This window comes from Polaribacter glomeratus (assembly GCF_002954665.1).
Taxonomy (GTDB): domain Bacteria; phylum Bacteroidota; class Bacteroidia; order Flavobacteriales; family Flavobacteriaceae; genus Polaribacter; species Polaribacter glomeratus.
This window is the reverse complement of record NZ_MSCM01000002.1, coordinates 1,035,800-1,093,470: the sequence shown is the minus strand read 5'-3', so window position 1 is coordinate 1,093,470 and position 57,671 is coordinate 1,035,800. Positions and strand designations below refer to the sequence as shown.

Annotated in this window: 50 protein-coding genes and 1 tRNA gene (2 of these 51 running past the window's edge); 28 read left to right on the top strand and 23 right to left on the bottom strand. The window is 30.4% G+C overall.

Annotated features, from left to right (window positions below; translation table 11 throughout):
* The 11 genes from BTO16_RS14890 to BTO16_RS14835 all read right to left on the bottom strand — a co-directional run.
* Positions 1-1,442, bottom strand: partial view of a hybrid sensor histidine kinase/response regulator transcription factor gene (locus tag BTO16_RS14890; RefSeq protein ID WP_245892127.1) — the start only. The gene continues 2,635 nt to the left of window position 1, outside the view; only the first 1,442 of its 4,077 coding nucleotides appear in the window; the start codon lies at positions 1,440-1,442; its stop codon lies beyond the left edge, outside the window.
* 430 nt (positions 1,443-1,872) lie between these two features.
* On the bottom strand, positions 1,873-3,057 hold the full coding sequence (locus BTO16_RS14885) for a glycoside hydrolase family 88 protein (RefSeq protein ID WP_105022440.1): 1,185 nt from the start codon (positions 3,055-3,057) through the stop codon (positions 1,873-1,875).
* 737 nt (positions 3,058-3,794) lie between these two features.
* Positions 3,795-5,039: a DUF2264 domain-containing protein gene (locus tag BTO16_RS14880; RefSeq protein WP_105022439.1), complete on the bottom strand. Its 1,245-nt coding sequence runs from the start codon at positions 5,037-5,039 to the stop codon at positions 3,795-3,797.
* A gap of 97 nt (positions 5,040-5,136) precedes the next feature.
* Positions 5,137-6,546 (bottom strand): sulfatase, encoded by a 1,410-nt coding sequence (locus BTO16_RS14875; protein ID WP_105022438.1) that lies wholly within the window; start codon positions 6,544-6,546, stop codon positions 5,137-5,139.
* A gap of 3 nt (positions 6,547-6,549) precedes the next feature.
* Positions 6,550-8,088, bottom strand: coding sequence for a sulfatase (locus BTO16_RS14870; protein WP_105022437.1), 1,539 nt, complete (start codon positions 8,086-8,088; stop codon positions 6,550-6,552).
* A gap of 73 nt (positions 8,089-8,161) precedes the next feature.
* Entirely contained in the window at positions 8,162-9,094 is a 933-nt protein-coding gene (locus BTO16_RS14865) for an alpha/beta hydrolase (protein WP_105022436.1), read from the bottom strand.
* Positions 9,095-9,131: 37 nt separating this feature from the next.
* The gene (locus tag BTO16_RS17680; RefSeq protein WP_147179819.1) at positions 9,132-11,546 is read right to left on the bottom strand and encodes a BNR-4 repeat-containing protein; all 2,415 of its coding nucleotides are present in this window, start codon (positions 11,544-11,546) and stop codon (positions 9,132-9,134) included.
* A gap of 581 nt (positions 11,547-12,127) precedes the next feature.
* Positions 12,128-13,552 (bottom strand): sialate O-acetylesterase, encoded by a 1,425-nt coding sequence (locus BTO16_RS14850; protein WP_105022435.1) that lies wholly within the window; start codon positions 13,550-13,552, stop codon positions 12,128-12,130.
* Between the two features lie 275 nt (positions 13,553-13,827).
* Positions 13,828-16,245 (bottom strand): glycoside hydrolase family 2 protein, encoded by a 2,418-nt coding sequence (locus tag BTO16_RS14845; protein ID WP_105022434.1) that lies wholly within the window; start codon positions 16,243-16,245, stop codon positions 13,828-13,830.
* Between the two features lie 627 nt (positions 16,246-16,872).
* The gene (locus BTO16_RS14840; RefSeq protein WP_105022433.1) at positions 16,873-18,231 is read right to left on the bottom strand and encodes a Gfo/Idh/MocA family protein; all 1,359 of its coding nucleotides are present in this window, start codon (positions 18,229-18,231) and stop codon (positions 16,873-16,875) included.
* A gap of 108 nt (positions 18,232-18,339) precedes the next feature.
* Entirely contained in the window at positions 18,340-19,617 is a 1,278-nt protein-coding gene (locus BTO16_RS14835) for a T9SS type A sorting domain-containing protein (protein ID WP_105022432.1), read from the bottom strand.
* A gap of 1,674 nt (positions 19,618-21,291) precedes the next feature.
* On the opposite strand from BTO16_RS14835, the gene BTO16_RS14825 reads away from it, so the two are divergent.
* The 6 genes from BTO16_RS14825 (at position 21,292) to BTO16_RS14800 (ending at position 27,740) form a co-directional block, all read left to right on the top strand.
* A complete protein-coding gene (locus BTO16_RS14825) occupies positions 21,292-22,539 on the top strand; it encodes a tyrosine-type recombinase/integrase (protein ID WP_105022431.1) in 1,248 nt (415 codons plus the stop codon).
* 64 nt (positions 22,540-22,603) lie between these two features.
* Positions 22,604-23,782: a hypothetical protein gene (locus BTO16_RS14820; protein WP_146105416.1), complete on the top strand. Its 1,179-nt coding sequence runs from the start codon at positions 22,604-22,606 to the stop codon at positions 23,780-23,782.
* A gap of 88 nt (positions 23,783-23,870) precedes the next feature.
* Positions 23,871-24,155, top strand: a complete 285-nt coding sequence (locus tag BTO16_RS14815) for a helix-turn-helix domain-containing protein (protein WP_105022429.1) — start codon at positions 23,871-23,873, stop codon at positions 24,153-24,155.
* Positions 24,156-24,425: 270 nt separating this feature from the next.
* Positions 24,426-26,012, top strand: a complete 1,587-nt coding sequence (locus tag BTO16_RS14810; protein ID WP_105022428.1) for a DNA primase family protein — start codon at positions 24,426-24,428, stop codon at positions 26,010-26,012.
* On the top strand, positions 25,999-27,096 hold the full coding sequence (locus tag BTO16_RS14805; protein ID WP_146105415.1) for a DUF6371 domain-containing protein: 1,098 nt from the start codon (positions 25,999-26,001) through the stop codon (positions 27,094-27,096). Before BTO16_RS14810 ends, BTO16_RS14805 begins: the two co-directional genes overlap by 14 nt.
* Positions 27,093-27,740: a hypothetical protein gene (locus tag BTO16_RS14800; RefSeq protein WP_105022426.1), complete on the top strand. Its 648-nt coding sequence runs from the start codon at positions 27,093-27,095 to the stop codon at positions 27,738-27,740. Before BTO16_RS14805 ends, BTO16_RS14800 begins: the two co-directional genes overlap by 4 nt.
* A 197-nt stretch (positions 27,741-27,937) precedes the next feature.
* Here the strand turns inward: BTO16_RS14800 and BTO16_RS14795 are convergent.
* The 4 genes from BTO16_RS14795 to BTO16_RS14780 all read right to left on the bottom strand — a co-directional run bounded on the left by BTO16_RS14795 (position 27,938) and on the right by BTO16_RS14780 (position 29,338).
* A tRNA-Cys gene (locus tag BTO16_RS14795) sits at positions 27,938-28,008 on the bottom strand.
* Positions 28,009-28,105: 97 nt separating this feature from the next.
* Positions 28,106-28,462 (bottom strand): dihydroneopterin aldolase, encoded by a 357-nt coding sequence (gene folB, locus BTO16_RS14790; protein ID WP_105022425.1) that lies wholly within the window; start codon positions 28,460-28,462, stop codon positions 28,106-28,108.
* Positions 28,463-28,891, bottom strand: coding sequence for a DUF2452 domain-containing protein (locus BTO16_RS14785; protein ID WP_105022424.1), 429 nt, complete (start codon positions 28,889-28,891; stop codon positions 28,463-28,465).
* A 234-nt stretch (positions 28,892-29,125) separates the two neighbouring features.
* Positions 29,126-29,338, bottom strand: coding sequence for a zinc ribbon domain-containing protein (locus BTO16_RS14780; RefSeq protein WP_105022423.1), 213 nt, complete (start codon positions 29,336-29,338; stop codon positions 29,126-29,128).
* A 111-nt stretch (positions 29,339-29,449) separates the two neighbouring features.
* On the opposite strand from BTO16_RS14780, the gene BTO16_RS14775 reads away from it, so the two are divergent.
* Both BTO16_RS14775 and BTO16_RS14770 read left to right on the top strand, forming a co-directional pair.
* Positions 29,450-31,132, top strand: coding sequence for a glutamine--tRNA ligase/YqeY domain fusion protein (locus tag BTO16_RS14775; RefSeq protein WP_105022422.1), 1,683 nt, complete (start codon positions 29,450-29,452; stop codon positions 31,130-31,132).
* 101 nt (positions 31,133-31,233) lie between these two features.
* On the top strand, positions 31,234-31,539 hold the full coding sequence (locus BTO16_RS14770) for a DUF6370 family protein (protein WP_105022421.1): 306 nt from the start codon (positions 31,234-31,236) through the stop codon (positions 31,537-31,539).
* Between the two features lie 18 nt (positions 31,540-31,557).
* Here the strand turns inward: BTO16_RS14770 and BTO16_RS14765 are convergent, their stop codons facing one another.
* Complete coding sequence (locus tag BTO16_RS14765) at positions 31,558-34,182, bottom strand: DUF5916 domain-containing protein (RefSeq protein ID WP_105022420.1); 2,625 nt, start codon at positions 34,180-34,182, stop codon at positions 31,558-31,560.
* Positions 34,183-34,406: 224 nt separating this feature from the next.
* Here BTO16_RS14765 and rplM point away from each other — a divergent pair, with 224 nt between their 5' ends.
* From rplM to tsf, 4 genes are all read left to right on the top strand, one after another.
* Complete coding sequence (gene rplM, locus BTO16_RS14760; RefSeq protein WP_105022419.1) at positions 34,407-34,862, top strand: 50S ribosomal protein L13; 456 nt, start codon at positions 34,407-34,409, stop codon at positions 34,860-34,862.
* Positions 34,862-35,248 carry a 30S ribosomal protein S9 gene (rpsI, locus tag BTO16_RS14755; RefSeq protein WP_105022418.1) on the top strand — a complete coding sequence of 129 codons (387 nt, stop codon included), beginning with the start codon at positions 34,862-34,864 and terminating at the stop codon, positions 35,246-35,248. Before rplM ends, rpsI begins: the two co-directional genes overlap by 1 nt.
* A 169-nt stretch (positions 35,249-35,417) precedes the next feature.
* Complete coding sequence (gene rpsB / locus BTO16_RS14750; RefSeq protein WP_105022417.1) at positions 35,418-36,221, top strand: 30S ribosomal protein S2; 804 nt, start codon at positions 35,418-35,420, stop codon at positions 36,219-36,221.
* A 36-nt stretch (positions 36,222-36,257) separates the two neighbouring features.
* Positions 36,258-37,229 carry a translation elongation factor Ts gene (gene tsf, locus BTO16_RS14745; RefSeq protein WP_105022416.1) on the top strand — a complete coding sequence of 324 codons (972 nt, stop codon included), beginning with the start codon at positions 36,258-36,260 and terminating at the stop codon, positions 37,227-37,229.
* 69 nt (positions 37,230-37,298) lie between these two features.
* On the opposite strand, the gene aat is transcribed toward tsf, so the two are convergent.
* Positions 37,299-37,925 (bottom strand): leucyl/phenylalanyl-tRNA--protein transferase, encoded by a 627-nt coding sequence (gene aat / locus BTO16_RS14740; protein ID WP_105022415.1) that lies wholly within the window; start codon positions 37,923-37,925, stop codon positions 37,299-37,301.
* 129 nt (positions 37,926-38,054) lie between these two features.
* Here aat and BTO16_RS14735 point away from each other — a divergent pair, with 129 nt between their 5' ends.
* Together BTO16_RS14735 and BTO16_RS14730 are read left to right on the top strand one after the other, a co-directional pair.
* Entirely contained in the window at positions 38,055-38,687 is a 633-nt protein-coding gene (locus BTO16_RS14735) for a YqaA family protein (protein WP_105022414.1), read from the top strand.
* 18 nt (positions 38,688-38,705) lie between these two features.
* Entirely contained in the window at positions 38,706-39,005 is a 300-nt protein-coding gene (locus BTO16_RS14730; RefSeq protein ID WP_105022413.1) for a DUF1456 family protein, read from the top strand.
* A gap of 90 nt (positions 39,006-39,095) precedes the next feature.
* Here the strand turns inward: BTO16_RS14730 and BTO16_RS14725 are convergent, their stop codons facing one another.
* A complete protein-coding gene (locus BTO16_RS14725) occupies positions 39,096-39,464 on the bottom strand; it encodes a DUF3127 domain-containing protein (protein ID WP_105022934.1) in 369 nt (122 codons plus the stop codon).
* 5 nt (positions 39,465-39,469) lie between these two features.
* Entirely contained in the window at positions 39,470-40,330 is an 861-nt protein-coding gene (locus BTO16_RS14720; protein WP_105022412.1) for a flavin reductase family protein, read from the bottom strand.
* Positions 40,331-40,409: 79 nt separating this feature from the next.
* On the opposite strand from BTO16_RS14720, the gene BTO16_RS14715 reads away from it, so the two are divergent.
* Positions 40,410-41,567: a sensor histidine kinase gene (locus tag BTO16_RS14715; RefSeq protein ID WP_105022933.1), complete on the top strand. Its 1,158-nt coding sequence runs from the start codon at positions 40,410-40,412 to the stop codon at positions 41,565-41,567.
* A gap of 42 nt (positions 41,568-41,609) precedes the next feature.
* On the opposite strand, the gene BTO16_RS14710 is transcribed toward BTO16_RS14715, so the two are convergent.
* Together BTO16_RS14710 and greA are read right to left on the bottom strand one after the other, a co-directional pair.
* Positions 41,610-41,999, bottom strand: a complete 390-nt coding sequence (locus BTO16_RS14710; protein ID WP_105022411.1) for an HIT family protein — start codon at positions 41,997-41,999, stop codon at positions 41,610-41,612.
* 95 nt (positions 42,000-42,094) lie between these two features.
* Positions 42,095-42,571, bottom strand: a complete 477-nt coding sequence (gene greA / locus BTO16_RS14705) for a transcription elongation factor GreA (protein ID WP_105022410.1) — start codon at positions 42,569-42,571, stop codon at positions 42,095-42,097.
* A gap of 109 nt (positions 42,572-42,680) precedes the next feature.
* Here greA and BTO16_RS14700 point away from each other — a divergent pair, with 109 nt between their 5' ends.
* The 5 genes from BTO16_RS14700 (at position 42,681) to BTO16_RS14680 (ending at position 47,899) form a co-directional block, all read left to right on the top strand.
* Positions 42,681-43,097, top strand: a complete 417-nt coding sequence (locus BTO16_RS14700; RefSeq protein WP_105022409.1) for a Rieske (2Fe-2S) protein — start codon at positions 42,681-42,683, stop codon at positions 43,095-43,097.
* 49 nt (positions 43,098-43,146) lie between these two features.
* Positions 43,147-44,304, top strand: coding sequence for a 5-(carboxyamino)imidazole ribonucleotide synthase (locus BTO16_RS14695; protein WP_105022408.1), 1,158 nt, complete (start codon positions 43,147-43,149; stop codon positions 44,302-44,304).
* 84 nt (positions 44,305-44,388) lie between these two features.
* Positions 44,389-45,342, top strand: coding sequence for a RhuM family protein (gene rhuM, locus BTO16_RS14690; protein WP_245892126.1), 954 nt, complete (start codon positions 44,389-44,391; stop codon positions 45,340-45,342).
* Positions 45,343-45,345: 3 nt separating this feature from the next.
* On the top strand, positions 45,346-45,825 hold the full coding sequence (gene purE, locus BTO16_RS14685; protein WP_105022407.1) for a 5-(carboxyamino)imidazole ribonucleotide mutase: 480 nt from the start codon (positions 45,346-45,348) through the stop codon (positions 45,823-45,825).
* A 55-nt stretch (positions 45,826-45,880) separates the two neighbouring features.
* Entirely contained in the window at positions 45,881-47,899 is a 2,019-nt protein-coding gene (locus BTO16_RS14680; RefSeq protein WP_105022406.1) for a M3 family metallopeptidase, read from the top strand.
* A gap of 74 nt (positions 47,900-47,973) precedes the next feature.
* On the opposite strand, the gene BTO16_RS14675 is transcribed toward BTO16_RS14680, so the two are convergent.
* Together BTO16_RS14675 and BTO16_RS14670 are read right to left on the bottom strand one after the other, a co-directional pair.
* Positions 47,974-49,212 (bottom strand): glycosyltransferase, encoded by a 1,239-nt coding sequence (locus BTO16_RS14675; RefSeq protein WP_105022405.1) that lies wholly within the window; start codon positions 49,210-49,212, stop codon positions 47,974-47,976.
* On the bottom strand, positions 49,213-49,686 hold the full coding sequence (locus tag BTO16_RS14670) for a heme-binding domain-containing protein (protein WP_105022404.1): 474 nt from the start codon (positions 49,684-49,686) through the stop codon (positions 49,213-49,215).
* A 98-nt stretch (positions 49,687-49,784) separates the two neighbouring features.
* Here BTO16_RS14670 and lpdA point away from each other — a divergent pair, with 98 nt between their 5' ends.
* The 8 genes from lpdA to BTO16_RS14630 all read left to right on the top strand — a co-directional run.
* Positions 49,785-51,185, top strand: a complete 1,401-nt coding sequence (lpdA, locus tag BTO16_RS14665; protein ID WP_105022403.1) for a dihydrolipoyl dehydrogenase — start codon at positions 49,785-49,787, stop codon at positions 51,183-51,185.
* A 114-nt stretch (positions 51,186-51,299) separates the two neighbouring features.
* On the top strand, positions 51,300-52,601 hold the full coding sequence (locus BTO16_RS14660) for an anthranilate synthase component I family protein (protein WP_105022402.1): 1,302 nt from the start codon (positions 51,300-51,302) through the stop codon (positions 52,599-52,601).
* A gap of 94 nt (positions 52,602-52,695) precedes the next feature.
* Positions 52,696-52,923, top strand: a complete 228-nt coding sequence (locus BTO16_RS14655) for a CIA30 family protein (protein WP_105022401.1) — start codon at positions 52,696-52,698, stop codon at positions 52,921-52,923.
* 3 nt (positions 52,924-52,926) lie between these two features.
* A complete protein-coding gene (locus tag BTO16_RS14650; protein ID WP_105022400.1) occupies positions 52,927-53,385 on the top strand; it encodes a type II secretion system protein GspG in 459 nt (152 codons plus the stop codon).
* Positions 53,386-53,393: 8 nt separating this feature from the next.
* Positions 53,394-54,215, top strand: a complete 822-nt coding sequence (locus BTO16_RS14645) for an alpha/beta hydrolase (RefSeq protein WP_105022399.1) — start codon at positions 53,394-53,396, stop codon at positions 54,213-54,215.
* Between the two features lie 22 nt (positions 54,216-54,237).
* Positions 54,238-55,587, top strand: coding sequence for a tRNA lysidine(34) synthetase TilS (gene tilS, locus BTO16_RS14640; protein WP_105022398.1), 1,350 nt, complete (start codon positions 54,238-54,240; stop codon positions 55,585-55,587).
* A complete protein-coding gene (locus BTO16_RS14635; RefSeq protein WP_105022397.1) occupies positions 55,587-57,554 on the top strand; it encodes a protein-disulfide reductase DsbD family protein in 1,968 nt (655 codons plus the stop codon). The genes tilS and BTO16_RS14635 overlap by 1 nt, the downstream gene beginning before the upstream one ends.
* A 40-nt stretch (positions 57,555-57,594) precedes the next feature.
* Positions 57,595-57,671: the beginning of a hypothetical protein gene (locus BTO16_RS14630; RefSeq protein WP_105022396.1), read on the top strand. It continues 301 nt past the right edge of the window; only the first 77 of its 378 coding nucleotides appear in the window; the start codon lies at positions 57,595-57,597; the stop codon falls past the right edge of the window.

The following is a 57,671-nucleotide window of genomic DNA, read 5'->3' as shown; positions in this document are numbered from 1 at the left end:
GTATTCAAATTATACCTTAACAAACCTTTACCAAAAGTCCCCAACCATATATTGTTATCGGTATCTTGCTTTATGGCATTCACTGTTGTGGTTTCTAAATATTCCCTTAGTTTCTTTGAAATAATATTCCTATCAAATTTTTGAGAAGCGATATTAAAAACAGCAACACCACTAGAAAATTTCCCTATCCAAAGATTTTGATTCTTCGAGACTAATAATGACATAATATTATCGCCCTTTAAGTCCTTATAATTTTCATCTTTAATATACGTGTAGCGATCACTAACTGTATCGTACACATTTAAACCACCACCATCAGTGCCAAAGAAAACAATATTCTCAAACTGTGCTATTGCACTTACTAAATTGTTACTCAATCCTTTGTTAGAAGGCTTTTTAGTAATATTTAAGAAATTTACATTTGCTTTGTCCCAAATATTTACACCTCCATAGAAAGTGCCAATCCAAATAGTTCCTTTTTTATCTTTAAATAAAGATCTTACAAAATTATTACTTAGACTTTTTGTGTCATTGATGTCATGTTCTAATATGGTTGTCTGTTTGCTTTTATTAATAATTTGAATTCCATTATACGTGCTCACCCATAATTGTCCTTGATCGTCAAATACTAATTGTTTTCTAAACGAATTGATATATTTTAAATCTTTTAAGGTAACATACACGCCCACACTTTCTGATACAGGGTTATACTCTAGAATATTTTTATTTTGAGTTGCAATAAATAATTTATTATTTGAAGACATAATCATATCTTCAATAAGCAGATTTTCACTGTTTTTAATTACTTTAAATTTAAAGTCGTCATTTTCTCTGCCGATTAACTTATTTAATCCTAAAGCGGACCCTATAAAAATTGTACCTTCTTGTGTTTCAATAATAGAGGTAATTTGATTGTTAGAAAGGCTATTTACAGTATCATTTTTAACAACATTCTTAAAGGAGTCTGTTGCTTTATTGTAGATAGAAATCCCTAAAGAAGTACCTACCCAAATCTCTCCATTAGAGATTAATTTTATTGTAAGAATTTTATTATTGCTTAAAGAAGTGTTATTATCAATAGTATGCAGATATCTCTTAAAAGTGTTGGTCTTTGGGTTATATCGGTTAAGGCCACTATGTGTTCCAATCCACATAAAACCATCTTGGTCTTCTATTATAGAAAGAATACTATTATTACTAATAGATTCTGGGTTATCAACTTCATTTCTATAAATGGTAAACGTAGTACCATCATACTTATTTAAACCGTCTGTGGTACCAATCCAAATTTGCCCTAATTTATCTTGACTAAATACAATAGCAGAACTTTGAGAAAGTCCATCTGAATTTGATAATTTTTGAAAAATATAGTCTCTTGATTGTGAGAAACTAGTGTTAAAAAAAAATATGAATAAAATAATTAAACTATAAATATTTCGCATAAAAAATGTAATATATAACCGTTAATTAGAGGAATACCGTTTCTAAAAAGTTATTTAAACCTTTCCTTTTTGCTGAAAAAAACTGCTTTTTAGTTCATTTTTTTACTTTTTATTCATCAGCAGCTGGTCTGTTTAAGTAAAAAAAGCCATAGAGTATTCTAAAAAAGTGTAATTTCTGGTTAAAGATAAAAAGTTCAAATCACTTCAATATCAAAAATTTGTATTTTTAATATAATTTCTTTCTCAGATGCAATTTACAAAAAAAAATACAGGAGAATAAACTTAAATTTAAAAATAACATTTGCTTTGGTTTCTAAATTTTATAGAGGTCATTCTTTTATGTTTGTCTAAATTGATTTAAAAAATAAACTTAATAACTACTTATAGACTTGAAAGTTAATAAATAGTTTTTAAAAGAATTATTTAACAACTATTCAATCATGTTAACTATTTTTTTTAGCCTAACTAAAGCTTCTAAATAGTAATAATCAGCATAATTTAAATTAACATTTACTTCTGAGTTTCTAGGATAATTACCAACACTATGAAGTAGTAAACATTGATAGTTACCTTCTTTTGCTAAATACGCATCTGATGAAAGTTCATTTAAAAGTTTAACTACCCAATTATAGTATTTTATATTGTTAGTATGTTCGTAAAGTTCTAAAAAGGCCGATGCTATTATTGCCCCTGCTGATGCATCTCTTTCTCTTACAGGAATCATTGGAGCATCAAAATCCCAGTATGGAACAACATCTTCTGGAAACCTGCTAATACATAAATCTGCTGTTTTTATAGATGCTTCTAGATATTTTTTATCTCCAGTTTGTTTATACATCATAGAATAACCGTAAATAGCCCAGCTTTGTCCGCGTGCCCACATAGTTTTATCATTATAACCTTGATATGTTCTTTTATTAATAACCGCCCCTGTTGCTGGGTCGTAAACAACTCCGTGATAAGAAGCTCCGTTTTCCATAAAATGATGTTTTAGAGTTGTATTTGCGTGGCTTAAAGCAACGTCTGCCATTTCTTTTGTTCCGTTATTTTTTGATGCCCACATCAACATCTCCAAATTCATCATATTATCAATTATTGTAATATGATTTGTGCCTCTATCCCATGATTTTATAGTACCTACATTTGGGTAAAATCTACTGGTTAATGTTTTGGATGTGTTTAAAATGATATCTTTATAGCTATTGTTTTTTGTTAAACGATACCCATTTCCAAAACTACAAAACACCATAAAACCAGTATCATGGTGACCAGAAAACGTTTGAAGCGAAGACAACGGCGCTGTCCACTTTTCTGCTTCCTTTTGCCATTTCTTATTCTCTGTTAACTCATATAAATACCAAAGACTTCCTGCAAAAAAACCACTTGTCCAATTTTTAGCATTCACTTGGGTCCATGTGCCATCAATATGACTTTCTCTAGGAAACCCTTTTTTAATATCTAATGAGTTTGTAGCTTTTAGAAACTGCATTTCAGCAAAACCTATTGTTTCTGCTAAATTAAAAGTAATTTGTTCTTTCTTTTCAACTTCTATCTGTGCGCTTACCATAATAATATTAGAAAAGCAAAGTGCAATTATTAGCTGTATTCTGATCATTTTTTCTATTTGTGATTTGTTTAAATATTTATTTTTTGAATTTACTATTTTAAATTATTTAACTTTTTTGAAATTTAAGTTTACAATCGTATTTAAACAGTTAAGCTGCATACCTTACGTATTTACAAGTTGCTTAATAACAGTTATTTAAATTTAAATCTATTATTTCTGTCAGACGACAATTATCTTATATAGTAAAAATTTGGGGATAGGGTTCCTTTTTTGAATCATTATAAAATAATTATGACAAACAGAGCATTGATTTAAAAAACCGTGTAAATAATTAATAATCCTAAAAATATAATTAACATAAACAGGAAAACTTCAATAAATTTAGATTTGAATCTATTATTGCTCATATAAATCAAATTTAACTTTAAAATATTAGTTAAAAATTTAAAAAAGGGTAGCTAAAAATCCGAATAGTTATAGAACTCAGTTTTGTAAATCTCAAAAGTGGAGTGTAAAATTTGAAGTTTTAGAATTTAAAAAAATCATTTTTTATCAGAATATTGAATTCAACAACAAGTTAAATTGTTAATTTTTAGTGTTTTGTATACTAATAAATTCTGTGAAACTTATATAATAAGAATAAAAGAACGAAGAAATTTTTAAAAATATATTTAAAATTAACAGACAACCTATCAGTTTTTGAAAATTTTCAAAATCTTAAACACATTAAAAACTAAATGTGAATTTCTAATATTAATTTTTTGTAATGTATTCAAAAAAATGTTTTAATCATTTTTTAAAGCATGGTCTATAGATATATTTTGACCAGACCAAATTTTCTTTTGTGTCCAAGGTTCATAAGGAGTATTCCAAAATGAATCTTGTGTTGGTAAGCCTAAAACCAAAAAAACTTCTGAACACAAATATAAACTTCCTGTAGAAATATAACTTTCTCCTAAGTTTGGTTGCGCTCCATAAAACCCAATTTGTAACCAACCATTTTCATCAAACGTTCCTTTAGCATTTAATTGATTTTCTATGAGTAAATGCAAAGCAGAGCGAACTTGAGCTGGCTTAATTTCTTCTGGTAATTCTTTAAAAAGAGCTATTTGTGATAATAATTGAAATGCCCCAAAGCGATATGCAATGGATCTACCAATTGGAGGATATGTGCCATCCGGAGAAATTAATCGTTCTTGAATGCTAGCATACCTTTTGGCTCGTTTTAAAACTTTATTATAATCTTCTATGTGACCCTTATTTTTTTTAATCATTGTTTTTAAAATATCTAACAGCATCGGTTGAATCACAAAACTATTATAATAATCCCATCGAAAATAGTTTCCGTCTCCATACATACCGTCTCCTAAATACCATGCTTCATGTTTCTTTAACCCATAGTCTAAGCGCTTTCTATCGGCACTGGCATCAAACTTAAGTAGGGCTGCTTCAACCATACCTGAAAAAAGTAGCCAATTATTATCATGAGGTTTTATAACTCGGGTAGCTTTTAATGCTTTTATTACGTTTGCTTTTGTCTTGGCATCTAAAGGTTCCCATAATTGGTTTGGTGCTCTAATTAATGCTTGTGCAAAAAATGCAGCATCTACTAATGGTTGCTTATCAGTAGTAAAATTCATAAAATCTGCAGCTTCTGGATTCGTGGCATTATGAATACATTTTTGAGCCAAATTGATGTATTTTGCACGTAATTTCCCTTCATCTGTTTCATCTGGCCCCAACTCTAACCATGGTGCCATTCCAGAAAGTAGCCTCCCAAAAGCCTCTAAATACATAACATGTTTTAAATTTCTTTTACTATTTGGATTCGCTTCTGGTAATTGTTTTTTCAACTCATTTTTGCTTAACGCCATTAAAACAGGATCTCCAATTTTTAGTAATGAAGTCACGAAAAATTCACGTACTTCTTTTGGCGCATATTTATATAATTCTTGTTTTTGAGCATAAAAGTTTTGGATTGTTAAAAATAAAAAGACGAAACTAAATAAGGTGTTTTTTAAAATTCTCATAATTATTATGGTTGATTTTTAAATTTTATATACTACAAACCTATTAGCCTTTACTCTAACTAATTTCTTCCAAAACCATTTTATATTTGAAATGGTATTACTTCTTTTTAAAAAAATCTGTTCCCCATTTTTCCCGTAATTCTAAAGATAATTGGGTAACCAATTTTTTATACTTTGGTTTTTCAGCTAAATTATCTAGTTCTAAAGCATCTGTTTTGTGGTTAAACAACATGCGTTCATAAGCAACACCATTTTTGTCTGTCCATTCTGTGTAAAACAAATCGCCTTTTATTAAAGTTACACCATCTTTAAACTTACTAACTGCCCAATTTTTCTCACTTTTTTCTCCATTTATAATAGGCACAAAACTTTTTCCTTCTACAGTATTTGGTATTTTTAGTCCAGTTAGATCACACAAAGTTGGATAAATATCTATAAATTCTGTTATGTCATTTGACATTTCACCTTTCGTTCTTCCAGGAACTTTTATGAGTAAAGGTGCTCTTAACGCAGTTTCAAAATTAACATGTTTAGACCACATTTTGTGATCTCCAAGATTCCAACCATGATCTCCCCACAAAACTACAATGGTATTTTCTGCCAAACCTGTTTTTTCCAATTCATCTAAAACTAGGCCAATTTGCGCATCTGCATAACTTACAGCGGCGTAATACCCGTGAATTAATTCTTTTGCCAAGGCTTCTGGTAAATCTCCATCTTTAGGAATATTTTCATAATTGCGTAATTCTCCAAAATTGTGATATGCTGTTTTTGGAATCGATTTTGGTCGTAAATAACTTGCTGGCAATTCAATACTTTTTCTGTCATATAAATCCCAATATTTCTTTGGTGCACAAAAAGGTAAATGTGGTTTTACAACGCCCATAGTTAAGAAAAATGGCTCTTTAGATGTTTTTAATTTTTGTAAATCACGAATAACTTTTAACGCCAATTTGCCATCAACATAGACAGAGTCGTGCACATCTGCCGATTCAAAAGGCAAACCACGAAAGGTGTTTTTACGTATTTCTTGACTTTCTTGTAGCGCGTAACTCCATAATTCGTCTGCTTTCCAAATTTCATTCCAAGCTGTGACATCGTCATTTTCATAATGGTATATTTTACCATTTGAAATAGTTTTATAACCGTTTTGTTTTAATAACATTGGAAGCGAAACTGCAGTTGGATAGTCTTTATCTTTGGTAGTTGAATAACCTAAAAACCGATTTCGAGTAGGTCTAGTTCCCGTCAGCAAACTAGCTCTAGAAGCACCACAAACAGGAATATTACAGTATGCACGATTAAAGACTAAACTACTTGCGGCCAGTTTATCTAAATTTGGAGATTTTATATGATTTGCTCCGTAAAAATTTAATTCTGGGCGTAAATCATCAACTGCAATAAATAGGATATTTGGTTTCACATCTACCTTAACTTCTTGCTTTGCAACTATTCCTTTGCACGAAACAAAAAAAGATACTAAAATTAATACTACAATTGATTTCATATTTTATTTGTCTGCTTTTATAACTTTACCACTAGTTCTTTCTTTTTGTTCCGTAAAATAAGGTTGATAGTCATAATTTGATTTTTCATCCCACTGCACATTTACCTTTGGCAAATATTCTTTTAACTTAGTTATAGTTTCTTTATACTTAGAATTGTTTGCGATGTTAGTCCATTCATTCGGATCTGTTTTATGATCATACAATTCTTCTGTGCCGTCTTCATAACGAATGTATCGAAATTCATCTACTTTTATAGAATGGTTGTTCATCCCATACGTAGTAATCGCTTTGGTATCTTTTAGAATTTCATTATTAGTCATCATTGATACTAAACTTATTCCTTCATTTCTAGTATATGCTGGCAAACCACATAATTCTAAAAGTGTTGGATATATTGAAAGCATTTCAACAGGTTGGTCAATTTTTTTCCCTTTTGGTAAATTGGGTGCTGCAAAGATTAAAGGTGCGTTTGTTGCCGTTTCCCATAATGCATGTTTGGCAAATGTGCCTTTTTCTCCCATACGATATCCATGATCTGACCATAAAACAATAACAGTATTGTCTTTATATGCACTACTTTCTAATGCATCTAAAACACGACCTAATTCGTAATCTACAAAACTTATACAAGCCAAATACGCTTGAATAATTTTTTTCCATTCGCCCGATTCTTTTGCCCATTCTGTAGAAGGCATCATTGGTAAATCATTTATTTGAAGGCCGATTGACGGAACATCATTTAAATCATCAGCTTGATAAGGTGGTACAGAAATACTATCTAAAGGATGTAAATCAAACCATTTTTGAGGAACATAAAAGGGCACGTGAGGTCTTAAAAAACCCAACGCCATAAAGAAAGGCTGGTCGTATTTTTTTTGCAAACGTTCTAGTACCCAATTTGCAGATTCATGATCTGGCATTAACGAGTCTTTTTCTGGAAAAGCGCCCCAATCTGTACTTGTTTTTCCGAATTTCTCCTTCCTTTCTTTAGAAGTGCCATAACCATCCCATGCAAACCTTTCTTTGGGATAAGGACCAAAACCACTTTCACGACCACCAGATTCATTAAATACATTTTTTGGTGCATGTGTGTGAAATATTTTCCCTGTTCCCATAGTATAATACCCATTCTGTTGAAAATACTCTGGAAGAAATGCAATATCTTTTGTAGCCTGGTTTTCTGGTCTTCGGATATCATCATCATTTGTCATGCCATAAATACCTGTGGTAGAAGGTCGTAAGCCTGTCATAATTGATGCTCTTGATGGTCCACACAAAGGTGCTTGACAATGTGCATCGGTAAAAACAACTCCTTTAGCCGCTAATCTATCGAAATTTGGAGTTTTGGTATTCGAAAATGCATTTATGGCACCAATCCAACTATTTAAATCATCCACAGAAATAAATAACACATTGGGTTTCTCTTTTTCTGGCGCTTGAACTACTTCCTTTTTTATATTTGTTCCACAAGAAATTACTAAACAGAACATAACAAGAATAAGGCCTAAATTTATAAAAGAGTCTAATATGTTTTTCTTCATAATACACATTGTAAAAATTAATTTAATTATTTTGTAAAAGCTTTTATTTTTTAGTTTAAAAGCAATCAACAAACTATTTAGTAAATAAAGCTGTTTCTTTTTGAAGCCATTCTTCTAATGCAATTGTCCAATCTACGCCCGTTTTCTTAAAATTTAAACCAAAACCATGACCCCCTTTTTGCAATTCGACATATTTATGGTTTACACCGTACTTTTTTAAACTAGCACTATACAATTCACTATTTTGAGGCACTACACCTGTATCATCTTTTGCATGTACGATAAAAGTTGGAGGCGTATTTTTACTAACTTGATGTTCTTGTGAGTAATAATTTAATAAAGATTTATTTTCCTGTTTACTCCCTAAAAGGTTTTTAACTGAACCTTTATGAACAAATGGTGAATCGAAAGTAATAACTGGATATATTAAAATAGAAACTGCATGATTTAATTCTTCTGGCTTTACATCTGGGGCTAAAATAACATCTGTTAAATTGGCTAATGAAGCAGCTAAATGCCCACCTGCTGAAGATCCAATAACTGCTATTTTATTTTCATTTACAGACCAATTCGTAGAATTTTGATGCATAATTGACAGTGCTTTTTGAGCATCACAAAGGGGAACTTTTTCTTGTGAATTAACAATACGAGCATCTGGCAATCTGTACTTTAAAATAGCAACAACATTAAAACCCATTTTAAGAAAGTGTTTTGCATTGCCTTCTCCATGATTCTTACCAACGACCACTCTAGCATATCCTCCACCTGGAATAATTAATAAAGAGGCTCCATTCTTTTTTAAGCTATCATTTTTGAAAATATAAAGTTCCGGTTTAGAAATTTGACTATAGCGCATTCCTTCTTCTCCCAGAATTTCTTCCAAAACAATATTCTCTTTATTAAACGGCACATTTCCATCTTTATATAGCGGAATAACTTCTTTACTGTAATTTTGCGAAAAACAACAAATACTAAAAAAAAGAAATATTACTTTTAACTGCTTCATTAAACTTGTTTTTTTTAAAATAATAAATACTAAAAATTTACTTAATTACCAATTTATTATTGTAGCTTTTTTGATTTTCCCCAATCACCTTGATAATATATATTCCCGCTTTAAAACTACCGTTATTAACTATTTGTATTCTTTTTGAAGCAGTTGTTTTTTTATAGATTGTTTTACCTAAAAGATTATAAATTGTAACGTTTGCTTTCCCTATTTCACTAATATCAATAGTAAAACTATCTTTAGTTGGGTTTGGATATACTTTAATACCAATTGGATTGATAACAACATTTTTTGTACTTAAAGTAGTTGATTCTGCTATCCATTTAGTTCTTTCATCTTGTGTAGTAGTCCATTCAATTAAATCATTTGTTTGATGCACTAAAAATCGATCACCCGTTTTTGTTTTAAAACGATACGTTCCATCAGATTCATAAATAACGGTCCATTGTTTATCTGAATCTTCTCTTGGGGCAGTAAATATTGTATTGATAATTTCTCCCTCTGGACTTGCAGCAGCTCTTAAAATACCTCTATCTGTTTTACTTTCTATATTGTAATAATCTCCGGCTTTTACAATTTCCCATTCCTTATCTATACCTTCGCTAGAGTCACTAGCAATGACGTCTGCACCTTCAGAGTCAAGATATTTACCAGTAACTGCATTTTTAAATCGATAAATAGCTCCCGTTAAATCTGTATAATCCTTCAAAGCAACATTTACAGAAACGATTGTTGAGGCTACTGTTTCGTTATTATTATTGTGTGCAATTGCTTGAACTGTATAAGTACCAGCCTTATCTGGTGTCCAATTTAAGATATAAGGTGCTACTGTTGCTTCACCAAATAATACGTTATCAATTAAAAACTCTACTTTGGTAATACTTCCATTTTCGTCTGTAGCATTGGCAAATAATCGAATTTCTTCGTCTGTTTTGTAGGTATTATTATCTAAAGGTGAATTCAGCGTTATTCTGAAAGCGTCCTTAACAATCCCTAAATCTATAATTTGTAAATATAAAGGTTGCGCACTACCCGTTTTATTTTCCATCAGATAATAATAGATTTTATCATCAGCAATATAAACCACACCGTGATCGAATGTTTTTCCTGAAGTTGCTTCGTACACTCTAGTAAAATTATTTGTCCCACCTGCACTTTTGTCAACAAATACTCTACCTCCTTCTAATCCAACAACATAAATATCATTACCAGAGGTGTAAATTGATTCTGCTCCAGTAAAATCTTCAGATGTAATAAAATCCGCTGCTCCTGCTGGTTTATAGGTATGTAGATATTTTACTACTCCAAATTGAAGATCTCTAACTCTACTTATCATGTGCACATCACCTTGGTCTGTTACTGTCCAATCAAAACCATTTACGATACTTATTTTATCTGTTTGTGTCGTTTCTACATAATCTCCAGGCTCCATCACTTTTGTTATATCCGCATCAACTAAAGGCAAATTAAAAGATTCTCCTTTATGATTTTTCCATTGATCTAAGCCATCTTGATTATCCGAATAGGCATAATAAACGCCATTTTGATATAAATACTTATCTGTTAGATTCGCTCTTCTTTGAAAACCAACTCTAATTTTACCATTTACATATTTCATGTTGCCGTACAATCCCCAGTTAACGTCTCCACCATTATTTTTGGCATTTAAAATATTAAATTGTGCAAAGCTAGACCAAGAGGAAGTACTCGCATTGTATTTAGAAAATTTATAAGCACCATTATTATTGCCTCCTGCTCGCATGTACATAAATAAATCTCCACTGTCATTCAAAAAAAATTGCGGATAGGTTAATGCTGCAAAATTATTGTAATCTTCTCCACCATTTAAGCTTAAATGCTTGTAGCCACCTGTTGTATTTTGCACAAATTTATCTAATGTAAATTCATTATCAGGTAAAGATGCTACCTCTTTTAATGAATAAGAATATCTAAAATAATCGTTACTTAAACTTCCATCTGATGGCAATGTGTTACTATAGGCATGCATGTCATACAGTAAATGAATTGTCCCATCTAAAGGACTTATTGCAACAGCTATAGTATTGTGAGATTCGCCAATCCACCATTTGTTTTGATAGCCTGTGTGTCTGTGTGGAAACTCAATATCTACAATGACCCCAGTTTCTTTATTAAGGCGACTTAACATTACATGACGGTCTGTTTTATCTCCTTTATACCAAGTAAGAAATACATATTTACCATAGGTTTTTACGCAGTCTCCATGTGCAGAAATATTTCTACCAAAAAAATAGTTGTAAGGTGCGCTGTTACCATTATTTGTGGCAGAAGCTCCAACTTTAGAGCCGTTAAAGTGCAACCCAAAATCTGTTATTTTAACTTCGCTCTCTAAAGTTGCTTGTGCATTAAAAGAAATAGTAGTTACTAAAAAGATTAATAACAATAAGTTTGATTGGTGCTTTTTTATCATTGATTTTTGAATTTAAAATGAACACAAGAATTATGAGTTTAATACTTTCAAAATATTTTCAAAGCAATTTAAGTCATTATCAATTCACAAAAGTCCTAAATAAGGATGGTTTTTATTTTAAGCTTATATCTCTTATTGAAATAGCAAAAATTAAGAAATTAAAACAATAGAGGTGGTATGGTTCTAATAAGACTTGTGGCAAATAAAACACCTTTTTGATCACTCTAGAAACAGGAGAATTATCTTGATTTACTTCCATAATATCTGCAATAAAACGCCCCTATTTTTTACAATTTTATTCTTAGCTAGCTCCTGAGAAACTTGATCTACTTATACTTTTTGAAAAGCAAAAAGAAAATTAGTTTTTCTTCAAAAAAATAGAATATTAAAGTACTATATTCTCTTTTAATTCTGGCTAAAGTTAACTGTATCGCTTTTTGTAAACCTCTTTTTGCCTCTAAGCGCTTGGCAAGTAAGCGTAAGTGTTTTAAATTTATATGTTGTGTTTATTATTCTGACTTACACTTGAAAATAATCTACTTTTGATTAAAAACACTTCAAATAAAGTCTTAAATAAAAAATTAGTTCCAATTATCAGTTCTAAAAGATGATACAGGAAGTCCTGAAATACTAAATAAGCTTCCCTCCAAGCAATCTTCAAAACCATACCTCACGGCTTTAGGCATAACTACCTCTTTACTGTAAATCGTAAGTGTTTGGTTTTTGTTGATTTTAACTTTGGCAGGGTAAAACTTTTTATCTGCCCCAGCTATTTGAAAACTTTTTATTGTTTTGTTTGAATCAAAAAACCAGTGCTCTTTATTATTACTAAAAAATTCAAAATTGAGAATAATTTTATCTGATTTAGTTTTCATAGATTTATATTCCGGACTTCTATAATCTATTCCACTTATATTATACTGATTTGCCAACGCCCAATTTGCTAAACGGTTTGCTATTATTTCTTTTTCTGGAGGATGAATATCATCACATTTACCAACATCGGTGGTTACAACCAAGCCTGTATTTATCATTTCATTGGCAGTTTGTAATTGTGCTTCCCTAATTAAATCAGGATAAATTAGTACCGTTTTTCTTAATTTATTGTAGGCATACGGCGCAATTTGAACTACATAAAAAGGAAGTTTCTCTTTACCCCATTGGGCTCTCCATGAGTTTATTAAAGTATGTAAATACGCTTTATATGGTTTTGGATTGTTTCGGCTAGTTTCACCTTGATACCATAGAAAACCTTTTACTGTATAATTTTGAAAAGGATAAATCATGGCGTTGTATAGCAATGACGGTAATTTTTGTTTGTTTCTTTCTGTTGGTAAAACTTCAGGATGTTTAATATCTGTGTATTTTAATAGGCTATCTTTTGGTATCCAAGGCTCAATTCGGGTACCTCCCCATGAAGACTCTATAATACCAATAGGAACATTGAGGTTATCTAATATTTTTTTACTAAACATATAACCTATAGCACTAAACTCGGCTGCTGAAACTTTAGTAGATTCTTCCCAAACACCGTTAACATTAGTTTGTGGTAACAAACTTGCGCTTTTATTGTTATTAAATAATCTAATACTAGTATTATTAGCCGCATTAAGGTAAGCTTCAGAATTATTTACTACAGATTTATTAAAACCTTTAAGTGGCATCTCCATGTTTGATTGACCTGAACAAAACCAAACTTCGCCAATTAACACATTATTTATGGTTACGTTTGTACTACCATTAATTACTAAAGTGTGTGTGTCAAATGAAGCCTTATTCGTTTTTAGTGTAGCTTTCCAAGTGCCATCTTCTGCTGTTTTAGTATAGCTTTGTTCTCCCCAACTTGCCTTAATTTCAATAGAAACTCCAGGATTATCTTGCCCCCATATAGCAACCTGTTCTTGTTGTTGCAAAACCATATTGTCTCCAAAAAAAGCTGGTAATTTTGTTTGTGAAAAACATGACGTACTAATTAGTAATAAAAATATTTTTAAAATACGAACCATATTATTTACTAATTTTTAAGTTATTAAATTGTGTTTGTAACTGTTTGTTTTATTTTATTGTTTGCACTAACGCCTTTGATATCCTTGTAACCTTTGGCTAGTATTTTTTTTACAATACAAATATATCTCTGCATTTAAAGAATCTATGGCATTTTTAGAATTGGTATTAAATGTTGTTGCTATTATCACTGCATCAATTGTTTTGTCATCCAAGAGTTGTCGATAATCTAAAAATCCTTTAGGTTTTAAGTTAAAATCCGTTTCGCTATTGTAAATTATTTTACAGTAAGATAAGTCCCTTTAAAACTTTGATTTAGCACCACGACTTCCAAAGGTTGATCTTTAGTTGTTCTTTTAACTTCAATAGAAGCTTTTCCATTGGCCATTTCAATAACCTCACTACCCGTTGGTGTACCTTGACTAATTAAAGCTTCACCTCCATTTAAGCATTGGAAATATACACGCTCCTCATAATCTAAACAACGTAAACCATTTTTATCAATAGCAGTTGCTGTTATTAAATAATTACCATTTTTAAGTATGACATGTGATAACTTTAAATCAATGGCTTTTAAATTCTTGGTAAATCTATAGTTTATACTTAGCTCATCTTTTACTTCTTTACCGTCTTTTGTTTTTCCTACAGATACCAATTTGTTTTCGCCTTCATTAAAATTAAGTGTCCAATTCAAACCAGAAGCTGGAAACGATTTTATATCGCGTTTTTTAACACCTAAACTTGCTCCATTAAGAAATAATTCAACTTCAGGACAATTACTATATACACTTATATCTCTAGATGTATCTTTTGGACCTTCGCGTTCTGTCCAAGTATGAGATTCTATATAAGTAAAGGGATTGTTACTCCAATAGCTTTTAAAAACATAAAAGGCATCTTTAGGAATTCCGTTTCTATCAACTAATCCTTTCTGATTCATGTAAGGTATCGCATTTTCTGGACGCAGTGGTGTGCCAAAATCTTTAAAAGCCCATTGCACATTTCCAACAAAAGAGGAGTCGTTTTCTGAAATTCGCAAATGCCAGTCAAATAAATCAACTATGTAATTCTCACTCCAATCGCCAATTTGAGCAATATTTTCAAGGTCGGTTTGCACAATAGCTTCTTCCCAACCATCAGACTGTATTTTACCTTCGCCAGTAATAGGATTTTCTGAATGCCTACCTACATGACTAGATCCGCCATATTCAGCATGTAAAAAATGAGGATATTCAACCTTATATTGATCGATTGCTTTTTGATAACTTTTATAGCTTCCAGAATACCAACCCGACCAGATTGATGGCGAAAACACATCAACAATATCTGCTCCTTCATAATATTTTCTGATGGCTGTTTTTCTTGACGGGTCTAACGCATGCGCATAATCATTTAACTCCTTTAAATAAGTGTTTATATTTTCTCTATTATCACCGTTTTCAAAATCTGGCAACCAATACACCTCATTACCCAATGACCAAATAATAACACTTGGATGATTATAATTCTGATCAATAATTTCTTTTAACATATTTTTCGTGTTGGTTTTCCAAACATCATTACCTAAACCGCCACGACACCAAGGTAATTCGTCCCAAACCAACAAACCTAACTCATCACAAGCTTTGTAAACTTCTGGGTCTTGAGGATAATGGGCTAATCTCACAAAGTTAGTTCCCATGTCTTTTATAAGTTCCATATCCGCTCTGTGTTGTTCATTACTCATTGCAGCTCCAACACCAGCATGTTCTTCATGTCGATGTGTGCCTCTTAATAATAAACGTTTTCCGTTAAGATAGAAAGCGCCGTGATCTTTAAATTCAAACCATCTAAAGCCAATGCGGTCTGACATTTCATCTTTCACTTCTTCGTTTTTAATTAGTGCAACTTTTAAAGTGTATAAATTTGGATTATCTGTATCCCAAAGTTTTGGGTTTTTAATGTTGATAAATTTTATTTCTGAGGTGTTATCAACAATATCAAAAACGGATGATGCAACAGATACACCATCAGAATCTAGTAAATCTGCTTTGATTTTAAAATCTGAGTCGATGGTATTGTTAACTTTCACGGTTGCTAAAAGTTCTGCATTTGAATTTGAAACTTGTGGTGTTGTTATTTTTAAATTGGATAAATAATTTTCGGGTAAGGTTACTAACCAAACATCTCTTGTGATACCTCCAAAAATGAAGAAATCACTTTTTTGTGATGGAATAACTTCAGGATTGTTCGAGTTGTCTGCACGAACCAATATATCATTATTACCTTCTGAAATTAAATTTGTAATATCTATTGTAAACCCAATGTACCCCCCAATGTGCGCTCCCGCTTTCTTTCCATTTACATAAATCTCACTTTCAATATTTACGCCTTCAAAATAGAGTTGATAGGTTTGCCCAGAAATAATATCAGAAATATTTAATTCCTTTTTATACCAACTAGCGCTTCTTCTGTAGCCAGGTGCTAAATCGGTAGCATCTAAAGCATTCCAACTATGAGGCAAATTAATATTTTTCCAACTTTTTTGGTTTAAAGCTATATCTATACTAGTTGCGTTATTTTCTAAGTATTCCCAATTTTCATTGATATTGGTTTTTACTCGCTCTTGATTTTTAATTGAACTTGGTTTACAAGAAAACGTTAATATGAAAACACTTGCTATAATTGACTTTAATAAGACTCTTTTAAAATTCATAAGTTATGATTTACTTTCTATAAATTAACAAACTTGTTAAAATATTAATATTTCTGGAATATATTTAATACCAATTATCACTTTAAATGCGTCTAATTAATATGTTTTTATTGCACCCATATTTCAACATAAAATAAAACCGTAGCGATTGCTATGCTTTAATTTTTTTACTTCATTTGAACACACTATAATTCAATTATTTTAAATAACAATTGGTATAATTACTAAAAATGGTTTAACAACTTTTTAAATCGGTACCTAAATTTAAATTAATACTAAGCCAAAATCTGCTCATGAGTTTTGGAATACTTTTAAAATAAAAAGAGTAGTAACAAAACTATACAGGCACAAATAAAACTGTGTTCATAATTTTTTATTAACTCTTTTTTTACAACATCAATATCGCCAAAGTATAGATTATCTGCTCCCTTGATTAGATAAAATAAAATTATAAATAAATGAACCTAAGTTAATTATCAAGTTCATAGAAATGGTAGCTTGATTATTTTGCATCTAAGATTAACGTATTCTAAAATTAATTTTCAAATCATTAAATCCTACTTTTCGAGTTGTTATTTATACTACTATTAATTATCTATTTTTTTTTAATAAAACTCATTTCTAGAACTAATGAGTATCTTTAATCCATTTATATGGTGTTCTTTTTACCCAATTACCTCTTGTAAAATCAGGAAAATCTTGTGGCTCTCCATTATTTTCTATTGAAGCTTCAGACAGTGGTGTAATAGCACTCCATGCTGCAGCGTCATAAGCATCCATAGGTGGAGCTATATTTTGTTTTGCCGACTCAACAAAAGCATGCAAAACAAAGAAATCCATTCCACCATGCCCAGCACCAGTAGCTAACTCGCCATACTTTTTCCATAATGGGTGGTCGTATTTCTTAAGCCATTTATCGGCATCATCCCATTTATGTGATTCTGTTATACCATCTATATGAATTCTATTGCCATCTACCTCCCATAAACCATTGGCTCCTTGAACTCTAAATCCTAATGAATATGGTCTTGGTAAATTAGTATCATGTGTTACTATTATGGTTTCTCCATTGCTTGTTTCAATGGTTGATGTAACAATATCACCTAATTTAAATTTTAATTTTGCATTAGGATGGTTTTCTCCTCCATGTTTAACAATATAATTATTTAAGCCTACTGCTTTAGTAGCATTTGATGTTAATGACATAAAACGATTGCCTCTATTTATGTCGCACATCGCTGCAATTGGCCCAATACCATGTGTTGGGTATAAATCTGCATTTCTTAAAAGGGAATGCTGTGTTCTCCATTTAGCTTCTGAAATACCTTTTTCGCCAAATTCTACACCTAATGCACGTGCCTCTTTTCCGTTATTAAACTTAACATGTCTTAAATCGTGCTGATAACCACATCTAAAATGTAATAACTCTCCAAAAACATTTTGCTTTACCATGTTTAATACGGCCATAACATCTCTACGGTAATTAACATTTTCTAATATCATTAAATGTGTTCCTGTTTCTTCATGGGTATTTACCAAATCCCAACATTCTTCCATAGTATTTGCTGCGGATACTTCTAAACCTGTATATTTTTTGGCTCGCATTGCATCCTTAGCCATTCTTGTATGCCAAAGCCATGGTGTAGATATAACAACAGCGTCAACATTATCTAAGGCTAAAAGGTTTCTATAATCATAATCATCTTTACCAAATACCAAAGGTTTTTTATAACCACTTTCTTTAATTTTATCAAGTGCAATAGTAATTCGAGCTGGGTCTACATCACAAATAGCAGTTACATTTATATCGTTTCTTAATAACAAGTTCTGTAGATGTTTAGTGCCGCGTAAACCAACTCCAATAAGACCAATTTTAACTATATCGGCATTGCTACTGCTATTTAATCCAAAAGTAAAACTTGGTAGAAGTGAGATTCCTGTTCCTAATATTGCTGTTTTCTTTATAAAATTTCTTCTAGAGTCCATACTTTTATTTTATAATTATATTTTAGATTATTGATGATACCGATTTACAAATACCTTCATAGCTGCCTAGTGCAATATTTCTAAAGAGTTGTATATATTGAACTTTTTTTAATTTTTGATAACCTTAAAATTACCGGTTCCTTTTCTTGTTGATATTTGAACAATGTACATGGCCTTATTTAAAGACCTAACATCAACTTTAACTTCATTATTACTGTAGTTATCAAGATTGCTTTTTAAAACTAATCTGCCAGCTATATCAAATATTTTCAAAGACAGCATTTCTTCTTTACCCTTAATTATTAAAAAATCTGAAACAGGATTTGCAAATCTAAAACGGCTATCTGTAACGCTGTCTATACTTAAACTTGAATTTACAGTTAGTGTTTTTGAAACATAATCTGCCGATTTAAAAGTTGCATTACCAATTTGAGAAGCCGTAATTATAGAGGTTCCATTACCTACAATTTGTATTTGTCCACTAACAATGGTTGCAACCGCTATATTTGAGCTGTTGTAAACAATAGGTAGTCCAGAAGTGGATGCTGCATCTGGAGTAAAATTACCATCACCCACAGCTTTTGTCATCATATCTGGAAATGTTATTGTTTGCGTGGTACTTGGTGTTGGAATGCTAGGGTTTAAGGATAGGTAATATTCATAAGGCAACTCAAATTCACAACCTTCAGCTATTAAAAAGTCAATTACTTTTTTAAACTCTGCTATTTCTACTGAAGTCCAAGCATCAGGATGTGATTGTAACACCATGAAATTTGTATAAGAATTTTTAAAATTATTATAGTTTGTTACGAAATGATCATAATTTGGCACCCTAGTACTTATTTCAACATTAACTCTATTATTTAAGTTTAATTTACCACTAACTGTAGGACTTTGAAACATAGTAACTCTGTAATTATTACCCGGACTCTCTAAAATAACTCGGTTTGTTATTGCATCATTCCTGTTAAAAGGAGCTCCAAAGGTTGTCATTTCAATGTTAAATAACCTGTTTAATTTAGCGTTCGCATCGTCAAAATGACTTTTTTGGAATGCGTACGTTTTCTGAAAAAATTCATTACTACTATGATCCCAACCGTGATTCCATATTTCAATAAGTCTATCTCCATTGTCATCTTTTGAATTCAAATATTTACTATAATAACTAATGGTAGTTTCGTCGTTTCTAGCACCTACTAAACCAAAACTTCCTTTAATTTTGTTAGCTGTTAAATACTCTAGTATTTCGAAACCTCCGTAAGCACCATTTCTAACCATAACATCATCAAACTTTAAAATTATTTTTAACGGAGTTTGAGCCTCAATTGATTGGGTGTAGCATAGTGTACAAAATAACACAATCCAAATACATAAAAATTTATTCATAATTATTACTATCTATTATTTGGCAAGTTACGTTGTCTTTTAGCATAAGAAATCCAAAAAAAGGTTGGTTTTCGTATTTGACAGGATGTTTTTTACCAACTAATAAAATTTATAAAAAAGAGAATCCACAAGGTTTTAAATGAAATAAAAGTATATCCAAAAACAGTCAATTTTCTAGATATAGACATTTAAAAAACCTATATAAAGTTTTGATTTAGTTTGTATTAAGAGAAATAAATATTTAAATTCATAACTTAAAAACATTATTATCACTATTTTTAAAAGATCTAAAATTTCTAGATTTTTATGACTGTTTTAAGATTAAGAAGAACAAAATAAGACTAAAAGGTACATTTTTTTGCAATTACCTTTTTTTTGTACATACATTTTATTTCTGCAATAGAATTAGAGTCATTACAACAGCCTTTCTTTATAATCGGAATGATTCCAATTCTATATAATGGTGTATTTTTAACTTTCTATTTATTTAATTTTGATTAAGGCGGATATGCATCGTTTATTTTACTTTGTGGTATAAGTGTAAATTCTGCATTATATTTAATAAGAAATTATAATAATTTAAAAATTAAATATCCTAAAAGAGAGCAAAAAAAGTTTGTATTTTAAAACTTTTTTAACTCCAAAATATTTCCTGTTGTTCTAAACATTATATCTACTTTAGTTTTAATTACTTTTAAATATCAAAAAAAATAAACTTTGGATATAGAAGAAAACATTGGTTAATCGTTAAAAATTAATTTTACAAAATTAATTAAGCTATAGACCGCCTTAATCTTCAAAAAGGAGCCATAGATACGCTACAAAAAACTAGAATTAAACACCGTTGAGATTCTTTAGATATAGAAAACGACGCAATAGAGCATGCTAGAGACAATTCTTTAAAATATTAAACTAAACTACTAACAAATGAAGATACGTTAAAACAATTATTAGCCAAAAGCAGGTATTTATTATATAAATTCAGAAGTAAATGGACTAAAATCTGCATCAAAGAGCTAAAGCACTATTTGAACAATATCCAGATTTAGAAAAAATCTATAATCTATACCAAAATTTATTTTCGATCTATACTCAAACAAAAGATAAAACCTCCACTTTAATAAGACTTTAGAAATGAGATGAAAAAGTGAGACAAAAAAGTATCTAAAGTCATCAAAACCAAAAAGATAACGATATAAATTAATCATCAAAATATACTCAACTATTTTAATAATAGAGGTAAGTTGCTTCTAATAAATCATTTAGCGCAAAAATTAAAGCCTTTAGAATATCGTTTAGGGACATTAGAAATATAGGGTTCTTTTTTTTAGACTCTCAAATATTTATGCCTAATTCTTAAATCGCATAAATTTTGGTATCGATTCACGAATTATGGGTAAAAACATGAGTAAAACATAAAACACCTCTAACTATTTTAAATGTTAGAGGTGTTTTTAAAAGATTTTGAGGTGTCTATCGGACTTCTTTCAATTAAAACATACTACTCTATAAAACTAAATATCTATTGATAAAACGCATTAAAATAAAACAATAGCAAAGAATTACAAATATATTAACTTTTATTTAGTTTGCAATAGTTTTAAACAATTTGCATTTAGCCGTACAATTATAATACAATTTTATTACATTTGTATTGTTAAAAAACCCTATAATATGGCATCAGTTAATTTTTTATACCGTTCTACAAAAGACAAATCAAATTTAGTATTGAGATTATTATATCGTTATGATAATACAGATTTTGTTTTCGGAGCAAAGACAAAGTTTGAAGTTGATAAAATTTACTGGAGCAAACAACATAAAAAGAAATCAAAAGATATTGAGATTACGAACAAACAAACTGACGTAAATACAGACCTCAATAAAATAGAAAACCACGTTTTAAACGCTTTTAATTCTGTTAATACTGAAACCATCAGTAAAGAATGGTTACAAACTCAAATTGATAATTATTACAATCCAAAAGTAGAAACTAACATACCTACTGATTTAATTAGCTACATAGATTTTTATCTCGATTACAGAAAAAACGAATTAACTGAAACAACGAAACGCAAATGCAGAGTAATAAAAAATAAGCTTATTAAATATGAAACTTTCACCGAAAAGAAAATATTAATAAAAAATATAAATGATAGTTTTAAGAATGAGTTTGTCAATTATCAAAAAGAGAAAATGTACGCTCAAAACACTATTCAAAGAGAATTTGTAACTATTAAAACTTTCTGTAAACACGCACGATACTTAGGACTTGAAACTCACTATCAATTAGACGGTTTAAGAATTGATAAACAAAAAGTTGAAAAGATATATTTAACCTTTGAAGACTTAACCAAAATAGAAACCATTAGTAAAGAAAAATTAACTGATAGTTTAGACAATGCTAAAGACTGGTTAATCATTAGTTGTTATACAGGACAAAGAGTTTCAGATTTTATGCGTTTTACTGATGAACAAATAAGAATTGAAGACAGCAAACATTTAATTGAATTTACTCAAAAGAAAACAGGTAAAAATATGACAGTTCCTTTACATCCTAAGGTTTTAGAAATACTCAATAAAAGAAAAGGTAAATTTCCTTATTCAATTTCAGACCAAAAGTATAATGACTTCATAAAAATAGTTTGCGAACTTGCAGAGATTAAAGAACTAACTAAAGGTAGTAAATTAGTTGAAACTAAAAAAGATAGTAAAATATATCGTAAAAAAACAGGAACGTATAAAAAATATGATTTGGTAACCTCGCATATTGGTAGACGTAGTTTTGCAACCAATTTTTACGGTAAAATACCAACAACATATTTAATTTATGTTACAGGACATAGCACCGAAACAATGTTTTTAAATTACATAGGCAAAAGCAATAAAGATTTGGCACTTGAAATAACTAACTATTTTTAACCATAAAAATAAAGTTGTTTTTTGATGTGCATTTCGTACATTTCTTACATTAAAACAAATTGCAATGAATACGATAAACTATTTAAATATGATGTTATCAGGTTATTTTAAAAATCCTGAAACACTAAAGCTTCATTTAATTAAACATCAACAATTAGCCGAAAGAGATAATTTTGTTAGTTTAGTTGAGTTTTATGACAATTGCAACATAGTAATTGAAAATATAAAAGAGAGTATTTTAAAACTTTATTATGAGAGAAAAAAAGAACTCTATTGGATTTTGTCAAAGCAAAAAACAGAAAACGTAGATACTAAAGATATTCAAAAAGATATTGATTTTTTAAAACCTAATGACTTTAAAACACCTTTATTATTTATTACAAATCAACAATTTACAGGACATTTAAGCTATTCAGATATTGAATTTATAGAAGATACTATAAAACAGATATTTGTCTATGTAGATGAAAAAAAAGATTACACGCTACCATGTAATGAGGGAAATTTTTATTATTCAGGTTCTGAAAATAAACTTTATTCAGGTAAAGAGTTTTTTAGTAAAATATATTTGACAACAGACAATTTAAAATTCCCAGTTAATTGTCCTGATTTAATTCCTAAATATTATGATTTTGCACTTGCAGAGTATCTAAAAAGTGAGAAAGAAAAATCTAAACTGATGTTTAGTAACGTATGGGTAACAAAAGAATTCATAGTCTTAGAATTTAAAAAATTAAAAAGCCTAATAAATGGCTTAACAGATTTTATAGAAAAAAATAAACATTACACATTTAAGAGCAAAGAAAATCAACTCAAATACAGTAAAAAATATTCTGAATTTTTAAATGAAAAATTAAAAGAGTTAGACAAAATTGAAGACAAAGAACCTCAACAAATCGAAAATAATAAACCTAATGAGGTTAAAAAGACCTTAAAAGACTTTTTTAATTCTGATGTAAGTAGTAAAGTAATAGAAACCTTACAAAATGACTTTAAAGATTATAAAGGTAAAAAAATGGCATATCTTATTTATTTGTTAGACAAGGAATTTAATTTGATAAATTATTCTCTTAACAGTAAAAATGACAGTAGAAAGCATTTTGTAGAAACCTTAACTAACAATAGTATAAAAATGCAAGGAATAAATAAATATTTTGATGATGTTAAAATAAATATTCGTCTTTTTGAAAAAGATAGCATTTATACTAATATTAAAGATAAACTAACTAAAACAATCAAATAAACAGTTGTTTAGTTGTTTCAAATTGTTAGACAACTTCAAGCAACTGTATATCAATGATTTAGATTGATTTTGTTTATACTTTTGATGTATGAACAATTCAATAATACTACAAAATGTAAGTCCTGAAAGGTTAACCGAGTTAATCAAAGACGGCGTTAAAAGTCTATTAGAAGACTTTAAAAAAGAATCCAACAATCAAACCGCTAAAGAAGATTTGATGACAAGGGAGCAAGTTTTAGAACTTCTACAAATCAATCCAACTACTTTATGGCATTGGCAGAATAGCAAAAAAATTATCGTTTACAAATTTGCTAATAAGAACTACTATAAACGTAGTGAGATTTTAGAGAGTTTACAACCACTTAAAAAATAAATAAGACTACGAATACACAAAAGAAACATAGCCTTATTTTTAATGGTTATAAGCAAAGTAAAGATAACGAAATAATAACAAATTTTGACTTTTACGAAACCGTAATAAAAAACGAAATTTTAGAACCTGAACAAATTATTTTAATCTGTCATAAAGTTTGGATAAAAAGCAAAAGCGGAACTGTAAGAGAAACAAGTCAAGGTAAACACTATAAAGCAACCATTAAAAACGGCGTTTTAAGTTTTGATAAACCTTTAAAATTTGAAAGTAATGACTAACAAAGAAAATTTAAAAGAGTTGATTAAAACAGATATTATAAAGCTTTCAGAAAACTTTGAACATACAGAAAAAACGACTGATGACATTTTACAGGAACTTTCTAAAAGTATCAATAAAATTGACTTTCAAATATTAGCGTTTCCTGATATTGAAACCGTAAAAAAGCAAATTGAAAACTTAAAAGAATTTGTCTTCAATGAAGACGGAACTTATAACAAAGACAATAAAGCAGAATTTGAGAAATATAAAAAACTCAACAAACGCCTTAACAGTTACAAGCTTACAAAAAATCATTATTTAGTACTTTGTATTGAGCAACTTCTTAGAATAGCCAAAGCAAACAACTGGGGTTTATGCAAAAAGAACGGTTTTATTTATTTGTATAATGGTAGTTACTGGAGCGAAATAAACAAAGAGAGTTTTCAATCTTTTTTAGGTAGTGTTTCTTTAAAGTTTGGAGTTGAGAAATTTCAAGGCAAAATACATACTTTTAAAGATGAGTTATTTAAACAGTTTATGGCAGATGCTTATTTACCAACACCAAAGACAAACAAAAAGAATGTATTAATTAATTTAGAAAATGGCACGTTTGAAATAACACCTACAAAAAGAGAATTAAGAGCATTTAATAGAAATGATTTTTTAACGCATCAGCTACCTTTTGAGTACGAACCTGATGCAAAAGCACCTTTATTTCAAAAGTATTTAGATGAGGTTTTACCTGATGTAGATAAGCAAAGAATATTTGCAGAATATTGCGGATACATTTTTATAAAGCCAAGCGTTTTGAAGCTTGAAAAGATGCTTATTTTATACGGAACTGGAGCGAATGGAAAATCTGTTTTCTTTGAAATAATAAACGCCCTTTTAGGAACTGAAAATGTAAGTAATTACTCTTTGCAAAGCTTAACAAATGATAATGGCTATTTTAGGGCAAAAATTGCAAATAAATTAGTCAATTACGCATCAGAAATAAATGGTAAACTTGAAACCGATATCTTTAAACAAATGGCATCAGGCGAACCAATTGAAGCACGTTTACCTTATGGCGAACCTTTTATTTTAAATGAGTACGCAAAACTTATTTTTAACTGTAACGATTTACCAAAAGAAGTAGAGCATACCAACGCATTTTTTAGACGTTTTTTAATTATAGGTTTTGATGTTACTATACCTGAAAACAAACAAGATAAAGAACTCGCAAATAAGATAATTAACAATGAGTTATCAGGGGTTTTTAATTGGATTTTATCAGGACTTGAATGGGTTTTAAAGCAAAAGAAATTCAGTAAATGTTTGGCAGTCGATAACGCTCGAAACGATTACGAAAAGCAAAGCGACAGCGTTAAAATGTTTATTGAAGACCTTGAATATAAAACTTCTACTGATTACACTACTGTAAAAGAATTATACTATCAATATAAAGATTATTGTATTGAAGACGGTTTCAGAAATGTAAACAAATCTAATTTTATGAAACGTTTACGACATTTCAAAATAATAGTTGAGCGTAAAAGTATAGGAAATGTAGCTTATGTTTCTACTAACAAAAATCATTTATCAAATGGAAACTTTTAAATATTCATTAGATAAAAGTAGTAAAAAGAACCTTTGCCCTAACTGTAATAAAAATACGTTTGTTTATTACGTTAATACAGAAACTGGTAATTACTTAACTACTGATTTTGGCAGATGTGATAGGGAGCAAAACTGTAATTATCACAAAGCACCACCAAAAGGTAAAAGAGGGTTTTTAATACCCTTTTTAACCTTACAGGACATAAGTAATAAAGCTTTTAAATTAGTTGATGTAAACGGCATTATTTCTATTATACCAAAGTCGCAAATATTAGAGCAACAAAAAGGTCGTTGTTATATTTCTGAATGGTATTTAAAAACCTCTACAATCAATTATTTGAATAATGAAAGTAAGTATTTTAATACTGATGAGGTTTGTACTTTTAATGAAGTCAAAACCATAAAAGAACCTCAACAATTAAAGTCAAGTTTTCACAGATTGAAGCTTCAAGATAAAATAATTAAGGAATATAAAGACAATCAAAAATTTGACAATCTAACTACTTTTTTACTTGACAATTTCACATTTGATGAGGTTGATAAAGCAGTCTCTAATTATTATCTAACTGGCTCAAATTATTGTTGGCAACAATCAACTATTTTTTGGCAAATAGATGATAAAGGACAAATAAGAGGTGCAAAGATTATGCTTTATGATAAGGTTACAGGCAAAAGGATAAAAGAACCTTACAATCATATTAACTGGTTACATAAAGCGATTAAAGAGCCTGATTTTAACCTTTGTCAATGCTTATTTGGTTTGCACCTTATAAATGAAGACTGTCAAAAAAGTATTGCTATTGTTGAAAGTGAAAAGACCGCTATTATAATGAGTATTTTTTTACCTGAATTTATTTGGGTTTCTACTGGTAGTAAAAGCAATTTTAAATTTGAAGTATTAGAGCCGTTAAAAAAAAGAAAGTGTTTTGCATTTCCTGATAAAGGCGAATTTAACAATTGGAGCAACAAAGCAAAAGAGTTAAAAACAAAAGGCTTTAAAATAGAAGTGAGTAACATAATAGAACAAACAAATTTTAATAATGGTTTTGATTTAGCAGATTATTATTTTAAAACAACAAAATGAAAAAAGAAAAAAGATTACAAAAGTTTACAAGTATGGAAAACTTAAAATCAGTAAATGAAGTAAAAGAGTATTTCGATAAAAACCCAAACCAACAAAATGAATTATGGCAAAGTTTATCAAAAAGGTTAAGTGATAGTTATAAAGATGATGTTTTAACAGAAATGTTAATTTCTATTATATCAAATGAAAAAATTATAGAAGATATAAGAAATACAACCTATGAAGCAAACAATAGTAAAATCACAAATTGTATTCATAATTACATTTTAGAACATCGTAATTTCCCTAATCAATCTTTTATTATTGAAAAAACAAAATTATCAAGGCAAACAATCTACAATCATTTAAAAGAGGGTATTAATACTAAACATAATAAATTGATAAAAGGAGCAAACGAAATAATGAGTATGTCCGCTTTACAAAAACTTTATCTAATAGGCATACAAGATAACAATCCTACGGCGTTAAAACATTTTATTCAACTTTCAGGAATTACAAATAACAATACAACAAACGTCAATAATTACATTCAGATTAATAACTTAAAAATATCAAATGAAGATTTTAACAAGTTACCTAAAGAAACAATTATTGAGATTGAAGCAATCGTTTCAAAAAGTATAAAACAGTTAAAAAGTTTTTAGAAAATAGAATATTATTACTTTCATATTTAAAATAATGTAACAAATGCACGAAATGAAGCCTTAAAAACATCTTTATTTTTTAAGTTAATTTTTATAAGAATAATAACTTAAAACTACTGGCAATACATAAATCGTACATATATTAAACTAAAAAAACCTCAACTTGCTAATTAATAGCTTGTTAAGGTTTTTTATTGAGGTGTCTAGCGGATTCGAACCGCTGTAGATGGTTTTGCAAACCATTGCCTAGCCACTCGGCCAAGACACCTTTTAAATTTTAAAACGATTTTCTAAAAAGTTTAGAACGTTGTTTTAAGGATTGCAAATTTACGCAAATTTACAAGTATTGCAAGTGTTTTTTACTTTTATCGTTTTTTTGTAAGAATTATAACAACTTCTTCTACATTTCCGCCAATTGGTGGGTTTATTTTTGACACTGAAACCGTTGCTTTTTGAATCATTTTTAATTCTTTAAAAAAACGATTTAAAATTCGTTGTGCCACTTCTTCTAATAGTTTAGAACGAATTGCCATTTCTTCTTTTACAATATAATTTAAATGTACATAATCTACCGTGTCTATTAAGTCATCCGTTTTAGCAGATTTTTTTAAATCGGCTTTTACTTCTACATCCACTCTATATTCTGATCCAATTTTTGCTTCTTCGTCTAAACAACCATGGTTTGCAAAAAGTTTTATATTATTTACCTGTATAATTCCCATTTAGTCCTCTTGCGTTATACTATTCTCAACCTTTTCCCACATTTTATCAGAGTTTAATCTAAACGATCCTTTGTGCTCTAAATTCCACTCGGTAGGTTCTATAATTGATAAAAATAATTCGTCTTTTTTATTTACATATAAATGATATGTTTCGCCTATAATTGGTTCAAAACCAAATTTAGCATTGTACAACATGTCATTATATTGAAATTTTTCCATTAATAATTCGTACTCTTTTTTGACTTCGTCAAATTTTCCTTTGAGTATTTTATTTACACGTCGTACGCCGTCTGCCGTCCAAGTAGCTGTATTTGTTGGTTTAATAACCGGTGAGCTTGCGGATGTTCCGTAAGGTTTTAAAGCAGCATCGTATTTTTGAGTTTCTTCGTTAAAAACAACCAAATCTGGTTTTTTAGCATCGTCTTTCATAAGTTGCAAAAATACGACAAAAAACAAATAATAAACTTGATTTTAGAAAACTTTAACGGCTAAAAATGCTCGCGTTAGCGATTGCAGTGGCATCCTTTTTAGTTCTTTTTTTGAACGAAGTTGAAAAAAAAAGAACTAAAAAGATAGAACGGAAAGCGCGACCTGCAAGGAAACGCCCAAATTAAAAATAAACTACCCTTCTCACGGATAAAATATCGCTAAAAATTAGAATTACTAGGTGAAAAAGTCAAAAACATTGCTAATTCCGCTTGTTTTGGTCTTGTAAAATTCTGTGTATGTGCAACGTTCGCAGGTTACGCTGGTATATTTTTGATTTTGGATATCAAAAATTTTTGAGAAAAAACCTCCTGTTGCTCTTAATTCTCCAACTTTATAGGTTTTATTCTCGCATTTTGGACAGGTATAATTTCGTATTTTATCGCTCATAGTTTCTAGTGTTTCCTTATTAGAGTCTTAATTTACGAATTTGTTACAAATTGAAGAAGGTGACTGCATAAAAATATGTAATTTTGCACCTTAATTTTTTCGTATAAAATGATGTCTGAAGAGAAGAAATCGCTCAATTTTTTAGAGCAAATTATTGAAGAGGATTTGGCAAACGGAATGCCAAAAGAAAATTTACGTTTTCGTTTTCCACCAGAACCAAATGGATATTTGCACATTGGTCATACAAAAGCAATTGGAATTAGTTTTGGTTTGGGTTTAAAGTATAATGCGCCTGTAAACTTGCGTTTTGATGATACAAATCCTGCAAAAGAAGAACAAGAATATGTAGATGCAATTAAGAATGATATTTCTTGGTTGGGCTATTCTTGGGCAAATGAATGTTATTCTTCAGACTATTTTCAGCAATTGTTCGATTGGGCAATTTTGATGGTTAAAGACGGAAAAGCGTATGTAGATTCTCAATCTTCGGAAGATATGCGTGCTCAAAAAGGAACGCCAACAGAAGTTGGATCAAACAGTCCTTTTAGAAATCGTACTGTAGAAGAAAACTTGGAATTATTTCAAGGCATGAAAGACGGAAAATTTAAAGAGGGTGAACATACATTGCGTGCAAAAATTGATATGAGCTCGCCAAATATGTTGTTGCGTGATCCTTTAATGTATCGAATTATGTTTAAAACGCATCATAGAACTGGCAACGATTGGTGCATTTACCCAATGTACGATTGGACGCACGGTGAAAGTGATTATATTGAACAAATTTCGCATTCTTTGTGTTCTTTAGAGTTTAAACCTCACAGAGAATTATACGATTGGTTTAAAGACAATGTGCACGATTATAGTAAATCTGAGTTTCCGCTTGTACCAAAACAACGTGAATTTTCTCGTTTGAATTTGAGTTACACAATAATGAGCAAACGTAAATTGTTGACTTTAGTTGAAAACGGAATTGTTTCTGGCTGGGACGACCCAAGAATGCCAACAATTTCTGGTTTACGAAGACGTGGTTACACGCCAGAATCTATTAAAAACTTTGTAGAAACTGTTGGAGTTTCTAAACGTGAAAACGTAATTGATGTGGCACTTTTAGAATTTAAAATTCGTGAGGATTTAAACAAAACGGCTAAAAGAGTAATGGGTGTTTTAGATCCTGTAAAAGTGATAATTACCAATTATCCTGAAGGAAAAGAAGAGTTTTTAACAGCCGAATATAATGATTATGAAGACGGTTTTGGAAGCAGAGAAGTTCCTTTTTCTAGAGAAATTTACATAGAACGTGAAGATTTTAAAGAGGAGGCTAATAAAAAGTTCTTTAGATTAAAATTAGGCGGCGAAGTTCGTTTAAAAAATGCTTATTTTATTAAAGCAACAAGCTGCGATAAAGATGAAAACGGAGAAATTACAGTGATTTACTGTACTTATGATCCGCTAACAAAATCTGGAATGGACACAGAAGAAAGCAAACGAAAAGTAAAAGGTACTTTGCATTGGGTTTCTGTAAAACATGCTATAAGAGCAGAAGTAAGAGCTTATGATAGATTATTTTTAGACGAAGCGCCAGATTCGCATAAAGATAAAGACTATATGGAGTTTATAAACCCAAATTCTTTAGAAATCATTACTGCTTTTGTTGAACCAAGTTTGCAATCTGCAGAAATTGGCGAACGTTTTCAGTTTCAACGTTTAGGTTATTTTAATGTTGATAATGATGCTACTGCCGATAATTTAGTATTCAACAAAACTGTTGGATTGCGTGATTCTTGGGGTGGATAAAATTCAGTTGGCAGTAAATTAGTAATCAGTTGGCAGTCATCACTTTTGTAATCATTTACATTAGTCCATTAAACAAATAAAATTAATTAAAATTTAAAATTATGAAAAAAATATTTTTTTTATCAATCTTATTTGTTGCAGTTTCTTGTGGAAACAAAAACGAAATCAAACAGGTTGCAGAAATCTCTTGCGGACAATGCAAATTTGAATTAGATTCTGAAAACGGATGCAGTTTAGCGGTTCGTTTAGATGGTAAAGCTTATTTTGTTGAAGGTTTTAAAATTGATGATTTTGGTGATGCTCATGACGAACATACTGGTTTTTGTGAAGTAATAAGAAAAGGGGAAGTTGTTGGCAAAATTGAAAACAACAAATTTGTAGCTTCTTCTATAAACTTAGTTGATTAAGAAATTGAACAACTAAGTTTATATTACAAACCTATAAGTTGCTTTTATTAAAAATGTATCTTCTAGTTTGTTGTTTGTAATTTGGTCTCGCAAACCATTAGACAGAGAACTTCTTGGATCATCAAATCTTGAACCTCCTCTTGCCCAAACAAAAAACAGTTCAGAACCTGGTATGTATTCCCATCTTGCAACTAAATTTGTGCGTAATTGCACAAAAGAAAAGTCTGGTTTATCAAAGCTATAATCTGCTATTGCATCTGCATTTTCATCAATAAAATAAGTACTGTTGTTTTCTGATATTTGGCTAACATTATACATACTAACTCTAGTATCAAAACCAGATGCTGTTGCATTTGTAACATAATTAAAGTTAGAATATCTTCCTCTAGAAATATAGGGTTGCCCGTAAAATTGTATCGTAAAATTTGGGTTGATATTGTAATTTAATCTTAAGGTTGTAGATAAGGTTTGATTATCTATTTCTCCTAGAACATATCTTTTTTGATTATCAAAATCTGTAGTTGTTACATACTGCGATTTATCAATTGTCTTTTGAAACTCTGTGTTTAAAGACATGCTAAAAGCATCAAAAGGTTGGTAATTTAAATCAATTGAATACTTTTCTAAGTTATTTACGTTTTCTTCTGTTTTACGAACTACATAACCCGCAGAAAAGCTCATTTTTTTGCTTTTATCAGAACCAAAAGAAAGATACATAAAATCTTTATCAGCAAAACGCCAACGTGGACCACCTCTTAAATACGCATTTTCATAGTTTACTGGTACATGACCAAAACCTAATTTTGAAGACCAATTGTTTATCCAACTTACAGTTCCTTCTAATTTATATTCTAATTGATTATTGTTTCCTTGAAAATCAAATTTGGATTCTTGTTGTGCTTTAATTTCAATATTTCTGTAAGTTTTCGTTGGCACTTGCCATAAATATTTTACTTCAGAGAATAGAATTATTTCATCCGTTTGACGCAAAAAACCAACATCATTCAATTCTAATTCTGGAGAACGCCAAACAAAACCAGCATTATAACGCCAATTTCCTCCTCCATTTTTACCAGCTTCAATTCTTCCTCCAGAACCCGTTAAAGAAGTTTTTGTTGAATCTACTTCTACATGCGTTGCATCTACCCTTTGAAATAGACGAGCAATAGAAAGTTGTGTTTTTTGAATAGCTTCTGTACTACCCAAAACGTGACTCATAATTGTATTACCGCTTACATAATAGTCTCGGTTATGCCAATTATGTTGAAAATCTATACCAGCAGTATAAGCTGCTTTATGTAATTCAGAAAAATTACCATCTAAATTTCTGTTGGTTGCAGTTAAAATTCCGCCAATAAAAGAATTTCTTTCATTAAAATCTTTTTGCGCTCTTGCCACAAAGTAATTAGTTAATGGCTCTACAATTTCTTCTCTAGTTTCTTCATTTATTTCTCTAACCTCTGTATATTCATTTGCTGTAACACTTTCTAAAACACCAATAGACCAGCCATTTTGTGTTTTACCAGAAAATTTTGCTGCGCCTAAAATTCTTGAATACTGTGGTTCATCTGCAAATTCACCTGCTGATAAATTGGCTTTTCTATGCGGATTTCTACCAATTCTTCTGCTGTAGAATAAATTATCGCTTCCGTTTGCAAACTTATAATCAAAAATATTTTTATTTTCTACAAAAAAAGGTCTTTGTTCTTCAAAAAATATCTGAAATCCGTCTAACGCAATAGCTCCAGGATCTGCTTCTACTTGTCCAAAATCTGGATTAATAGTTAAATCTAAAGTTAAATCATTTGTAATTCCTATTTTAGCATCTAAGCCACCATTAACTTTAAAATCACTGCCATCCCTGTAGGGATTTCCTGCTTCTTTAGGATAATTATCATATTGTAAAACTGTAAATGGCTGAACTTCTAATTGTTTTTGAGGAACCAAATCAATTAAACCGTGTAACTCTCCAGCCTCACTAATAAAACCAGCTTGATTATTAGGTATTCTTTGCCAAATAGAACGTTCATTTTTTCTAAAAATATTTCTGACAATATTAAAACCCCAAATTTGCTCTTTTGCTTTTCCAAAACGTAATTGACTAAAAGGAATTTTCATTTCTGCCGTCCAACCTTGCTCATCAACTTTTGCGTTTGTATACCAAATAGGATTCCAACTTGCATCAAAATTACTTCCATTTCCAGTTGCGATTTCTTCGCCTTTTACACCAGCCGCCGTTGTTGTAAATACAAAAGCAGTTCTTTTGTCGTGGTAACTATCAATAAGTACATTTACTCTATCGCCAGCAAAACCATCTCTTCTGCTTAATCTTTGTTGAATTAACTCAGGGTTTTCATCAAAAGCTCTAATAGCGATGTATAAATACTTTGCATCATAAATTACTTTAAATTTTGTTTGATAGCTTGGCGCTGTGCCTTCATCTGGGTCTCTTTCTATAAAATCTGACGACCATTCTACAGTGTCCCAAGCTTCATCAGCAACAGAACCATCTATAATTGGTGTTGTTTTAAGTTTTTTGGTGGTATAAACTCTCTTAGGGATTTTACCATTTGCAATTTCTTGCGCATTCATTTTTAAAGAAATAAATGCGCATAGAAATAAGGTAATAGAAAGGGTTTTCATGTATTTTGATTGATTTTACTAAGAAATAAAGCGTAAAATTATTGCTATATCTACAAATGTAGCTTTCTTATTTCTTAAGAATTTGTTAATTATTGAAGATAAGATACTAGCTATTAAATAAACTAAAGCACTATTTGTCAATCAAATAAATAGTAGTACATTTGCACTCCTTTTTTAAGGAAAAGTTTAATATTATTAATGAGACAAAAACTAATAGTGTAATTATGAACACATTAAGTTACAAAACAGTATCAGCAAACAGCGCTACCGTAAACAAGGAGTGGGTTTTAGTTGATGCGGACGGGCAAACGTTGGGTCGTCTAGCTTCTAAAATAGCAAAGCTAATTAGAGGTAAACACAAACCAAATTTTACTCCTCATGTAGATTGTGGAGATAACGTGGTTATCATCAACGCAGAAAAAATTAATCTAACTGGTAAAAAATGGACTGACAAATCTTACATTCGTCACACAGGTTACCCAGGAGGACAAAGATCGTTAACTGCTACAGAAATGTTTGCTAAAGATCCTACAAGACTTATAGAAAAAGCTGTAAAAGGAATGTTACCAAAAAACACTTTAGGTAGCGCTTTATACAGAAACTTGTATGTATATGCAGGTACAGAGCACAAACATGCAGGTCAAGAACCTAAAGCTATTAACCTTAACGATTATAAATAATGGATATAGTACACAAAATCGGTAGAAGAAAAACAGCTGTTGCTCGTATTTATCTTTCGGAAGGAACAGGAACTATTGTAGTTAATAAAAAAGATTTTAAAAGCTATTTTACAACTTCAACTTTACAATATAAAGTGCAACAACCTTTAATGTTAACAGAAAACTTAACAGCTTACGATATTAAAGTAAATGTTTATGGTGGTGGTGTAACTGGTCAAGCAGAAGCAATTCGTTTGGCAATTACAAGAGCACTAGTTTCTATAGAACCAGAGCACAGACTTATTCTAAAACCAGAAGGATTATTAACTCGTGATCCAAGAATGGTTGAACGTAAGAAATTTGGTCAGAAAAAAGCACGTAAAAAATTCCAGTTCTCTAAACGTTAATATTTTACTGCAATATTTGCTAAATTTATTTTTAGCAACTATTCATAAAATTTTTAAACAAAAGAGACTGTTATATTATATATCAACAGTTTAGTATCTAAATATATAAGACTCGTAAAAAGACTACTTATATATTGATTTAATAACAGAAAGTAAACACATTTAAAAAATGGCAAACATAAACATTCAAGAATTACTAGATAGCGGTGTTCATTTTGGACACTTAACTAGAAAATGGAACCCTAACATGGCTCCTTATATTTATACAGAAAGAAATGGTGTACACATCATCGATTTGTATAAAACAGCTGCTAAAATAGAAGAATCTTCAGAAGCTTTAAAAAAGATTGCAAACTCTGGACGTAAAATTTTATTTGTTGCAACTAAAAAACAAGCAAAAGATATCGTTGCTGAAAAAGCAAAAGCTGTAAACATGCCTTACATCACAGAAAGATGGCCAGGTGGTATGTTAACAAACTTTGTTACTATTAGAAAAGCTGTTAAAAAAATGGCTCATATTGATAGAATGAAGCAAGATGGTTCTTTTGATGCCTTATCTAAAAGAGAAAAATTACAAATTAATCGTCAGAGAGAAAAATTAGAAAAGAATTTAGGTTCTATTGCTGATATGACTCGTTTACCTGGTGCATTATTTATAATTGATATCAAAAAAGAGCACATCGCCGTAGCAGAAGCTAGAAACTTAAACATTCCTATTTTTGCAATGGTTGATACAAACTCTGATCCAAGATTAGTTGATTTTGTTATTCCAGCAAATGATGATGCATCTAAATCTGTAGATAAAGTATTAACTTTTGTTACTGATGCAATTGCAGAAGGTTTATCAGAAAGAAAATCTGATAAAGACAAAGGTAAAGAAGGTAAAGAAGAAAAAGTAAAGGTAAAAGGAGACAAAGCTGCTAAAAAAGCTAAAGTTGAAGTTGCTGAAACTGAAGACGACGATACCGAATAAACAAAATAAATTATAATCTTTAAAATATAAAGTAACATGGAAACAGTAAAAGTTAGTGCTGCTGATGTTAAAAACTTAAGAGAAGCTACTGGTGCTGGAATGATGGACTGTAAAAAGGCATTAGTTGAGGCTGGTAACGACTTTGATAAAGCAATTGATGTTTTACGTAAACAAGGTCAAAAAATTGCTGCAAAAAGAGCTGATAGAGATTCTACAGAAGGAGTTGCAGTAACAAAAATAAACGACGAAAACACTGCAGGTGTAGCAATCGTTTTGGCTTGTGAAACTGACTTTGTTGGTAAAAACGAAGCTTTTGTAAACTTAGGTAGTCAATTTGCTGATATTGCTTTAAATCATGATAGTAAAGAATCTTTCTTAGCTGCTGATTTTGGAGGAATGTCTGTTGCTGATAAATTGGTTGAACAAACTGGTGTTATAGGTGAAAAATTAGAAATCACTGCTTTTGAAAGAGTAGAAGCTGCTTATGTTGGTGCTTATACACACATTGGTAAAATTGCTGCTTTGGTTGGTTTATCTGCTGTTGTAGATAACGCTGAAGAACTTTCTAAAGATTTAGCAATGCAAGTTGCTTCTATGGGTGCAACAACATTATCTTATAAAGATTTCGATCCTGCTTTTGTAGCTGCAGAAACTGAAGCTAGAATTGCTGTTATCGAAAAAGATAATATTGAGTTAGGTAGATTAGGAAAAACTTTAAAAAATGTTCCTAAATACATTTCTATGTCTCAATTAAATGAAGCGGTTTTAGCACAAGCTGAAAATGATGCTAAAGCTGAATTAACTGCAGAAGGAAAACCTGAGAAAATTTGGGATAAAATTTTACCAGGTAAAATCGAAAGATTTATTGCTGACAATACAACCTTAGATATGGAACAATGTCTTTTAGATCAAACTTTTATTAAGGATGATAAGAAAAACGTTGCACAATATGTAGCAACATATGGTGATGTTCAAGTAAGTACTTTTAAAAGAGTAACTTTAGGATAATAATCCATTTTAAACGTATTAAAAACCTCGCAAATTTGCGAGGTTTTTTGTTTTAAAAAACAAAAATTATTATTCCTTTAAAATGGTTAAAAACAAATCTCTTTCTATTTCTCTTGCTCCTAAACTTGCCAAATGATTATTATAAACTTGGCAATCTATAAGTGTATACTTATCATTTTTAGCCAAATAAATAAAAGCCAATTTTGATACATTAGAAACGTTACTAAACATACTTTCACCACAAAAAATGCTATTAATTTCTAACCCATATAAACCACCAACTAATGTATGATCTAGCCATACTTCTATAGATTTTGCGATACCTTTTTTATGTAAATTTATGTACGCTTGTTCCATGTCGTCTGTTATCCAAGTTCCAAAACCATCTTTTCTGTCGATGTTTTTACAGTTGTAAATTACCTCTTCAAACGCTTTATTTTCTGTGATCACAAACTGTTTTCTATTAATGATTTTTTGCATCGATTTAGACACTTTTAATTCATCAGTATACAAGACCATTCTTTTATAAGGACAATACCAAACAATAGGGTCATTATCAGAAAACCAAGGGAATATTCCGTTATTGTATGCATATATTAATCTTTCTACAGATAAATCACCACCCAAAGCTATAATACCATCTTTAGTTGTAAATTGATAATCAGGAAAAGTAATTTCATCAGTAAGCCAAATCATGCTTTGTGTTTATTTTCTACGAATTTAATAAATTATTTAAAAAAGCGTTAATGTTATTTTATTAAGAATGTTTATACAGATATTGTTCTTATTTTTGCAATCTGTTTTAATTTAGGTAGAACTCATAAAATGCGAAAGTTAAGAAGAAGAAAAAGAAAAAAAACAAATACCGAAAAAGCAAACTTGATTCATAACTATTATTCAAGGACTGGCTTTTACAGGTTTGTTGGTCTTAATTTAAAAAAAGCAATACTGCCAATTATTGGTATTGTCTTGGCGATATTTCTATTTAACAAATATGTATATAATATAAATGATGGTTTGCATCATTTTACAGAAACTTTTTCTAGGTTAGGTATTTTTGTAACCTTCTTTGTTTCTGAAACATTATTGGGTTTAATTCCGCCAGAAATGTTTATTGCATGGTCTAAAAAAACAGACGATCCATTCTTAAATTTAGCAATTTTAGCAACACTTTCTTATTCAGGAGGTTTAATATCTTATTTTATTGGTCAGGCTGCTTTAAAAATAAAATCTGTTAAGAAATATTTAGAAGTTAAAATGGCTAAAAATTTAGAGAACACTCGTAAATGGGGTGGAATATTAATTTTAGTTGGCGCCGTATTACCATTACCTTTTTCTATTGCCTGCCTTGCCGCCGGAATGATAAAATATCCGTTTAAAAGTGTTGTGCTTTATGGTTTATTTAGATTTGGAAGATTTGCGGTTTATGCGTGGGCTATTTTTAGTGTAGTCAGTTAAAAAACTTACATTTGTGCTATGGGATTAACAAACAATGATATTTTAAAAAAATTAAGGGTAGCTCACAAATTAAGAGATACCGATATTGTAGAAATTTGTGCTTTGGTTGATTTTAAAGTTAGTAAAGGAGAATTAGGCGCACTGTTTAGAAATGAAGATCATGATAAATACGTAGAATGTGGTGATCAAATTTTACGTAATTTTTTAAACGGATTGGTAATTCATTTGCGTGGACCAATGCCCGAAAAGAAGAAAAAAAATCTTGAGCAAGGAAAAGAAAAACAAGAAAGAAAAGAAAGAAAGGAAAGAGAAGATTAAATCTTATACAAAAAGAGCGAATTCAATTAAGAATTCGCTCTTTTTTATTTATGTCTAGAAATCTAACTTTCTAGTACTCTAATTTATTTACTAAAAAGGTAAATCATCTGGCTCTTCATCAGACACGCTTGATGCAGCTTCAAATTTATCTACAGGAGGTGCAGCTTGTGATGACGATCCTTGAGCTAAACTTTCTATTCTCCAGCCTTGAATAGCATTAAAATATTTAGCTTCTCCTTGAGGATTAATCCACTCTCTACCACGTAAATTAATAGACACCTTTACATCTTGCCCAACTTTATAATTGTTCAACAAATCTGTTTTGTCTTGTACAAACTCAACCATGATCATTTGCGGATATTGCTCATCCGTAGTTACAACTAGTTCTCTTTTTTTAAAACCACCTGTTCCAAATGTTTGAACATCGCCAATTAATTTTACTTTACCAATAACTTCCATAATTTCTATTTTAATAAAAGCACTTTCCAAGCACTTTCTACATCATTTTTACTTAAATACTCTTTAGCAAATGTATGTTTTTTTGTGATTTCTAACCCAATAAATTGCGGGTGTTCTTTTCCAAAGTTATTAACAGTGTCTAATTTAGGTAGTTGCTCTACATTACCTAACATTCCTAAATTGTTACCTGTTAAGACACTACTGTTTCTAATTTCTAACGGAATTGCATCAACCCCAATTCCTAATGTAGAAACTGGTTTCGGAATTTCGAAAAAACCATCTCTTGCTCTCGTGTAATAACTACCTCCTGCTCTTGCTACTAAATCTATTTTATGCTGATCAATACTGCCATCATCCGCTAAAACATCTTCAGAAATATGAATTTTTACAACTTCACAAACAATTAAATTTCCTGCGCCGCCTTTATCACCTGTAAAAATAACATCCTTTACTTTACACTCAAATTGCACAGGAGATTCTGCCACTCTAAATGGTTTAATTTCATCAGAAGGCAACATTGTAAAACCTGCTTTATCAAACTCATTTACACCTTTTGGATATTCTGTACTACTTAAAGACATTTGTTGCACAATAGCATAATTTACCACATTTATAACCACTTCTTTGGTTTCTAAAGCGTTCTCTAAAGTGTCTTTTGTAGTGTTGTCTCTAACTCTTCGTGCAGGAGAAAAAATTAATATTGGCGGATTAGAGCCAAACACATTAAAAAAGCTAAATGGCGATAAATTTGGGTTTCCATTTGCATCAATGGTACTTGCAAAAGCAATTGGTCTAGGCGCAATGGCACCTAACAAATAACCATGCAATTTGCCTGTGGCTATTTCTTTTGGATCTATAGTAAGCATTTGTAAAATTTTTAGATAGGTAAAGATACTATCAAATCTTGAAATGAGTTATAAAGAAGAAACCTTTATATTTGTTTTGATGAAAATTTACTCTAAAACACTTTTTTTTAAGCGATTTACCATTATAATTTCGTTTATAATTGTCTCTTTAATTCTTTGGAATACCTACACTTTTTTTCAAAAATTTAAAAAAGCGGAAAGAGCCAAAATGGAAATTCATGGCGAAGCAATTAAAGAATTAAGAACGGTAAGCATTGAAGAATTAGACCAAAATATTTCTGAATTACCTTTAAAAATTATTAGTAGAACAAAAGATATTCCATTTATTTTAGTGGATGCTGATGGCAATATTAAAGGTTCTAATAATTTAGACACGGTTAAAGAAAAAGATCCTGAATATTTGAAAAAACAACTGGCGATTATGAAAAGCCAAAACCAACCTATTTTGGTTGAATATTTAGGGAAAACTGATTATATTTATTATCGAGATTCAGATTTATTAGATAAACTAACCTATTATCCGCTTGCTTTTTTACTTATTTTAGTACTATTCTTAGCTGTAATTTACCTGTTTTATAGTTCTAATAAAGCCTCTGAAACCAATAAGCTATGGACAGGAATGGCAAAAGAAACGGCACATCAAATAGGCACACCTTTGTCTTCTTTATTAGGATGGATTGCTATTTTAAAAATTGAAAAAGTAAATGAAACGTACATCGCCGAAATTGAAAAAGATGTGCATCGATTAAATACAATTGCAAATCGGTTTTCGAAAATTGGTTCGGTTCCAGAGTTAAAAAAGAATAATATTGTAGAAATTACAAAACAAACTTTCGATTATTTAGAATCTAGAAGTTCTAAACAAATTACATTTTCATTTTCTACTTCAGATGAAGATCTTCAAACAAAAATAAACTTAGAGTTATTTGGATGGGTTATAGAAAACCTTATCAAAAATTCCATAGACGCGATGTCTGGAAAAGGCGAATTAACCTTACGTATTGAAAGCTTTGGTAAAAAAGTGAAAATTAATATTTCTGATACAGGAAAAGGAATGCCCAAAAAAATGTTTAAACAAATATTTAAACCCGGTTTTACAACAAAAAAACGTGGTTGGGGATTAGGATTATCGCTCTCAAAAAGAATTGTAGAGGATTATCATAATGGAAAAATATTCGTTAAAAAATCTGAAATCGACAAAGGAACTACTTTTCAAATTTTATTAAATCAAGTATAGAATTCGTCAAATCTGAAATATTTACGTAGCTAAAATAAGCAATTAATTAAAATTATCAGAAATACTTTTAGCCAAACTAACAAACTCGTCATTTGTCAATTTTATTTTTTGAGCAAATTGTATATCCGCCATGGCGTTTAACGGAATTAAATGCACATGAACATGAGGCACTTCTAAACCAATTACGCTCATACCAATTCGTTTACAAACAACTGTTTTTTCTAATGCTTTTGCTACTCGGTAAGAGAAATCCATTAGTTGGGTATATTCCTCTTTTGACAAATCAAAAAGCTTGTTTACTTCCTTTTTAGGAACTACTAAAGTATGTCCTTTTGCATTTGGATTGATGTCTAAAAAAGCAATAAAATTAGCATCTTCTGCTACTTTATAACTTGGTATTTCGCCTGTAATTATTTTTGTGAATATGCTCATATTGGTTATTAGTTATTAGTAAATATAAAAAAGAATTCGGATTTTGGCATTGCCAAAATCCGAATTTATATTGTTACATTTCTTTTTTACCACTTTTATTTTCTAGAAATCTCCATAACTTCAAACTTCATAATTCCATTTGGAACTTGAATTTCTGCAATATCTCCTACTTCTTTTCCTAATAAACCTTTACCAATTGGTGAGTTTACAGAAAGTTTTCCGTTTCTAACATCCGTTTCAGAATCTGCCACTAAAGTGTAGCTAAACTCCATTCCGTTTGTAGCATTTTTAATTTTTACAATAGAATGAATCAATATTTTAGAAGTATCTAACTGACTTTCATCAATAATACGTGCATTCGATATTACATTTTTTAATTTGGCAATTTTAAACTCTAAATGAGACTGCTCTTCTTTTGCAGCATGATATTCTGCATTTTCACTCAAATCACCTTTGTCTCTTGCATCCGCAATTTCTTGTGTTACTCTTGGGCGCTCAACTTGCTCTAACTTTAGCAATTCGTCCTTTAACTTTTTCAATCCTTCTGGAGAATAATAAGATATGTCACTCATAATTTCTATAATTTAAAAATCCCATTGCCTTCACAGGAATGAGATTAGATTACAAATGTACAAAATATTTGTAACTTGCAATCGTTTTTATAAAAACTGAGAACTAAATATGTTAAAAAAAATAGTCTTTTTGTTAAGCATTTGTTTGTTTTTAAATTGCTCTGATACAACCAATTTAGGAAACTGTATACAATCTTTGCCTTTAAATCTTGTTACCGATTTAAATAATCCAGAGATGATAAACGCGCAAACTCCTGGAGGTTCTGTGCAACTTTCTGGAGGAAGTAAAGGAATTTTAATATTTAACAAAAACGGACGAGATTTTGTTGCTTTCGATAGGCTTTGCCCAAGTAATGATTGCGCTACCGCTATGACTTTTGAAAACCGCCTTTTACAGTGCGCTTGCGATAAAAGTAAATACAGTCTAGATTTTGGCGGAGCACCACAAACCGATGGATTTCAATGCCCTGCAATAGAATACAGAGTTACAAAAAATGGATCAGTAATTAGAATCAGTAATTTTTAGCATACCTAAAAATAGATGCTTATTTTTGCTTAAATACAAAATAGTAAACGTGAAAAATTATTTTTCTTCTGATTTTAAATTAGGCATTTTAGGCGGAGGTCAATTAGGAAGAATGCTGCTTACCGAAACTCAAAAATTTGACATTTATACTTCAATTTTAGATGGCAATCCAAATGCACCTTGTGCACAAATTTGCAATAATTTTGTAGTTGGAGATTTGTTAGATTTTGATGCTGTTTACAACTTTGGTAAAACCGTAGATATTTTAACCATTGAAATTGAAAACGTAAATATTGATGCTTTAGATAAGTTACAAGCAGAAGGATTAACGATTTATCCAAAACCTAAAGATTTACGCATTATTCAAAGTAAAGCCAGACAAAAACACTTTTACTTTGATCATCAAATTCCGACTGCCCCTTTTTCTCATTTTGCTTACTTAGAAGAATTGCATCACTGTTTAGAAAATAGCATTATTAGTTTTCCTTTTGTATGGAAAGCGGCTCGTTTTGGCTATGATGGCAACGGCGTAAAAATTGTTAGAAGTTTTGCTGATTTAGAATCTTTACCAAATGTAGAGTGTATTACGGAACAATTAATTCCGTTTAAAAATGAACTAGCAGTCATCGTTGCAAGAAATGCTGATGGCGAAACCAAAACATATCCTGTTGTTGAAATGGAGTTTCATCCAGAAGCAAACCAAGTAGAATATGTAATTTGCCCTGCAAGAATTGAAGAATCTGTTGCAAAAAAGGCACAAGATTTGGCTTTAAAAGTTGTGAAGGATTTAGATTTTATTGGTTTGTTAGCTGTAGAAATGTTTCAAACAGAAACCAACGAAATATTAGTAAATGAAGTGGCACCAAGACCACATAATTCTGGGCATTATTCAATTGAAGCAAGTTATACCAATCAATTTGAACAACATTTACGATCAATTTTAAATCTTCCGTTAGGAAACACGGCAAGTAAAGTTGCCGGAATTATGGTAAATTTAGTTGGCGAAGAAGGATTTTCTGGAGATGTAATTTATCAAAATATAGAAGAAATTTTAAAAATTGATGGCGTTACACCTCACATTTATGGGAAGAAAGAAACACGTCCGTTCAGAAAAATGGGTCATGTTACCATTGTAAATGCAGATATTGATAAAGCTAGAAAAATAGCACAGCAGGTTAAAGAAACGATTAGGGTAATTAGTAAATAAGAAAATGCATTTTGAACTAGTGTAAAAAATACATTAGTTTAAAAGTGATAAAAATTAATTAAACCCTAGATTAAAAATCCAATTGTGAAAAGTAAAATAGATATTTTTAAATCTAAAGACGGCATAGAGGTTCAAGTAAATTTAGATAAAGATACTGTTTGGCTTTCACAATTACAGATGCAAGATTTATTTTTAAAATCTAAAGCTACAATAAGTGAACATATTAGAAACATTTTTAAAGAAAATGAATTAGAGGAAAATGTGGTTGTTCGGAAATTCCGAACAACCACTCAACATGGTGCTATATCTGGTAAAACACAATCTTCTTTAATAAATTTATATAATTTAGATGTAATTATTTCTGTAGGATATAGAGTAAAATCTGAAAGAGGAACTCAATTTAGAATATGGGCAACTAACACTTTAAGAGAGCACCTAATAAAAGGATATTCTATAAATGAAAAACGTTTAGAACAACTTCAAAAAACAATTCAACTCGTTCAAAGAACATCAAAACTCACAAAAGATACTGAAGGTTTAATAGATGTTTTAGCTGATTATTCTTCTGCTTTAGATATTTTAGATAGTTTTGATCATCAAACTTTAACAAGAGATAATGTAAACAATTTTGTTTCCTATCAAATTGAATATGCTGAAGCAAAATCAGCAATTGAAAGTCTTAAAATAAAATTTGGAGGTTCTTCTTTATTTGGTAATGAGAAAGATAATTCTTTTAAAAGTTCAATTGCAACTATAGATCAAACTTTTGATGGCAAAGAATTATATACTAGCATAGAAGAAAAAGCAGCAAATCTCTTATATTTTGTAGTAAAAAATCATTCTTTTACTGATGGTAATAAGAGAATTGCTGCCTGGTTATTTGTTTGGTATTTAAATAAAAATGATTTTTTATATAAGGATGATAACTCTAAAAGAATCGAAAATAACACATTAGTTGCATTAACTTTGATGATTGCTGAAAGTAACCCAAACGAAAAAGAAATGATGGTAAATGTAATTATCAACTTAATTAATTAAATTATGGTAGGAATAATAATGGGAAGTGATTCAGATCTTCCAATCATGCAAGAAGCTATAGATATTTTAGAAGGTTTTGATATTCAGATCGAAGTAGATATCGTGTCTGCTCATAGAACTCCAGAAAAATTAGTTGACTATTCTAAAAATGCGCATTTACGCGGCATCAAAGTAATTATTGCTGGTGCTGGTGGCGCTGCTCATTTACCAGGAATGGTGGCAAGTATGAGTCCGTTGCCAATAATCGGAGTTCCTATAAAAAGTAGAAATTCTATTGATGGATGGGATTCTGTATTGTCAATTTTACAAATGCCTGGAGGCGTTCCTGTGGCAACGGTAGCCTTAGACGGCGCAAAAAATGCAGGAATTTTAGCAGCACAAATTATTGGCACTTCGGATAAATGTGTCTTAGATAAAATTATTGCCTACAAAGAAGGCTTAAAACTAAAAGTTGAACAAGCTTCTGAACGTGTAAAAAAATAAAAATGATCTTTTTTACAATTACACTTTTTCACAAATAAACAATTACACTTTTTAAATGAACCCACTTTTACAAGATTTTAATACAGCACCCTTTTCAAAAATTTCTACTAAAGATTACAAACCTGCAATTAAAAAAGCAATTGAGATTACAAAATTAGAAATTGATGAAATTGTAAACAAGACTGATACTCCTACTTTTGAAAACACAACGGTAGCTTTAGATTTTACAGGCGAAAAACTGAATAAAATAACGAGTATTTTTTTTAATTTGAACTCTGCTGAGACCAATGATGAAATTCAGAAAATTGCGCAAGAAATCTCTCCTTGGTTAAGCGAATTAAGCAACGACATTACTTTAAATACAGCATTATTTAAAAAAGTAAAGGCTGTTTTTGATTCAAAAGAAACGTTAACATTAACTCCAGAACAACAAATGTTGTTGGAAAAACAATACAAAGGTTTTGCTAGAAATGGCGCTAATTTAAAGGAAGCTGATAAAACAGCGCTTCGTAAAATTGACGCGCAACTTTCTAAACTATCTTTAAAATTTGGCGAAAATGTATTGGCAGAAACTCAGGCTTTTGAAATGCATATAACCGATGAAAAAGACCTTGCTGGTTTGCCAGAAAGCGAAAAAGAATCGGCTAAAGAAGTGGCTAAATCCAAAGAAAAAGAAGGTTGGATTTTTACGTTAGATCATCCAAGCTATATTCCTTTTTTAACTTATGCGGATAATAGAGAATTGCGAAAAAAATTAGCAATTGCTGCTGGTAAAAAAGGATTTCAAGACAATGAATTTAACAACGAAAAAGTTGTTTTAGATATTGTAAACCTTCGCAATCAAAGAGCCAATTTATTAGGTTACAAAACGCATGCGCATTTTGTTCTAGAAGAAAGAATGGCAGAAACTCCAGAAACAGTAATTGAATTTTCTAACAATCTATTAGAGAAAGCAAAACCTGCTGCTCTAAAAGAGTTTGAAGATTTAGAAAATTACGCTAAAAAATTAGACAATATAGATCAGCTTCAAAAATGGGATGGCGCTTATTATGCAGAGAAATTAAAGAAAGAACTGTTTGATTTAGATCAAGAAATTTTAAAACCATACTTTAAACTAGAAAACGTAATTAATGGCGCTTTTGAAATTTCTAAACGATTATATGATTTGCATTTCGAAGAAGTTTTTAACATCGACAAATACCATCAAGATGTAAAAACATACAATGTTACAGATTCTAAGAATAATTTTATTGCTGTTTTTTACGCTGATTTTCATCCGAGGAAAGGAAAAAGAAATGGCGCTTGGATGACTTCTTATAAACCGCAACAAATTAAAAACGGCGTTAACGAAAGACCTCATGTTTCTATTGTTTGTAATTTCACAAAACCAACGGCAACAAAACCATCTTTGTTAACTTTTAATGAAGTTACCACATTATTTCACGAGTTAGGTCACGCTTTGCATGGCATGTTAGCAAACACAACGTATAATAGTTTATCGGGAACTTCTGTTTCTTGGGATTTTGTTGAATTACCAAGTCAGATTTTAGAGAATTGGTGTTACGAAAAAGAAGCGCTGGAATTGTTTGCAAAACATTATGAAACTGGTGAAATTATACCAATGAAATATGTTGAGAAAATTAAAGAATCTGCTAGTTTTCACGAAGGAATGCAAACCTTAAGACAACTTAGTTTTGGATTGTTAGACATGAAATGGCATGGAAACGAGTCGCCAGAATCAATTTCTTCTATCAAAGAATTTGAAGACGCAGCTTTTGCAGACACCACATTATATCCAGAAGTTGCAGAAAATTGCATGAGTACTTCTTTTTCTCATATTTTTCAGGGCGGATATTCTGCCGGATATTACTCCTACAAATGGGCCGAAGTTTTAGATGCAGATGCTTTTGAATATTTCTTAGAAAAAGGAATTTTCAACAAAGAAGTAGCTACTAAATTCAAAGAAAATGTACTTTCTAAAGGCGGAACAGAAAAACCAATGGATTTATATATTAAATTTAGAGGTAAAGAACCAAAACCAGATGCTTTGCTAAAAAGAGCAGGGTTGCTTTAATATTCAGTTTACAGTTGCAGTTTTTAGTTCGTTATTTACTAAAAACTGCTACTGAATACTGTTACTATAAACTGCTAACTATTTTTACTTTCAATCCATTTACTCATATACTTTGTGGCTTGTAGCGTTTGATGCTGCAACAAACTTCCTAAAAAATTATGAGTTCTATGATTTTCTAAATTATCTTGAATTCGATTTAGTTGATTGATAAAAGGTTGCTCGAGTTGCTCTTTATCATATATCTGATTAATGATTTCAACGCCGTTTTTTTGAGCATTTTTCCAAACCTTTTCATCCGTATATAATTGAATTGCCTTTTTAGAGAAATTGGAGAAATTATCTTCCACAAAACCATTCCAGTTTAATTTACCATGCATTCCTTCTACTCCAATTAAAGTAGTAATACTTGGAGTTCCACAAATCATGGCTTCGGTTAATTTGCCTTTAATACCTGCTCCAAAACGTAAAGGCGCTAAAACTACGCTGGCTTTTTCAACAACTTCTTTTGCGTTTTCTGCAAAACCTTTTATAATAAAACCTTCTTTTTTATTGTGTAATTGATGTATTTGCTGATTTGCATACGCTCCGTAAATATGGATTTCAGCTTCAGGAAGTGCTGCTTTAATTTTACTCCAAATTTCATTTTTTAAAGTTAAAACGGCATCAACATTTGGCTTGTGAAAGAAATTGCCTATGAAAACAAAATGCTTTCTTTCTTCAAAAAATTTCCAATTTTCGATTTGCTGTTCATCAATTTTATTCAACAAAAAAGGCAAATAATAGATAATTCTTTCATCAATCTTAAAAACTGATTTTAACAACTCCATTTCGTAAGTGGAGATAATTAAAGACACATCACATCTTAAAATAGAAGCAATTTCTCTTTTAGCGTCATCCGATTTTAACAAAGCCGCTGTTGTAAACTCCTCTCCTTTTTTTAATTGTTGATATCTAGTTTTGCGCAAAAAATGTAGATCTTCTGTATCTAAAATTCTGATTGCATTTGGGCAATTTTCTGCAACTCGCCATCCAAATTGTTCTTCCATCATAAAACGATCAAAAACAACGATTGTTGGATTCAATTTTTTTACAAAATCGTCAAAAGAAGTATTGTTTAATTCAATTAAAACCTCCTCAACTCCTGATGAACTTAAAGAAATTGCTTTTTCATTTTTTTGAGAAGCAGACGCAAAAGTAACTTTATAGTTTTGTTTTAAAAACAGCTCGATAAGTTGTTGCATTCTGCTTCCTGCGGCAGACGAATTAGGTTCTACCCAAACAGTACCAATAATTAAAACTTGTTGTATACTCAATTATTGAGCGTTCATTTGTTGCTTATACTCTGCCTGCACATTTTTACCCCAAGCTACCATCTCTGCTATTTGCTCTGGCGTTAAATTTGCTTCAGAATGCGTCCAAGTATATGAATTTAAAGGCATTTCGCCTTCTTCAACTTCTTCATGCAATTCATCCATTTTGTGTTCTTTCTTTTTTAAAGAATACGAGCTCCAATCAGAAAAATTTAAATGTTTTTTACCGTCATTTATATGCTCATCTAACCAAAAATTTACAGGTGTTATGTTATCGTACCAAGGATATTTTGTGTTGTTAGAGTGGCAATCGAAACAACTTTCTGATAATATTTTACGCACCTTTGCTGGCGGATTTGTTTCTGCCATAAATGCGTCTACAGAAGTTATATCTCCTTCATTTTTTTCTGGACCAAAAAACTGTGCAATTACGAGCGCAACTAATAAAACGATTGCTATTTTTTTAATAATTTTCATTGGTTACATTTTTAGATTTAATTTGACAGTAAATCTAACAAATTCTACTTTGAATCTCTAAAAATATACGTATTTTTGTACCTCAAAATTAACTTACCATGAAATACGACATTATTGTTATTGGTTCTGGTCCTGGAGGATATATTGCAGCAATTAGAGCATCACAATTAGGGAAAAAAGTAGCAATTATTGAAAAATATACTACTTTAGGAGGAACTTGTTTAAATGTTGGATGCATTCCATCTAAAGCGTTATTAGATTCTTCTCATCATTATTACGATGCCGTTCATCATTTTGAAGAACACGGAATTTCTATTCAAAAACCATCTTTTGATTTTACAAAAATGGTAGAAAGAAAAGCCAATGTTGTAGAAACTACTACTGGCGGAATCAAATATTTAATGGATAAAAATGATATTACTGTTTTTGAAGGTTTAGGTTCTTTTGAAGATGCAACTCATATAAAAGTTTCTAAAAAAGATGGTTCATCAGAAATCATTGAAGGAACAAATATCATTATTGCAACGGGTTCAAAACCATCAACTTTACCTTTTATTTCTATAGATAAAGAACGCATTATTACCTCAACCGAAGCTTTAAAATTACCTGAAGTACCAAAACATTTAATTGTAATTGGTGGCGGTGTAATTGGTTTAGAATTAGGTTCTGTATATAGTCGTTTGGGCGCAGAAGTTACTGTGGTTGAATATATGGATAAAATCGTTCCAGGAATGGATGCAGATGTTTCTAAAGAATTACAAAAGGTATTTAAAAAACAAGGAATTACATTTGCAACAAGCCATAAAGTAACTTCTGTAAAAAGAGATGGAAATAATGTTGTTGTAAAAGCTACGGATAAAAAAGACAGAGAAATTGAATTTTCTGGTGATTATTGCCTAGTTGCTGTTGGAAGAAAGCCTTACACAGAAGGTTTAGGATTAGAAAAAGCGGGTGTTAAAGTTACAGAAAGAGGGCAAATTGATGTAAATGATCATTTACAAACAAATATTAAAAATATTTATGCAATTGGTGATGTTGTTAAAGGCGCAATGTTGGCGCACAAAGCAGAGGAAGAAGGAGTTGTTGTTGCAGAATATTTAGCTGGCGAAAAACCACATATTAATTATAATTTAATTCCGGGTATTGTTTATACTTGGCCCGAAGCTGCTGCAGTTGGTAAAACTGAAGAGGAATTAAAAGAAGCGAAAATAGAATACAAAGCTGGTAAATTTTCTATGCGTGCATTAGGTAGATCTAGAGCAAGTGGCGATACAGACGGTTTTGTAAAAGTTTTAGCTGATAAAAATACAGATGAAATATTAGGAGTTCACATGGTTGGTGCACGTGTTGCAGATTTAATTATGGAAGCTGCTGTTGCGATGGAGTTTAGAGCTTCTGCTGAAGATTTAGCAAGAATTTGTCATGGTCATCCAACGTATTCTGAGGCGGTTAAAGAAGCTGCAAAAGCTGCTTGGGATGGAAAACCATTGAACGCATAATTTATTATTTTAAACTCGTTTTAGAATTATAGTATACATAAAAAAGCAACCTAATTTGGGTTGCTTTTTTTATCATAATTAACTCCTTAAAAGAGTTGTATTTTTACAAAGAATATGCAAAGAACAATTCGTACTTTTTCTTTTGATAACCCCAAAGAATTTAAACAAAATTTATTGTTTTGGGCACAACAATTCGAAACTGCAATTTGGCTAGATTCTAACAATTACAAACAGCAATATGCTAGTTTTGATGCTGCTTTGGCTGTTGAAGAATTTACATCAATCAAAACAGATTATTTTAATGCTTTTGAGAAGTTAAAAGAATATCAAACAATTACAAAAGATTATATTTTTGGATATATTTCTTATGATGTAAAAAATGATGTTGAACAACTTAGTTCCAACAATTTTGACGGATTAGACTTTGCTGATTTGTATTTTTTTCAGCCTCAAAAACTATTTTTTGTTAAAGACAACTCAGTTGAATTTCATTATTTAAGAATGGTTGAAGATGAGATTGAAAGCGATTTTGAAGGAATTCAAAAATTTAAAATTCCTGAAATAGAAAAAACTAAAAATAACCTCAAAATAAAACTTCGAATTCATAAAGACGAATACCATCAAAAAGTAACCAAAGTTTTAGAACATATTAAAAGAGGCGATATTTATGAAGCTAATTTTTGTCAAGAATTTTATGCAGAAAATAGTACGATACATCCGTTAGAAGTTTACAATCATTTAAATGAAATTTCTACACCACCTTTTGCTACTTTTTTAAAAATTGAACATCAATACGCTTTATCTGCTTCACCAGAAAGATATATCAAAAAAGAAAGAACAAAAATTATTTCTCAACCTATAAAAGGAACTGCAAAACGTTTACGAAGTGAAATTGATGATGCTAAAATTGCATCCGATTTATCGAGAGATGTCAAAGAACGATCAGAAAACGTGATGATTGTAGATTTAGTTAGAAACGATTTATCAAAATCAGCAAAAAAAGGAAGCGTAAAAGTAGAGGAATTATGCAAAGTATATACTTTTAAACAAGTGCATCAAATGATTTCTACTGTAGTATCAGAAATTGAAGAAAATATACATCCTGTAGATGTTCTTAAAAGCACGTTCCCAATGGGAAGTATGACAGGAGCGCCAAAGGTTTCTGCTATGAAAATTATTGAAAATCTTGAAGAAACCAAACGCGGATTGTATTCTGGCTCGGTTGGTTATTTTACACCAAATGGCGATTTTGATTTTAATGTAATTATTAGAAGCATTCTTTATAATGAGGAAAAAAAGTATATTTCTTATTCAGTTGGTAGCGCAATTACGGCAAAATCTATTCCTGAAAAAGAATATGAAGAGTGTTTGTTAAAGGCCAAAGCGATGAAATATGTGCTGCTGAATTCTAAATAATTGCACCAACAAACGATCAACAAATTCAGCATTTTAAGAAAGAGTAAAAAAAATCTACTTTCAAAATTATACTCAGTTTACTTATATTTACAACATGATACTAAAAGAAAAATTTCAACAAATTTTTGATACTTTAAAAGATAAGAAAACAGAACAAACGATGTTCAATGCGTTTTTAGACACGTATCCAGAAGAGTGGAAACAGCTAAAAATAAATTTTTCTAAATTTAACAGAAGTAAAAAATTTGGAAATACTATTCCGTTACCAAAACCTGAGGTTTCTTTAAGAAAAGAGATTAGAGTTTGGTTACAAAAGCAATAACGAGTGTCAGATTTAATTACTTTAATTTTAGAACTTTATCTAGATATTGTATTTTGGATGAAGCATAAAAAAAGGAGGGAATATGAAAAAGAAAATAACCTTCCCAAAAGTATTGTCTGGCATCCAATTACAAAACCTTTGTTTATAATCTTGATCCTATTTATAATTTCCTTTTCTATATTTTCTATTTTTAGTTTAAGGAATACATCCGAAGAAAAAACAAAAGAAAAAATGTTTGAAATTTCAGAAATTCTTAAATTAGAGAAAGAACAATTAAATAAATACCCAAAAGAACTAAACCATATTATTAGAAATAATCCTTTAAGAAAAAATATAACTTTAGATTATTGGAACACTGAATTTATTTATATTATATCAAAAGATTCCTTAAATTACACTATTATTTCTCTAGGAAAAGACAGCGTATTAAATACTTCTGACGATATAAAAATAACCAATTAACAAGTTACATGACACACAAAGAATTCAATTTCAATATTTATAACACCGAATTTTACGGTCAGGTTTGGGAAGCAAAAAGTACAAAAGCGGTTATTGTATTAGTTCACGGAATGGGCGAACACTCTGGACGTTACACTCATGTGGCAAAAAAACTAACCGAAAACGAGTATTCTGTAGTTGCTTTTGATCATTTTGGACATGGAAAAACTACGGGAAAACGCGGTCATAATCCTAGTTTTGAAGCTGTTTTAGAAAGCGTTACCAAAACGATAGAAAAAGCCAAAGAGTTCTTTCCAGAAAAACCAATTTTCTTATATGGCCATTCTATGGGTGGAAACGCTGTAATCAATTATTCCATCAGAATAAACCATGATTTAAAAGGAGTTATTGCTACAAGTCCGTTTTTAAAATTAGCTTTTCAACCACCCAAAATTAAGTTAACAGTTGGTAAAATCTTACAAAAAATTGCACCGTCGATAACCATGGGAAATGAGTTGGATGCCAGTGATATTTCTAGAGAAAAAATAGAAGTTGAAAAGTATATTAATGATCCTTTGGTACATGATAAAATTAGTCCGAATTTCTCTTTAACCTTTATTGAAACTGGGCAATGGGCTATTGAAAATGCCAATAAACTTAAAACACCGATGTTGCTTTTGCACGGTACGGGTGATAAAATTATCGATTACAAAGGCACTCAAGAGTTTGCAAATAATTCTGATAAAGCAACACTAAAATTGTATGAAGGCGGTTATCATGAATTACAAAACGATTTGTGCAAAGAAGAAATGCTACAAGATGTTGTAAACTGGTTGAATTCTCAAGTTTAATTTCCTTATTTTTGACGCTTATATGCTGCAAAAATTCAAAGAACATATCAACATTAATTTTCCTTTTTTAAAGGATAAAAAACTATTAATTGCTATTTCTGGCGGAGTGGATTCTGTTGTTTTGACGCAGCTACTTCATGAGTTAAATTTCAATATTTCTTTAGCGCATTGCAATTTTCAACTTCGAGAAAAAGAGAGTGATTTAGACGAAGAATTTGTAAAATTATTAGCTCAAAAAACGTCTAATCAGATTTTTAAAATTAAATTTGATACGGAAAAATTTGCATCAAAAAATAAACTTTCTACACAAATTGCTGCAAGAGAATTGCGTTACAACTGGTTTCAAGAAATTATTGAAAAACATAATTTTGATTATGTATTAACGGCACATCATGCAGATGATAATTTAGAAACTTTTTTAATCAATTTAACTCGTGGTTCTGGTTTAGACGGCTTTACAGGTATTCCAAAAATTAACGGAAATATTGTCCGTCCGCTTTTGGCTTTTTCTAGAGAAGAAATTTTAGCATACGCAAAAACAAATACCATAGATTGGCGAGAAGATGCAAGTAACGCAACCACAAAATATATCAGAAATAAAATTAGGCATCAAATTCTCCCTGTTTTAAAAGAAATCAATCCTAATTTATTAGAAACGTTTGCAAAAACATTAGAAAATTTACAAGAGAGCAAACAAATTATTGAAGATAGAATTGCTACTATTTCATCCGAAGTTTTTGAAACCGACTTCTCGACGGAGTTTATCTTGAACGCAGTCGAAAGGCTCGAAGTGACAAAAATAAATATTGATAAAATCAATCAACTTTCAAACCCGAAAGCTTACTTATACCAGCTGTTAAAAGAGTACAATTTTACCGAATGGAACGATGTTTACCATTTACTTTCTACTCAATCTGGAAAACAAGTTTATTCTAAAACGCATAGATTGGTAAAAGACAGAGAATATTTATTACTTTCTGAAAGAGATTTCTCGACTGCGCTCGAAATGACATTTGAAATTCATGAAAATCAATTTGAAATTACAAACCCTATTTATTTAACTTTTGAGGATGTTTTACAGAAATCCGATGAAAATAAGCAGGCAATTTACGTTGATAAAGATTTGTTAAAATACCCGTTAATTGTAAGAAAATGGGAAAATGGAGACTATCTTTATCCTTTAGGAATGCAAGGAAAAAAGAAGTTGAGTAAATATTTTAAAGACGAGAAATTCTCACTTTTAGATAAAGAAAATGCTTGGTTACTTTGCAATGCCGAAAACGAAATAATTTGGGTACTAAATTATAGACAAGACAGTCGTTTATCCTTGAAAAATACTTCAAAAAATATTCTAAAAATAACATCAAAATAATGAAGAAATTCATCACATTTTTCATCCTTTTATCAGCAATAATTTCTCAGGCACAAACTGCAGATGAACCTATAAAATTAGAAACTTCTGTTCAAAAAATATCAGAAACTGAATATGATGTTGTTTTTAGTGCAAAATTGTATAAAGGCTGGTATTTGTACTCGCAATACAACCCAGATGAAGCTTCGTTGCCTTTAGAAATAACAATGCAAGCCAACGAAACTGGTTATAAATTGGTTGGCAAGGCAACCGAAAAAGACACTTTTGCTAAATATTCTGATGTTTGGGAAAAAGAAGAAATTGTTTTTAAAGACAAAGCAATTATTACCCAAAGAATACAATTAACGAACAAAGAAATTACCCAAATTAAACTTAACTTTTTTGGGCAAGTTTGCGAAACTGCTTGTATAAATATTGATGAAAACTTTACGATTTCCCTGGCCGGAAATACTATAAATGAAGCGATTTCAATTGATGAAAAAAGTCAAAATCTAACCAAAAAATTACAATTAGATTTAAAAAACACTTCACTTTTAAAGAATTCTACAGACACAAATACTGATACTTCAAATGGCTTATTTAGCATATTTTTACTTGGTTTTGTTGGCGGATTGCTGGCTTTATTAACACCTTGTGTATTTCCTATGATTCCGTTAACGGTTTCATTTTTCACAAAACAATCAGAAAACAAAAAGAAAGGCGTTTTCAATGCCATTTTATATGGATTTTTTATTGTGCTTATCTATATCTTATTAAGTCTTCCGTTTCACTTTTTAGACAATTTAGACCCTGAAATTTTAAACACAATCTCTACAAATGTTTGGTTAAACATCTTCTTTTTTGTGGTTTTGGTATTTTTTGCATTCTCATTCTTCGGATTTTACGAAATAACATTACCAAGTTCTTGGGGAAATAAAATGGATTCTGCTTCTTCGGTTGGCGGCCTTGTTGGCATCTTTTTTATGGCTTTAACCTTGGCAATCGTTTCATTTTCTTGCACAGGACCAATTTTGGGTTCTTTGTTAGCAGGTTCTTTATCTTCGGATGGTGGCGCAATACAATTAACCGCAGGAATGACTGGTTTTGGATTAGCTTTAGCGCTTCCTTTTGCATTGTTTGCACTGTTTCCTAGTTGGTTAAATTCTTTACCAAAATCTGGCGGATGGTTAAACACAACTAAAGTTATTTTAGGGTTTTTAGAATTGGCATTGGCGTTTAAATTCTTATCAAATGCAGATTTAGTGGCACATTGGGACATTCTAAAACGTGAAGTTTTTATCGGAATTTGGATTATTATTTTCATAGGATTGGCCTTGTATATCTTTGCGAAAATTAAATTTCCGCATGATTCTCCTATCAAGAAATTATCGTTTTCAAGAATCTCATTCGGAGTTTTAATTATCTCATTTATCATTTATATTTCTCCAGGAGTTATGAAAAATCCTACTTGGAATTTAAGTTTGTTAAGCGGTTTTCCACCTCCACAATTTTACAGCATTTATGAGCAAGAAACAGATTGCCCTTTAGGTTTAAATTGTTATGACGATTTTGAAGAAGGCCTTGCTGCTGCAAAGGAAACCAACAAACCAATTTTATTAGACTTTACGGGTTGGGCTTGCGTTAATTGCAGAAAAATGGAAGAAAATGTTTGGAGTGAACCAGACATTTATCAAACGTTAAAAGAAGATTATATTTTGATTTCTTTGTATGTTGATGATAATGAAAAAGAGTTGCCAAAAGACCAACAATTCGATTTTTTAAAGAAAAACGGAAAGGTTAAAAAGATAGAAACTGTAGGCGATAAATGGTCTACTTTTCAAGTGATCAACTTCAAAAACGCATCACAACCCTTTTATGTTTTGTTAAGTGCAGATTTAGAGGTTTTAAATTCTGCGCAACAATACACAGATAGAGACACGTATTATAATTGGTTACAAGAAGGTTTGCAAAATTTTAATAAAAAATAGTTGTATATTTAGATATGATTTTTAAATTAAAACGAGCATCATGAAAACGAAACACTTCGTTCTTGCATTCATTTTTCTTTTTAATATTTCTATAAATAGTCAAGAAATTGATCAAAA

What these genes read in the sequence shown, in the direction of transcription:
- BTO16_RS14730 (WP_105022413.1), top strand. Translation starts at nt 38,706, where the DNA reads ATGGGATTAACAAACAATGATATTTTAAAAAAATTAAGGGTAGCTCAC.
- rplM (WP_105022419.1), top strand. Translation starts at nt 34,407, where the DNA reads ATGAACACATTAAGTTACAAAACAGTATCAGCAAACAGCGCTACCGTA.
- BTO16_RS14840 (WP_105022433.1), bottom strand. Translation starts at nt 18,231, where the DNA reads ATGGACTCTAGAAGAAATTTTATAAAGAAAACAGCAATATTAGGAACA.
- BTO16_RS14805 (WP_146105415.1), top strand. Translation starts at nt 25,999, where the DNA reads ATGGAAACTTTTAAATATTCATTAGATAAAAGTAGTAAAAAGAACCTT.
- BTO16_RS14875 (WP_105022438.1), bottom strand. Translation starts at nt 6,546, where the DNA reads ATGAAATCAATTGTAGTATTAATTTTAGTATCTTTTTTTGTTTCGTGC.
- BTO16_RS14850 (WP_105022435.1), bottom strand. Translation starts at nt 13,552, where the DNA reads ATGGTTCGTATTTTAAAAATATTTTTATTACTAATTAGTACGTCATGT.
- BTO16_RS14815 (WP_105022429.1), top strand. Translation starts at nt 23,871, where the DNA reads ATGAACAATTCAATAATACTACAAAATGTAAGTCCTGAAAGGTTAACC.
- tsf (WP_105022416.1), top strand. Translation starts at nt 36,258, where the DNA reads ATGGAAACAGTAAAAGTTAGTGCTGCTGATGTTAAAAACTTAAGAGAA.
- BTO16_RS14785 (WP_105022424.1), bottom strand. Translation starts at nt 28,891, where the DNA reads ATGAAAGACGATGCTAAAAAACCAGATTTGGTTGTTTTTAACGAAGAA.
- BTO16_RS14820 (WP_146105416.1), top strand. Translation starts at nt 22,604, where the DNA reads ATGAATACGATAAACTATTTAAATATGATGTTATCAGGTTATTTTAAA.
- BTO16_RS14635 (WP_105022397.1), top strand. Translation starts at nt 55,587, where the DNA reads ATGAAGAAATTCATCACATTTTTCATCCTTTTATCAGCAATAATTTCT.
- BTO16_RS14835 (WP_105022432.1), bottom strand. Translation starts at nt 19,617, where the DNA reads ATGAATAAATTTTTATGTATTTGGATTGTGTTATTTTGTACACTATGC.
- BTO16_RS14710 (WP_105022411.1), bottom strand. Translation starts at nt 41,999, where the DNA reads ATGAGCATATTCACAAAAATAATTACAGGCGAAATACCAAGTTATAAA.
- BTO16_RS14865 (WP_105022436.1), bottom strand. Translation starts at nt 9,094, where the DNA reads ATGAAGCAGTTAAAAGTAATATTTCTTTTTTTTAGTATTTGTTGTTTT.
- BTO16_RS14845 (WP_105022434.1), bottom strand. Translation starts at nt 16,245, where the DNA reads ATGAATTTTAAAAGAGTCTTATTAAAGTCAATTATAGCAAGTGTTTTC.
- purE (WP_105022407.1), top strand. Translation starts at nt 45,346, where the DNA reads ATGGTAGGAATAATAATGGGAAGTGATTCAGATCTTCCAATCATGCAA.
- BTO16_RS14770 (WP_105022421.1), top strand. Translation starts at nt 31,234, where the DNA reads ATGAAAAAAATATTTTTTTTATCAATCTTATTTGTTGCAGTTTCTTGT.
- BTO16_RS14870 (WP_105022437.1), bottom strand. Translation starts at nt 8,088, where the DNA reads ATGAAGAAAAACATATTAGACTCTTTTATAAATTTAGGCCTTATTCTT.
- BTO16_RS14655 (WP_105022401.1), top strand. Translation starts at nt 52,696, where the DNA reads ATGATACTAAAAGAAAAATTTCAACAAATTTTTGATACTTTAAAAGAT.
- greA (WP_105022410.1), bottom strand. Translation starts at nt 42,571, where the DNA reads ATGAGTGACATATCTTATTATTCTCCAGAAGGATTGAAAAAGTTAAAG.
- BTO16_RS14700 (WP_105022409.1), top strand. Translation starts at nt 42,681, where the DNA reads ATGTTAAAAAAAATAGTCTTTTTGTTAAGCATTTGTTTGTTTTTAAAT.
- BTO16_RS14735 (WP_105022414.1), top strand. Translation starts at nt 38,055, where the DNA reads ATGCGAAAGTTAAGAAGAAGAAAAAGAAAAAAAACAAATACCGAAAAA.
- BTO16_RS14885 (WP_105022440.1), bottom strand. Translation starts at nt 3,057, where the DNA reads ATGATCAGAATACAGCTAATAATTGCACTTTGCTTTTCTAATATTATT.
- BTO16_RS14670 (WP_105022404.1), bottom strand. Translation starts at nt 49,686, where the DNA reads ATGAAAATTATTAAAAAAATAGCAATCGTTTTATTAGTTGCGCTCGTA.
- BTO16_RS14645 (WP_105022399.1), top strand. Translation starts at nt 53,394, where the DNA reads ATGACACACAAAGAATTCAATTTCAATATTTATAACACCGAATTTTAC.
- BTO16_RS14800 (WP_105022426.1), top strand. Translation starts at nt 27,093, where the DNA reads ATGAAAAAAGAAAAAAGATTACAAAAGTTTACAAGTATGGAAAACTTA.
- BTO16_RS14715 (WP_105022933.1), top strand. Translation starts at nt 40,410, where the DNA reads ATGAAAATTTACTCTAAAACACTTTTTTTTAAGCGATTTACCATTATA.
- tilS (WP_105022398.1), top strand. Translation starts at nt 54,238, where the DNA reads ATGCTGCAAAAATTCAAAGAACATATCAACATTAATTTTCCTTTTTTA.
- BTO16_RS14660 (WP_105022402.1), top strand. Translation starts at nt 51,300, where the DNA reads ATGCAAAGAACAATTCGTACTTTTTCTTTTGATAACCCCAAAGAATTT.
- BTO16_RS14720 (WP_105022412.1), bottom strand. Translation starts at nt 40,330, where the DNA reads ATGCTTACTATAGATCCAAAAGAAATAGCCACAGGCAAATTGCATGGT.
- BTO16_RS14680 (WP_105022406.1), top strand. Translation starts at nt 45,881, where the DNA reads ATGAACCCACTTTTACAAGATTTTAATACAGCACCCTTTTCAAAAATT.
- rpsB (WP_105022417.1), top strand. Translation starts at nt 35,418, where the DNA reads ATGGCAAACATAAACATTCAAGAATTACTAGATAGCGGTGTTCATTTT.
- BTO16_RS14810 (WP_105022428.1), top strand. Translation starts at nt 24,426, where the DNA reads ATGACTAACAAAGAAAATTTAAAAGAGTTGATTAAAACAGATATTATA.
- aat (WP_105022415.1), bottom strand. Translation starts at nt 37,925, where the DNA reads ATGATTTGGCTTACTGATGAAATTACTTTTCCTGATTATCAATTTACA.
- lpdA (WP_105022403.1), top strand. Translation starts at nt 49,785, where the DNA reads ATGAAATACGACATTATTGTTATTGGTTCTGGTCCTGGAGGATATATT.
- folB (WP_105022425.1), bottom strand. Translation starts at nt 28,462, where the DNA reads ATGGGAATTATACAGGTAAATAATATAAAACTTTTTGCAAACCATGGT.
- BTO16_RS14725 (WP_105022934.1), bottom strand. Translation starts at nt 39,464, where the DNA reads ATGGAAGTTATTGGTAAAGTAAAATTAATTGGCGATGTTCAAACATTT.
- BTO16_RS17680 (WP_147179819.1), bottom strand. Translation starts at nt 11,546, where the DNA reads ATGATAAAAAAGCACCAATCAAACTTATTGTTATTAATCTTTTTAGTA.
- BTO16_RS14780 (WP_105022423.1), bottom strand. Translation starts at nt 29,338, where the DNA reads ATGAGCGATAAAATACGAAATTATACCTGTCCAAAATGCGAGAATAAA.
- BTO16_RS14880 (WP_105022439.1), bottom strand. Translation starts at nt 5,039, where the DNA reads ATGAGAATTTTAAAAAACACCTTATTTAGTTTCGTCTTTTTATTTTTA.
- BTO16_RS14765 (WP_105022420.1), bottom strand. Translation starts at nt 34,182, where the DNA reads ATGAAAACCCTTTCTATTACCTTATTTCTATGCGCATTTATTTCTTTA.
- BTO16_RS14825 (WP_105022431.1), top strand. Translation starts at nt 21,292, where the DNA reads ATGGCATCAGTTAATTTTTTATACCGTTCTACAAAAGACAAATCAAAT.
- rpsI (WP_105022418.1), top strand. Translation starts at nt 34,862, where the DNA reads ATGGATATAGTACACAAAATCGGTAGAAGAAAAACAGCTGTTGCTCGT.
- BTO16_RS14775 (WP_105022422.1), top strand. Translation starts at nt 29,450, where the DNA reads ATGTCTGAAGAGAAGAAATCGCTCAATTTTTTAGAGCAAATTATTGAA.